General features: G+C 71.7%; 37 protein-coding genes and 1 pseudogene. 14 read left to right on the forward strand and 24 right to left on the reverse strand.

What is annotated here, in order from left to right:
• Nucleotides 1–90: 90 nt before the first annotated feature.
• Nucleotides 91–867, reverse strand: coding sequence for a GNAT family N-acetyltransferase (locus ABT063_RS45150; protein WP_351066912.1), 777 nt, complete (start codon nt 865–867; stop codon nt 91–93).
• Nucleotides 868–1,002: 135 nt separating this feature from the next.
• Here ABT063_RS45150 and ABT063_RS45155 point away from each other — a divergent pair, with 135 nt between their 5' ends.
• A complete protein-coding gene (locus tag ABT063_RS45155) occupies nt 1,003–1,488 on the forward strand; it encodes a nucleoside deaminase (RefSeq protein ID WP_351066913.1) in 486 nt (161 codons plus the stop codon).
• A 266-nt stretch (nt 1,489–1,754) separates the two neighbouring features.
• Here ABT063_RS45155 and ABT063_RS45160 read toward each other — a convergent pair whose 3' ends face one another.
• Nucleotides 1,755–2,609, reverse strand: a complete 855-nt coding sequence (locus ABT063_RS45160) for a GNAT family N-acetyltransferase (RefSeq protein WP_351066957.1) — start codon at nt 2,607–2,609, stop codon at nt 1,755–1,757.
• A gap of 190 nt (nt 2,610–2,799) precedes the next feature.
• Complete coding sequence (locus ABT063_RS45165) at nt 2,800–3,465, reverse strand: chaplin (protein ID WP_351066914.1); 666 nt, start codon at nt 3,463–3,465, stop codon at nt 2,800–2,802.
• 272 nt (nt 3,466–3,737) lie between these two features.
• Between ABT063_RS45165 and ABT063_RS45170 the strand changes: the two genes are divergently transcribed.
• Complete coding sequence (locus ABT063_RS45170; protein WP_351066916.1) at nt 3,738–5,318, forward strand: alpha/beta hydrolase; 1,581 nt, start codon at nt 3,738–3,740, stop codon at nt 5,316–5,318.
• Nucleotides 5,319–5,344: 26 nt separating this feature from the next.
• Here ABT063_RS45170 and ABT063_RS45175 read toward each other — a convergent pair whose 3' ends face one another.
• Entirely contained in the window at nt 5,345–5,794 is a 450-nt protein-coding gene (locus ABT063_RS45175; protein WP_351066917.1) for a MarR family winged helix-turn-helix transcriptional regulator, read from the reverse strand.
• Nucleotides 5,795–5,880: 86 nt separating this feature from the next.
• Between ABT063_RS45175 and ABT063_RS45180 the strand changes: the two genes are divergently transcribed.
• The 3 genes from ABT063_RS45180 (at nt 5,881) to ABT063_RS45190 (ending at nt 9,302) form a co-directional block, all read left to right on the forward strand.
• Nucleotides 5,881–6,315, forward strand: coding sequence for a PaaI family thioesterase (locus tag ABT063_RS45180; RefSeq protein ID WP_351066959.1), 435 nt, complete (start codon nt 5,881–5,883; stop codon nt 6,313–6,315).
• 133 nt (nt 6,316–6,448) lie between these two features.
• Nucleotides 6,449–7,546 carry a baeRF3 domain-containing protein gene (locus tag ABT063_RS45185; RefSeq protein ID WP_351066919.1) on the forward strand — a complete coding sequence of 366 codons (1,098 nt, stop codon included), beginning with the start codon at nt 6,449–6,451 and terminating at the stop codon, nt 7,544–7,546.
• Between the two features lie 316 nt (nt 7,547–7,862).
• On the forward strand, nt 7,863–9,302 hold the full coding sequence (locus ABT063_RS45190; protein WP_351066921.1) for a PP2C family protein-serine/threonine phosphatase: 1,440 nt from the start codon (nt 7,863–7,865) through the stop codon (nt 9,300–9,302).
• A gap of 43 nt (nt 9,303–9,345) precedes the next feature.
• On the opposite strand, the gene ABT063_RS45195 is transcribed toward ABT063_RS45190, so the two are convergent.
• On the reverse strand, nt 9,346–10,842 hold the full coding sequence (locus ABT063_RS45195) for a DNA-binding protein NsdB (protein WP_351066922.1): 1,497 nt from the start codon (nt 10,840–10,842) through the stop codon (nt 9,346–9,348).
• A gap of 233 nt (nt 10,843–11,075) precedes the next feature.
• On the opposite strand from ABT063_RS45195, the gene ABT063_RS45200 reads away from it, so the two are divergent.
• Nucleotides 11,076–12,215 (forward strand): aminoglycoside phosphotransferase family protein, encoded by a 1,140-nt coding sequence (locus ABT063_RS45200; protein ID WP_351066923.1) that lies wholly within the window; start codon nt 11,076–11,078, stop codon nt 12,213–12,215.
• A gap of 198 nt (nt 12,216–12,413) precedes the next feature.
• Nucleotides 12,414–14,381, forward strand: a complete 1,968-nt coding sequence (locus ABT063_RS45205; RefSeq protein ID WP_351066924.1) for an N-acetylmuramoyl-L-alanine amidase — start codon at nt 12,414–12,416, stop codon at nt 14,379–14,381.
• A gap of 57 nt (nt 14,382–14,438) precedes the next feature.
• On the opposite strand, the gene ABT063_RS45210 is transcribed toward ABT063_RS45205, so the two are convergent.
• From ABT063_RS45210 to ABT063_RS45250, 9 genes are all read right to left on the reverse strand, one after another.
• Nucleotides 14,439–16,661, reverse strand: a complete 2,223-nt coding sequence (locus ABT063_RS45210; RefSeq protein WP_351066961.1) for a glycoside hydrolase family 95 protein — start codon at nt 16,659–16,661, stop codon at nt 14,439–14,441.
• A gap of 261 nt (nt 16,662–16,922) precedes the next feature.
• A complete protein-coding gene (locus tag ABT063_RS45215; protein WP_351066925.1) occupies nt 16,923–17,420 on the reverse strand; it encodes a glycosyltransferase family protein in 498 nt (165 codons plus the stop codon).
• A gap of 56 nt (nt 17,421–17,476) precedes the next feature.
• Nucleotides 17,477–17,764 (reverse strand): CGNR zinc finger domain-containing protein, encoded by a 288-nt coding sequence (locus ABT063_RS45220; RefSeq protein WP_502991014.1) that lies wholly within the window; start codon nt 17,762–17,764, stop codon nt 17,477–17,479.
• 129 nt (nt 17,765–17,893) lie between these two features.
• Nucleotides 17,894–18,796: a universal stress protein gene (locus ABT063_RS45225; protein ID WP_351066926.1), complete on the reverse strand. Its 903-nt coding sequence runs from the start codon at nt 18,794–18,796 to the stop codon at nt 17,894–17,896.
• A 142-nt stretch (nt 18,797–18,938) separates the two neighbouring features.
• Complete coding sequence (locus ABT063_RS45230; RefSeq protein ID WP_351066928.1) at nt 18,939–19,181, reverse strand: DUF397 domain-containing protein; 243 nt, start codon at nt 19,179–19,181, stop codon at nt 18,939–18,941.
• Nucleotides 19,182–19,263: 82 nt separating this feature from the next.
• On the reverse strand, nt 19,264–20,430 hold the full coding sequence (locus ABT063_RS45235; RefSeq protein WP_351066929.1) for a thiolase family protein: 1,167 nt from the start codon (nt 20,428–20,430) through the stop codon (nt 19,264–19,266).
• The gene (locus tag ABT063_RS45240; protein WP_351066931.1) at nt 20,427–21,476 is read right to left on the reverse strand and encodes a thiolase family protein; all 1,050 of its coding nucleotides are present in this window, start codon (nt 21,474–21,476) and stop codon (nt 20,427–20,429) included. Before ABT063_RS45240 ends, ABT063_RS45235 begins: the two co-directional genes overlap by 4 nt.
• The gene (locus tag ABT063_RS45245) at nt 21,473–22,414 is read right to left on the reverse strand and encodes a Zn-ribbon domain-containing OB-fold protein (RefSeq protein ID WP_351066932.1); all 942 of its coding nucleotides are present in this window, start codon (nt 22,412–22,414) and stop codon (nt 21,473–21,475) included. The genes ABT063_RS45240 and ABT063_RS45245 overlap by 4 nt, the downstream gene beginning before the upstream one ends.
• 26 nt (nt 22,415–22,440) lie before the next feature.
• Nucleotides 22,441–23,241, reverse strand: coding sequence for a crotonase/enoyl-CoA hydratase family protein (locus ABT063_RS45250; RefSeq protein ID WP_351066934.1), 801 nt, complete (start codon nt 23,239–23,241; stop codon nt 22,441–22,443).
• Between the two features lie 177 nt (nt 23,242–23,418).
• Here ABT063_RS45250 and ABT063_RS45255 point away from each other — a divergent pair, with 177 nt between their 5' ends.
• On the forward strand, nt 23,419–25,038 hold the full coding sequence (locus ABT063_RS45255) for an acyl-CoA synthetase (protein ID WP_351066935.1): 1,620 nt from the start codon (nt 23,419–23,421) through the stop codon (nt 25,036–25,038).
• Between the two features lie 202 nt (nt 25,039–25,240).
• Here ABT063_RS45255 and ABT063_RS45260 read toward each other — a convergent pair.
• Nucleotides 25,241–26,090: pseudogene (locus ABT063_RS45260) on the reverse strand (alpha/beta fold hydrolase).
• A gap of 154 nt (nt 26,091–26,244) precedes the next feature.
• On the opposite strand from ABT063_RS45260, the gene paaK reads away from it, so the two are divergent.
• Complete coding sequence (gene paaK, locus ABT063_RS45265) at nt 26,245–27,540, forward strand: phenylacetate--CoA ligase PaaK (protein ID WP_351066937.1); 1,296 nt, start codon at nt 26,245–26,247, stop codon at nt 27,538–27,540.
• Between the two features lie 3 nt (nt 27,541–27,543).
• On the opposite strand, the gene ABT063_RS45270 is transcribed toward paaK, so the two are convergent.
• The 4 genes from ABT063_RS45270 to ABT063_RS45285 form a co-directional block, all read right to left on the reverse strand.
• Nucleotides 27,544–29,040, reverse strand: coding sequence for an acyl-CoA synthetase (locus ABT063_RS45270; RefSeq protein ID WP_351066939.1), 1,497 nt, complete (start codon nt 29,038–29,040; stop codon nt 27,544–27,546).
• A 112-nt stretch (nt 29,041–29,152) separates the two neighbouring features.
• Nucleotides 29,153–30,019, reverse strand: a complete 867-nt coding sequence (gene sigJ / locus ABT063_RS45275) for an RNA polymerase sigma factor SigJ (RefSeq protein WP_351066940.1) — start codon at nt 30,017–30,019, stop codon at nt 29,153–29,155.
• 176 nt (nt 30,020–30,195) lie between these two features.
• Entirely contained in the window at nt 30,196–31,749 is a 1,554-nt protein-coding gene (locus ABT063_RS45280; protein ID WP_351066941.1) for an acyl-CoA synthetase, read from the reverse strand.
• The gene (locus ABT063_RS45285) at nt 31,746–32,855 is read right to left on the reverse strand and encodes a nitronate monooxygenase (protein WP_351066942.1); all 1,110 of its coding nucleotides are present in this window, start codon (nt 32,853–32,855) and stop codon (nt 31,746–31,748) included. The genes ABT063_RS45280 and ABT063_RS45285 overlap by 4 nt, the downstream gene beginning before the upstream one ends.
• Nucleotides 32,856–33,030: 175 nt before the next feature.
• On the opposite strand from ABT063_RS45285, the gene ABT063_RS45290 reads away from it, so the two are divergent.
• Nucleotides 33,031–34,824, forward strand: a complete 1,794-nt coding sequence (locus ABT063_RS45290; RefSeq protein ID WP_351066944.1) for a serine hydrolase domain-containing protein — start codon at nt 33,031–33,033, stop codon at nt 34,822–34,824.
• A 30-nt stretch (nt 34,825–34,854) separates the two neighbouring features.
• On the opposite strand, the gene ABT063_RS45295 is transcribed toward ABT063_RS45290, so the two are convergent.
• From ABT063_RS45295 to ABT063_RS45310, 4 genes are all read right to left on the reverse strand, one after another.
• On the reverse strand, nt 34,855–35,046 hold the full coding sequence (locus tag ABT063_RS45295; protein ID WP_351066946.1) for a DUF2795 domain-containing protein: 192 nt from the start codon (nt 35,044–35,046) through the stop codon (nt 34,855–34,857).
• 73 nt (nt 35,047–35,119) lie between these two features.
• Nucleotides 35,120–36,688, reverse strand: coding sequence for a phytoene desaturase family protein (locus ABT063_RS45300; protein ID WP_351066947.1), 1,569 nt, complete (start codon nt 36,686–36,688; stop codon nt 35,120–35,122).
• A 54-nt stretch (nt 36,689–36,742) separates the two neighbouring features.
• Nucleotides 36,743–38,980: a serine/threonine-protein kinase gene (locus tag ABT063_RS45305; protein ID WP_351066949.1), complete on the reverse strand. Its 2,238-nt coding sequence runs from the start codon at nt 38,978–38,980 to the stop codon at nt 36,743–36,745.
• Between the two features lie 62 nt (nt 38,981–39,042).
• Nucleotides 39,043–39,891, reverse strand: coding sequence for an oxygenase MpaB family protein (locus ABT063_RS45310; protein WP_351066950.1), 849 nt, complete (start codon nt 39,889–39,891; stop codon nt 39,043–39,045).
• Between the two features lie 230 nt (nt 39,892–40,121).
• Between ABT063_RS45310 and ABT063_RS45315 the strand changes: the two genes are divergently transcribed.
• Nucleotides 40,122–41,645, forward strand: a complete 1,524-nt coding sequence (locus tag ABT063_RS45315; RefSeq protein ID WP_351066952.1) for an ABC transporter substrate-binding protein — start codon at nt 40,122–40,124, stop codon at nt 41,643–41,645.
• Between the two features lie 6 nt (nt 41,646–41,651).
• The gene (locus ABT063_RS45320; protein ID WP_351066953.1) at nt 41,652–43,400 is read left to right on the forward strand and encodes an ABC transporter permease subunit; all 1,749 of its coding nucleotides are present in this window, start codon (nt 41,652–41,654) and stop codon (nt 43,398–43,400) included.
• 102 nt (nt 43,401–43,502) lie between these two features.
• Here the strand turns inward: ABT063_RS45320 and ABT063_RS45325 are convergent, their stop codons facing one another.
• Nucleotides 43,503–43,748 (reverse strand): fumarylacetoacetate hydrolase family protein, encoded by a 246-nt coding sequence (locus tag ABT063_RS45325; RefSeq protein WP_502991015.1) that lies wholly within the window; start codon nt 43,746–43,748, stop codon nt 43,503–43,505.
• 71 nt (nt 43,749–43,819) lie between these two features.
• Between ABT063_RS45325 and ABT063_RS45330 the strand changes: the two genes are divergently transcribed.
• Together ABT063_RS45330 and purU are read left to right on the forward strand one after the other, a co-directional pair.
• Entirely contained in the window at nt 43,820–43,972 is a 153-nt protein-coding gene (locus ABT063_RS45330) for a hypothetical protein (protein ID WP_351066954.1), read from the forward strand.
• Nucleotides 43,973–44,343: 371 nt separating this feature from the next.
• A complete protein-coding gene (gene purU / locus ABT063_RS45335) occupies nt 44,344–45,216 on the forward strand; it encodes a formyltetrahydrofolate deformylase (RefSeq protein WP_351066956.1) in 873 nt (290 codons plus the stop codon).
• Nucleotides 45,217–45,331: the final 115 nt, after the last annotated feature.

Raw genomic sequence — 45,331 nt, forward strand, 5'->3', positions numbered from 1 at the left:
TCGCCCACAACCTGACATCAGCAAGGTCCCCACCCACAAGCACACCAACGACCAACCTGGCCACCAGTCACGGCAAGCACCGTTGCAGTACTAGGGCACGTACACGTACGGCGTGGTCGTGGTCAGGGCGTGGAAGCCGAGGCGTTCCAGGATGGGGCGGCTCTGGCTGGAGGCGTCGACCTGGAGATAGCGGTAGCCGCGGTCCATGGCGGCCCGGGCCCGGTGGGCGACGAGCGCGCGGTAGATGCCCCGGCCGCGCCAGTCCTCGACGGTGCCGCCGCCCCACAGCCCGGCGAAGCGGGTGCCGGGCACGAGCTCCATGCGAGCGGCGCTGACCGGCGTGTCTCCGGCAAGGGCGACGACGGCGACGACGGTGTCCGGGTCGCCCGTCAGCCGGGCGAGCAGCTGGTGGCGCAGCCGGGAGGCATCGGTGCCGAACGCCTTCTCGTGCACGTCCGCCACGAGATCGACGCCCGCCCGGTCGGTGACGGGCAGGACGCGAATGCCCTCCGGCGGCTCGGCGTCCAGGATCAGGTCGGCGACCTCGCCGATCATCAGCGTCTCCTCGGGCTCGGGCGTGAACCCGGCGGCCCTCAGGCGCTGTCCGAGGTCCACCGGCCGGTCGTGCCGGTAGAGCTTCCATTCGAACTCGTGGCCGAGCCCGGTGTAGTGGGCGACCTGGTCGGCGATCGCCGCGTCGGCGCCCGCCTCGTCCAGGTCGGACCAGACGACGCCGTTCCAGCCCTGCGCCGGGGCCACCTGGCGGATCACCTTCCCCACCCGCTCGATGCGGGCGTCGGGGCCGTCGGGCTGGGCGCCTTCGCGCAGGTCCCGGTCGAAGAGTGCGAGTACCGCGGCTTGATCCATGCGCTCAGTCCACCATTCGGACGCCCCCGCGGCAACGTCGTTTACGACCGCCGTACGCACCCCTCACCGGACGCGCGGCGCCGCGTAGTCTGCGCTGCGGAGACCACCACCACGTCACGAGGAGGGCCGTACGTCATGGTCGTGAAGGACGCCGAACTGCCGTACCTGCGTCGCTGCGTCGAGCTGGCGGCCGAGGCCCTGGAGGCCGGGGACGAGCCGTTCGGTTCCGTGCTGGTGGGCGGGGACGGCACGGTGCTCGCCGAGGACCACAACCGGGTGGCCTCCGGCGATCGCACCCGGCACCCCGAGTTCGAGCTGGCGCGCTGGTCCGCGGCCCACCTGACCCCCGAGGAGCGGGTGGCCGCGACCGTCTACACGTCCGGCGAGCACTGCCCGATGTGCGCGGCCGCGCACGCCTGGGTGGGCCTCGGACGCATCGTGTACGTCGCCTCGTCGGAGCAACTGGCGTCCTGGCTCGGCGAGTTGGCGGTACCCGCCCCGCCGGTGCGGACCTTGCCGGTCCACGAGGTGGCGCCCGGCGTGACCGTGGAGGGCCCGGTGCCCGAACTGACCGAGGAGGTCCGAGCGTTGCACCGCCGCTTCCATCGCGGCGAGGGCTGAGCGGCCGCGGCGGCCGGCGCGGGTGGGCCGGCACTAGGGCCCTTCGATGGATCTCCGCGGCGTCGCGACGCCCGGCACGCTCCCCCACTGCCTTAAGGGCGTGGGCGGTGCCCCCACTCGCCGCACCGCGCGAAAGCCCAAGCAGCGCCTCCCCCACGCTCGGCTTCGCTCGCGTGGGGGGGACCCCTATCGAGGGCTTTTGCGCGGCACGCCGAGAGCACGCACCGGACGCCGCTCCTTCTCCCCCGGAGATCCATCAGAGGGCCCTAGCCGAGTTCGAGCGTCGTCACGCCGAAGACGCGGTCCTGGGCGTACGGCCGTACCGGTCCGGTGTACATGCGCGCCGTCTCGAAGGAGGGCGTGAGGCCCGCCGCCTCGGCGAGGGCGATGCCCGCCCGGTTCGTCTCGGGGACGTCGACGGCGATCTCACTCCCGGCCGCGTCGGCGGTCAGGGCGGCGAACAGGGACCTGGCGTCCTCGGCGGTGTCGGCGAACAGTGGCCCGATGCGCAGCGCGTCGCGGCCGGGGCGGATCACTCCGTAGCCGGTGACGCGGTCGCCGGTGCGGCGGACGACGGCACGGTGGCCGTCGGCGGTCAGCCAGGCGGCCACGAAGAGCGGACGGTCGGCCGGGGCGCACGCGCTGTCGTACGCGGTGATGTCCGCCAGGTCGGCCGGCCGCACGGCACGGACGTCGGCCGGGTTCTCGGTCGCGGGCGCGGTGCCGGTGAACCGGACGGTGCGGTAGGCGGGTTCGAAGCCGGACCGGCGGTAGTTGGCCTGCTGCGCCACGACTCCGTCGAGTCCGATGGTGCGGTTTCCGGCGTGGGCGATCGCGGTCTTCCACGTGGTGAGGCCGTGGCCGAGGCCGCGCAGGTCGGGCCGTACGAGGTAGAAGCCCAGGAAGGCGTAGTCGGCGCCGTAGTTGACGACGGAGATCGACGACACGGGCTCGCCGTCGATCCGGCCGAGGAAGAAGCCGTCCGGATCCTGGGCGAAGAACGCCGGCCCGTCGGCGAGTCCCGGGTTCCATCCCTCGTCCGCCGCCCATCCGCTGACGACCGGCCAGTCGTCGAGGCGTGCCTGCGTGACGACGAGACCTTCGGGGGCCGGTGAGGTCATGGTGCGCTCCATTTTTGTGGGGGCGTAGCGGGCGGCGATCGGCCGTACGAGCATCCTTGCCGATCTTCCGGGAGGGCGTCACGGTGCGATCTAGCCGTTGGCTGACGGGCGTCGGCCACCGTGGCCGTGCCGCCGTACGGCGAAGGCTCCACCGGTCACCGCCGGTGGAGCCTTCCGTCTTCCCGGTCGGTCAGCGCTCCGCCCGGGGGCGGAAGCGCCGGTACACCGCGGCCCCGCCCATGACCAGCGCCGCGCTGCCAGCGACGGCGGGCAGGGCCAGGTCCGCCCCCGTGGCGGCGAGGGCTCCCGTGGAGTGGCGCCCGTGGGTGTGTGGGGCGGACCCCGTACCCGGACTCGCCTTGGTCGGCGGGGTCGGCTTCGGTGTCGGCCGGACGGGGCGCCCGGGACCGTCGGGCCGGTCCCCGGGGTTGTTCACGGACTCGTTGCCGACGGCCGCGTTGCCCACGCCGACCACGTTCACCGTGTTGCCGCTGACGTTCACGGGGAGGTCGACCGGGAGCTGCACGCCGTTGCCGGAGAGCACGCCCGGTGAATCCTTTCCGCCGCCTTTCGCCACCGCTCCGCCGGACGCCTTGCGCCGGTCGCCGCCGCCCTCGTCGACGTTGGCGCAGCTGTTGCCCGCCGCGGGGTTGAGGACCCCCACCACGTTCACGGTGTTCCCGCACACGTTCACCGGGATGTGCACCGGGAGCTGCACGGTGTTGCCGGAGATCACCCCGGGCGAGCCTGCCGCGGCGCCGTCCGCCGCGGAATCGGCGTACCCCGGGACAGCCATGGCCATCGCCCCGGAGGCGGCGGCGACGGTGATCACACCGTTTCGGGTAACCCGTCTCATAGGTTCCCTGCCTTCCAGACATGGACGCGGGCACTCGCCCGCATCGCATAGAACGTGAGTGAACCAATCCGAGTTATGGCTAATCGGCCTTTCACCCCATCGAGTGGCATGGTTGTCGAACTGATGGCAAAACCGTCATGAGCTGATCGCGGGAGCGCAGGGTAAGGCGCATCCCAGGGTCCCGCTCGTGCGGAGGCGTGCCTTCCGAGGTCCCCTTATCGTGATCGAGGACGCCGATTTCCGGACCGCGGCAGGCGTCCCTGGAGGCATTCATGCTGGCCAAGCTGTCGACGCGGCCCACGTTCCGGCGCTGCGCGCTCTCCTCGGGCGTGGGACTGGCCCTGCTCGGCGTGGGGCTGCCGGTCATGACCGCGGATGACTCCGAGCCCGATCTGTCGCGGTTCTACCGGCAGAAGGTCACGTGGTCGAAGTGCGAGGGCGTGGAGATGCCCGAGGACCTCCAGTGCGGGAAGGTCACCGTCCCCCTCGACTACGCGAAACCGGAGGCGGGCACCCTCGAGCTGGCGCTCGCCCGCTACCGGGCGACGGGGAAGTCCCGGGGCTCGGTGCTGCTGAACTTCGGCGGGCCGGGCAGCGCGGGCGTCAGTGAACTCGCCGCCGGGTCCAAGGACTTCATGGACCTGACGAACGGCTACGACGTGGTGGCCTTCGATCCCCGGGGCGTCGGCAGGTCCTCTCCGGTCAGCTGCGGCAACGGCTCAGACGGGGCCGCGGCGGTGCTGGACGAGGACACGGATCTCGGCGGCGACCCGCAGGCCGTCCTGGGGCGGCTGCGGAAGGCGGCCGACACGTGCGCGAAGCACTCCGGGCCCGTCCTGCCGCACATCGGCACGGTGAACGCCTCACGCGACCTGGACGTGATGCGCCAGGCCCTCGGCGACGAGAAGCTCAACTACCTCGGTTTCTCCTACGGAACCCGGCTGGGCGCGGTGTATGCGGCGCAGTTCCCCAAGAAGGTCGGCCGGTTGGTGCTCGACGGCGTGGACACGCTCACCGAGCCGCTGTCCGAGCAGGGCGTGGCGGGCGCAGCGGGGCAGCAGACGGCGCTGGAGGACTTCGTCGACTGGTGCGTGAAGGACATCGCCTGTCCGCTCGGTACGGACGCCCGCACGGCCCGGGAGGAGGTCGTACGGCTCGTCGAATCGCTCGACCAGGATCCGGTGCCGACCGACTTCGGCGACGAGTTCACCGGACAGGACCTCGTGGGCGCCATCGGTCATGCCCTCTACAGCAAGGAGATGTGGCCGTCGTTGGAGCGGGCGCTCGCCGCGCTGGTCGAGGAGGGTGACACGAATCCGCTCCTCGGGTTCTCCGGCGGAGGGGCCGGCTTCCGCGCCGGGACGGCGACCGACGGCGGCCTGGTCGATCAGGAGGACGTGCCCCTCGACAATCTTCAGTCGGCGCTGATGGCGATCAACTGTGCGGACGATCCCGATCGCCCCGCAGCCGACCGGATCACCCGGGACCTCGGCCGGCTGCGCGCCGAGTACGACCAGGCCTCCCCGGTCTTCGGCCGCTACCGGCTCGCCGAGTACCTGATGTGCTACGGCCGCCCCAAGGGCACCGACTTCATCCGCGAGCGCGTGCGTGACGTCCGCACGCCGAAGATGCTCCTGGTCGGCACCCGCGGCGATCCGGCGACGCCGTACCGCTGGACCGTGGAGACGGCGCGGCGGCTCGGCGACTCGGCGGTGGTGCTCGACAACAAGGGCGAGGGCCACACCGGTTACGCGTCTTCCAAGTGCGTGCACCGGAAGGTCGACGCCTTCCTGCTGTACGGCTCCCTGCCGCCCGACGGCAGCTCCTGCGGACCCGAGGACGACCGCGACTGACGTACGGCCGACAAGGGCGGGTTGCCTCAGGGTGGGCCCGCGTCGGTCACTCCGGGTTCCCAGCCGGCGAGGCGGCCCATCGCGCGGGCCGTCTGAGTGAAGCCGTCGTCGCCGAGCAGCGCGCGCAACTCGGCGTTGCAGCGGTCGATCTCCGGCTGCGCCGCCCGCAGCGCCGCAGCGCCCGCCTCGGTCAACTCCAGGACCACGGCCCGGTGTTCGCTCGGGTGTGTCCGTTTGGCGAGGAGACTGGCCGCGGTGAGCCGTCCGACCAGTCCAGTGATGGCGGATTCGCGCAGGCCGAGCGTGTGGGCGAGGTGCCGCTGGGTGATGCCCGGCTGGTCCCGCACCGCGAACAGCGCGCCGAGTTGGGCCGTGGTGATCCCGGCGGCGGCCAGACAGCGCCGGTCCGCGACGGTACGCAGCCGGTGCGCGGCCTGCTGCAACAGGAAGAACAGGCGCTGATCGGGCTCGGACATGGGCCGATCTTGACAGAGGCGACAGACCCGCGCCACCCTCACTTCACCAGTGAAGTGAGGTCGATGTGAACGACTCCCCGGATGACGTGAACGACTCCCTGGATCTGGCGCTCGCCCGGAAGGTCCTGGCCGCTCAGCCCTTCAGCGTGCTGCTCGGCACGCGGCTGGTGACCTTCGGCGACGGTGCCGCCACCCTCGAACTGGACATCCGTGACGAGCTGCTCCAGCAGTACGGCTTCGTGCACGGCGGAGTGCTCGGCTACGCGGCGGACAACGCGCTGACCTTCGCCGCGGGCTCCGCCGTCGGTGCCCGGCTGATCACCGCCGGTTTCACCATCGACTACCTGCGGCCGGCCAGGGGCGACGTCCTGCGCGCCGAAGCCCGGGTGGTCCGGGCCGGCCGCACCCGCGTGGTCTGCCGCTGCGACCTGTCCACCGTCGAGGGCGACGGCACCCCGACCCTGTGTGCGGTGGCCCAGGGCACGATCGCCGTGAACGGGACCGGACAGCCATCGGCGTGAGCCGGGAGGCCGTCGGGGCATCGCACCGTCGTGAATCAGCGATACGGCCGGACGTCCTCCGGCGGCGCCCCAGCGACGCCCGCAACCGATTGCCCCAAATGCCCCATCCCGGAATCAGACCTATGGTGCTGCTATGGAGCACGCACTCAGCCCCGCGACCCTCACCGACCTGCGCCGCCCGCGCCCGTATCCCGCGGTGTCCGTGCTGACACCCACGCACCGCCGCGAGCCCGGGAGCGCACAGGACCGGGTCCGACTGCGCAATGTCGTGGCCGAGGCCAAGAGGCAGCTCGAGGCCGATCCCGCCGTTCCCCGGGAGCGGCGCGCCGACGTGGCGCGGCAGCTCGACCAGGCGCTCACCGAAGTGGACCTGACGCACGCCGAGGACGGCCTGGTGATCTTCGCCGCTCCGGGTGAGCACCAGGTGTGGTCGCTGGCCCGCTCCGTGCCCGAGCGTGTGGTGCTCGCGGACACCTTCCTGACCCGCAACCTGGTCTCCGCGCAGGCCGCCGAACACCCCTTCTGGGTGCTCTCGGTCTCCGCCGACCGCGTCACCCTCTGGAGCGGCGGCACGGACCGGGTCACCGAGGCCCGCACCGGCGGCTTCCCGCTGACCAGGAGCCGCGAGAACTTCGACGCCGAACGCCAGGAGCGGATCGGTGACCTGCCCAGCGCCTTCCGGGACGAGGACACCCGCCACTTCCTGCGCGAGGCGGACACCATGATGAGCGCGGTCCTGCGCGAGGACACCAGGCCGCTGTACGTCACCGGCGAGCCGGCCGCGCTGTCCTGCCTGGACGAGATCGGCAGCGTCACCAAGGACGCCGCCCACGTGCCGCACGGGGGTCTGGCGCACGGTACGCACGAGGCCGTGTGGCAGGCGGTCCAGCCGCTGGTCGCCGCCGAGGCCCGCAACAGCACCGACACCGTGGCGCGGGAACTCGAATCGGCACGCGGGCGCCGGGCGTTCGCGGCCGGTGTCGACGAGGTCTGGCAGAACGCCCGGGAGGGCCGGGTGGGGCTGCTGGCCGTCGAGGAGAACTACCGGGTGACGGTGCGCGACGACGGCGGCGCCCACCTGATCCCGGCCGAGAGCGGTGACCTGGACGCCCGCGAGGACATCGTGGACGAGATCGTCGAACAGTGCCTGGAGACCGGCGCCGACGTCCGGTTCGTACCGGACGGCACACTGGGCGACGCCGACGGGATCGCGGGCGTGTTGCGGTACTGACGCCTCTGGACGCGGTCTGGCACGGCCCGAGCCACATATGCCAGACTCCTAGAACAGAGGGCCGTCGAACACACAACTGAAGACCGCGTCGGCCACCCCGCCAACCCCTCAATTCACGTACGTCGCCTACGACTTGATCCGCCCGGTGTCGTACACCAGACGCACGCCACAGTCGCTCCGTGAAGACTGTGGCATATGCCAGAAGCACCACCGTATCGTGTGTTGCCAAATCCCTTACAGGGCGTCGCGGGCTGTGCAAGAGTCGTAACGGTCCTTCCGTCCGCCTTGGTCGTACCGTCCCGCATCGGAGTGCGTCATGCCGTCCCATCTCTCTGCGGACCGCCCAGCCGCCCAGCCGCCAGGACGCGGCTCGGTCGACGCGCTCATATCGCAGACGCGACGGCTCAAGGGCGACGTGGACGCCGTACGGAGGGACACGCAGAGCGACGGTGCTGATCCGCAGGAACGGTGGCAGCGCGCGCTGTGCGATCTCGCGCTGCACCAACTCAACGACCTGGACGAGCACTTGGCGCAGTTGCGGGACGGCCCGCCGTCCGTGCCCGCGCCCCCCGGGGCGGCACCCTCCGTCCCCGCCGCGCCGCCCGCCCCCCGGCGCGGCTCGCTGCTCAGCCGGGTCGGCAGCGCGGAGTGGAACCTGCTGACGGACGAGGCCAGTTGGTCCGGAGAGCTCTACCAGATCCTCGGCCGCGACCCCGCAGCTCCCCCGCTCACCCTCGACGAACTGCCGTCCCTGGTGCTCGACGAGGACCGGCCGAAGCTGACCGCCATGGTCACCGACTGCCTCGTCGACGCCAAGCCCATCGACGGGGAGTTCCGCGTCGTGCGCCCGGACGGCGACGTACGGACCGTGCACATGATGGGCGAGCCGGTGCTCGCCGCTGACGGCAGTACCGCATCGATGTGGGCGGTGCTGCGGGACGTCAGCGAACTGCGCCGCAGCCAGCGGGCGGTGAACGAGACCCGTGACTCGTTACAACGCCACCGGCACCGCGCGCAGACCGAGCACCGGCTCGCGGTCGAGCTGCAGGAGGCCGTGCTGCCGCCGTGGCGCGGCTCCCTGCGGCTCCCGCACCAGGGACCGGAGACGCTCGATCTGGCGGCCCACTATCTGCCGTCGTCGACCAGCGCGCTGATCGGCGGCGACTGGTACGACGCGCTCGAACTGGCCGACGGCGAGACCCTGCTCAGCGTCGGCGACCTCACCGGGCACGGCGTCGCGGTCACCTCGGGCATGGCGATGCTGCTGGGCGCCGTACGGGGCATGGCGATGGCCGGCACTCAGCCCGGTCAGCTGATGGCCTGGCTCAACCAGCTGCTCGACGCCACCGTGCAGCCGGCCCTCGGCAGCGCGGTCTGCTGCCGCTACCGCCCCGAGACCCGCACCCTGGTGTGGGCCCAGGCGGGACACCCCGCCCCGCTGCTGTTCCGCGACGGGACGGGGCGCACCCTGCACGCACCGGACGGCGTCCTGCTCGGCGCGACCTCCGGTGCCTCCTACGAGCAGGCCGAAGAGACCCTCGAAGCAGGCGATCTGCTTCTGCTGCACACGGACGGGCTGGTGCCCCTGCACGACCGGACGGACACCCGGACGGACACCGTGCACCGTCTCCTCGACCTGGCCCCCCGATTCGGCGAGGCCCGAACCGCACAGGACTGTGTGCGGACGGTCGTGGAGGAGTTCGGCGAGAGAGAGCGCGAGGACGACGCCTGCGTACTCGTCGCCAGGGTGATATGAGAGTACGACGGCACAGTCGCCCTGTGCCTGTGCACTGTTCTCCCTATGCCCGCGCGCTGTTGCCGCCGCCTGGCTTCTTGCCCTTCGGCAGCGCCAGCCTGATCTCCTCCCGCAGCTCCTGGATCTTCGGGTAGGTGGCGTACTCGGCGGTGAGCCGGTACATCTGGGCCAGCCGGTCCCAGGTACGACGGGAGGAGTTCGATCCCATCGCCATCAGGGCCAGCCGTGCGTACCGGTCCGCCTGTTCGGGGTCGTCGGCGATGAAGCAGGCCGAGGCCATGGACAGATGGTCGAAGATCTTCGACCGCTCCCGGCCGTCGACGCGCAGGGACAGGGCCTTCTCCGCGTAGTGCTGGGCGTGCACGGCCGCACCCGGCTCGTGCTCCGCCAGCGTGCGATAGGCCAGGGCCTGCATGCCGTACAGGTCCTCCTCCTTGAAGGTCTGCATCCAGCTCGGCGGCGGCACGTCGCCCCGGTCGGAGACGAAGAGGTCCTCCGCCTGGCCGAGGGTGCGGCGCATGGCCTGACCCTTGCCCATGGAGGCCTGTGCCCAGGCCTCGATGGTGTGGAGCATCGCCTTGGTGCGTGGCAGCACCTCGTCACCGGAGCCGGACTGGGCGAGCTTCATCAGGTCGAGCGCGTCGTCGGGCCGGCCCAGGTGCACCATCTGGCGAGCCGCTCGGGAGAGCGCCTCCCCGGCGCGGGGCCGGTCGCCGCCCTCTCTCGCGGCATGGGCGGCGATGACGAAGTACTTCTGAGCCGTGGGCTCCAGGCCGACGTCGTGCGACATCCAGCCCGCGAGGACGGCGAGGTTGGCGGCGACGCCCCACAGGCGCCGCTGGAGATGGTCGGGGTGACGGTAGGCGAGCATGCCGCCCACTTCGTTGAGCTGGCCTACGACTGCCTTGCGCTGCAGCCCGCCTCCGCGGGCCGCGTCCCAGGCCCGGAACACCTCGACCGAGCGCTCCAGTTCCTCGATCTCCTGCGATCCGATGGGGGCGGCCTCGTAGCGGTCGAACCCAGCGGGGTCGGCGTGCAGGGGGTCGTCGAACTGGGGAGCGTCGGCGGTCAGGGCCGGATCGGTGTGCAGCCAGTCGTACATGGCACTGCTGAGTGCGGATCCCGCGGCGAGCACGGCACCCGCGCCCACCAAGCCGCGTCGGTTGAGCATGAGGTCCATTCCCGTGAATTCGGTGAGGACCGCGGCGGTCCGTTCGGGCGCCCACGGCACTCCGTCGGGATGTTCCGCACTCCCGCCGCGTGGCCGCTTCCCCGCACGCCCGTGCCGGACCAGACCGAGGTCCTCAATGGTCACGACACGGCCGAGACGCTCGGTGAACAGAGCCGCCAGCACCCGCGGCACCGGATCGCGCGGGATCTCTCCCATGTCGATCCAACGCCGCACCCGGGAGGTGTCGGTCGCCAGCTGGGGGTGGCCCATGGCCGCCGCCTGCCGGTTGACCAGCCTCGCGAGTTCACCCTTGGACCAGCCGGCCAGGCCGAACAGGTCCGCAAGGCGGGAGTTGGGTTGTCCGCTCACGTCAAGCCCCCAGGTTCTCGGCTGAGTTGACAGTAGCCCGGTGAGAGTTGCCGGGCGACTATTCGCCAGGGTTCGCCAGGGCACGCCAGATGGTGTGCCACTGGGCATCGGGTGTCAGGTAGGAAAGCGCCACCCCGACCCGGTCGCCGAGGGACATTCCCCAGGGTGCTCCCCGGGGGCCGGGCCGGGTAGCGCACTGACGTCGCAGGCACACGAAGGGATCTGTTTCGCCCATGTACACAGCATCGTCCTCCGTGTCCGCTCCGCCCCGGTCGCTGCACCCCCGTCCGGCGGGTGGCGGCCCCTACCTCGACCCCGCACGCCCGGCGGCCCCCGTGCTCGGCGCGGGCATGACCCGGCGTGTTCCGGGGCTCGGCACCCAGCCGCTCAGCGGGAGACTCGACTTGTCCGGCTCCCAGGGCGCCCAGCTGCGCACGGCGATCGCGTCGGTGCACCGGATCTGTCCGGAGTTCGCCCCGGTGCAGGTGCTGCGCCGCAGCGGACGCTCCGTGCTCCTGGTCGGCACGACAGGACGCAGCACGGCCGTCGCGAAGTGTTTACTGGACCACTCCCCCGTGTGGTCCGAGCGGATCCGCCACGAGATAGCCGCATACCGCTCGTTCGTCCGGCACCGCCCTCCGGTGCGCGTGCCGAGACTGATCGCGGCGGACCCGGACAACTGCACCCTCGTCATCGAGCGGATGCCCGGCCGGGTGGCGGCACTGCTCCGGCACCCGGCCGAGGCCCCGCCCCGCGCGGACATCAGGGCGGCACTCGGCGCGATCTGCCGGCTGAACGCCTGGCGGCCGCCGGCGGGCACCTTCGACGCCCCGCTGGACTACGCGGCCCGCATCTCCCGGTACCACGAGCTGGGGTTGCTCACCGACCGGGACATGGGCGACCTGCAGAAACTGCTGCACGGCATCGCGGCGACCGCGGGCCGGCAGGGCATGGGCCAGTTCTGCCACGGCGACGCGCTGTTGTCGAACATCCTCCTGTCACCGGCCGGTCCAGTGCTGGTGGACTGGGAGCACGCGGGCTGGTACCTGCCGGGCTACGACCTGGCGACGCTGTGGTCGGTCCTCGGCGACGCGCCCGTGGCCCGGCGGCAGATCAGCCAGATCGCCCAGTCGGCGGGTCCCGCCTCGCGGGACTCGTTCCTGGTGAACCTGATGCTCGTGCTGACCCGTGAGATCCGTACCTACGAGACGGCCGTGCAGCGTTCGATGCACGACACGACCCCGGCGGCACCGGGACCGGCCCACCCGGGTGCTGCGCCGTCCGGCGAGGAACAGCGGCTGCTGCTCAGGCGGCTGCACGACGACTGCCAGCTGGCCCGCCGGGCCGTGCGCGCGGCGGTCGGCACTCGCTGACGGGGATGACGGTCCGCGGTGCGCCGCTGTGCTGGCGCACCGCGGACCGTCGTATGTCCGCCACGAAACTCCCGTAAAACCTGATGAACGGAAGAAATCACTCGTCCCTGGGCATGATTGACGGATCGTCGGCAGGCCAATACCACAGACGGACCCCGGCCCGCACGGCTCATCGCCCGACCGTCCCAGGAGGCTGCATTGAGAGGATCCGCCACCGGCACCGGCAGAGCCGCCGGGCACAGACACAACCGACGGAGAACCGCCGGCACGGTGGCCTCCGCCGCCCTGCTGCTGCCGCTGCTCGGCGCGGCCCCGCCCGACGGCCGGGCCTCCGCGGACCGGCTGCGGCAGGCGTTCGCCTTCGCGGCCGCCGAGTACCACGTGCCGCAGAGCGTGCTCCTGGGCGTCTCCTACCTCCAGTCCCGCTGGGACGCGCACGGCGGAGCGCCGAGTGTGACCGGCGGATACGGCCCCATGCATCTGACCGACGCCCGCACCGCGCTCGCCGGCGCGCCGCACCACAGCGAGGGCAAGGAGGACGCGCGCGGCGACCGTGCCCGCCCGCCGCTGCTTCCCAAAGCGAAGGTCCCGAAGAACCACGAACTCCCGGCCCGCCTCAGGACCTTGTCCAAGGCGGCCGAGCTCACCGGCTTCTCCGCCGAGCGGCTGCGCACCGATGCCGCCGCGAACGTGGCGGGCGGTGCCGCCCTGCTGGCCGCCGCCCAGAAGGACCTGGGCGAGCCGCTGAGCAAGGACCCGGAGAAGTGGTACGGGGCGGTGGCCCGGTTCTCCGGCGCGGGCGACCGCGCGACGGCGGCGGCATACGCCAACGAGGTGTACGACGTGCTGCGCACCGGTGGGGAACGCATCACCGACGCCGGTCAGCGGATCGCCCTGGCCGCCCAGCCGAACCTGGTACCAGACACCGCTCAGCTGGCCCGCACGGGGCTGCGCACGCTCGACGCGGGCGGCACGGAGTGCCCGAAGACGGTGTCCTGCGAGTGGATCCCCGCTCCGTACAAAGATCTCGGGGAGGGCGACTACGGCAACCACGACGTGGGCGACCGACCGGCGTCCCAGAGCATCGACTACATCGTCATCCATGACACCGAGGGCCCCTGGGAAGGAGTCCTCGCCATGGTGCAGGACCCGGCCTACGTGTCGTGGAACTACTCGCTGCGCTCCACGGACGGCCACATCGCCCAGCACGTGAAGGCCAAGGACGTGGCGTGGCACGCGGGCAACTGGTACGTCAACGCCAAGTCGGTCGGCCTGGAGCACGAGGGCTTCCTGGCGAGCCCCGACGCCTGGTACACCGAGGCCATGTACCGGTCGTCGGCGCGGCTGGTGAAGTACCTCGCGGAGAAGTACGGGATCCCGCTGGACCGGCAGCACGTCCTCGGCCACGACAACGTTCCGGGCCCGACCACCGCGACCATCGCCGGCATGCACACCGACCCGGGCCCGTACTGGGACTGGCGTCACTACTTCGCCCTGCTGGGCCGCCCCTTCGAGGCCACCGCCGACGAGCGCGGCGGCCTGGTGACGGTCCGGCCCGACTACACCGCCAACCGGCCGGAGTACACGGGCTGCGTCGCCAAGGGCGAGCCCTGTGCGGTCCACGGGTCGAGCGCCGTGCGGCTTCGTTCCGGGCCCGGCGAGTCCTACCCGCTGATCAAGGACATCGGCCTGGGCACGACCCCGACCACCGGGGTGAACGACCTGTCCTCACGGGTGTCCACCGGCCAGCAGTACGCGGTCGCCGACCGGGACGGCGACTGGACGGCGATCTGGTTCCTCGGGCAGAAGGCCTGGTTCAGGAACCCGAAGAAGTTCCCGACCGCGGTGCACGCGACCGGCCGGGTGGTGACCCCCAAGGCCGGCCTGGCGAGCGTCCCGGTCTACGGGCGCGCCTACCCGGAGGCCTCCGCCTACCCGGCGGGAGTGCCCGCCCAGTCGGTGTCGCCTCTGCCGTACAAGCTGCTCAAGGGCCAGAGGTACGTGGTCGGCGACAAGGTGCCGGGTGAGTACTACTACGCGGTGACCCTCGACGAGGCCTCGCACAAGGTCGTGGTCGGCAAGGACCTGTACTACGAGATCCAGTTCGGCCACCGGGTGGCGTTCGTGCGGGCGGCGGACGTACGGGCGGAGCCGTCGCGGTCGTAGTCTCCACCAGCCGAAGGGCCGGGCTCCCCCGTGCGGGCCCGGCCCTTCGTGCGGACGTCAGCGCCACTCGTAGCGGCGTCCGGCGACGGCCCTGAGCGTGGTCTCGCCGTCCTCCAGCAGGCCGCTGCGTACGGTCAGCCGACGCGTCCGGGTGGCGGTGAGCGCGACGCGCGTGGGCTTTCCGTCCGCCCAGTCGATGTCGACGACGGCGCCGCCGCGGGCGCGCAGCCCGCGTACCGACCCGTCCGGCCAGGCGGCGGGCAGGGCGGGGAGGATCTCGATCACGTCGTGGTGGCTCTGCAGGAGTATCTCCACAACACCGGACGTGGCGCCGAAGTTGCCATCGATCTGGAACGGCGGGTGGGTGTCCCAGAGGTTGGGCAGCGTCGACGACTTGAGCTGTTCGCCGAGCATCTTGTGGGCGTGGTCGCCGTCGTGCAGCCGCGCCCAGAAGCTGATCTTCCAGGCCTTGGACCAGCCGGTGCCGCCGTCGCCGCGGGCGTTCAGGGAGACCTTGGCGGCCTCGGCCCACTTGCTGCCGGGCTCGATCTGCCGTCCGGGGTGCAGGGCGAACAGGTGCGAGACGTGCCGGTGGTCGTCGGCCGGGTCGTCCAGGTCCTCCTTCCACTCCTGCAGCTGGCCCCAGGAGCCGATGTGCAGGCCGGGGTCCAGGTCCGCCAGGGCCTGCTCGACGCGCTGCCGGAAGTCGGGTGCGTCGCCGAGGACGCGGGCGGCTTCGAGGGTGTTGGTGAACAGGTCGTGCACGATCTGCTGGGACATGGCCGCGCCCGCGGTGAAGTCGCCGTGCTCGGGCGAGTAGCTGGGGGTGACGACGAGGGTGCCGTCGCGGGGGTCGGAGCGCAGGTTGGCGAGCCAGAACTCGGTGGCCTCCTTCATCACCGGGTAGGCGGTGGTGCGCAGGTAGTCGGTGGAACCGCCGAAGCGGTAGTGCTCGTAGAGCTGCTGGGTGAGCCAGGCCGCCGCCTCCGGGAACCAGAACGCGGTGGCCCAGTCGTGGACGCCGGTGAAGCCGTACGGGTTGGTCTCGTTGTGCACGACCCAGCCGCGCGTGCCGAACATCTCCCGAGCGGTGCGCCGCCCGGGGGCGCGCAGGGCCTGGACGAAGTGGTCGTACGGGGCGGTGGTCTCGGGGAGGTGGGCGGCCTCGGCGGGCCAGTAGTTCATCTGCAGGTTGATGTTGACGTGGTAGTCGGCGTTCCAGGGCGGCGTGGTGCTGTGGTTCCAGACGCCCTGGAGGTTGGCGGGCAGCGAGCCGGGGCGGGAGGAGGCGATGAGCAGGTAGCGGCCGTACTGGAAGTAGAGGGCCTCCAGGGCGCGGTCCGCCGCGCTCGCGCCGGCCGTGTACGAGGCGAGCAGCCGGTCGGTGGGAACGTCCTCCGGGAACGGCTGGCCGAGGTCCAGGGCGACGCGGCGGAACAGGGCGCGGTGGTCGGCGATGTGCCGGGCGCGCAGGGAGTCGTAGGTGCGGGCCTTCGCCCGGTCGACGGCGCGGGTGACGGCGGCGTGCGGGTCGTCTCCGCGGTAGTCGGCGTAGGTGTCGGCGTAGTCCGTGCCGGCGGCCAGCACGAGCCAGGCGCTGTCGGCTCCGGTGACGGTGATCGTGCCGTCGGCGTTGGAGGCCACGGTTCCGCCGGTGGTGCGGACCTGGACCTGGGCCTCGAAGCGGAGCTTGTTGTCCGCGAGGGCGCCTCGTACGGTCAGGCGTCCGCCGGTCGCGGTGGTCGCGAAGTCCTTCCGGGGTGAGGTGTAGCGCAGGGTGAAGGCGACGCTGCCCGGGCGGTCGGCGGTGAGCCGTCCGACGATCACGCCGTCCGGGTGGGAGGCGAAGAACTCCCGTCGGTGGCGGACCTGTTGGTCGGTGTAGGCGACCGACGCGATGCCGTCGTCGAGGTTCAGGTCGCGGCGGTATCCGTCCGGTGCCGGTGCGGCGGGGAGGTCCAGGTGGAGGTCGCCGAAGGTCTGGTAGGCGCCGAAGCCGACGCGCGGCTGACCCAGCCGGTCGGCGACGGTCTCCGGGTCGAGCCGCCGCTGTGCGTCGAGGTCGTCCTGTACGGCGTCGACGGCTCCGGGACGCGGCGCGCGCCAGTTGCCGTGGTCGTAGCCCTGTGCCGAGCCGGGGCCACCGGTCCACAGGGTCTTCTCGTTGAACTGCAGGCGTTCGGAGGCGAGGGTGCCGAACACCATGGCGCCGAGCGCGCCGTTGCCGATGGGCAGCGCCTCACGCTCCCAGTCCGCGGCGGGCGCTGAGTACCACAGCACCAGAGGCTTGAGGGATCGGCCCGATACATCCGAGGAATCTTCGGTGGCGGCCCCGGCGGAACCGAGGGTCGAGCCGCTCACGACCATGCCTCCTGCTCCAACTACCGCCGCCTTGAGCGTGGTTCTACGAGAGACGTCCTGCGACTCGTGTGACATGCTGGGGACATTAAAGGTCCGATCACCCGGGCGACAAGAGTCATGACAAAGCAAAGGCACCCCCGGACGGGGGAACGTCCGAAAGGTGCCGGTGAGGCAGGGCTGTCAGCCCTGCTGGAACAGTTCCGCCGGGAGCGGTTTCAGCAGCGCGTACAGGTCGTCGGTGATGGGGCGGTCCCAGGCGGCGATGGTCACCAGGACGTTGTCGCTCCGGTCGAACTGCACGCAGGAGATCCGGCTCTCCGACAGCTTGAGCCGACGCACGATCAGGAGGTTGTCGCCCTGCATCACCGGCATGTCCTCGGTGCCGACAACGCTGACCTCCTCGTCGTTCTCCAGGGCCAGCAGCAGCTGGCCCACCTCGAACGGGACCTCTCCCTCGGCGACGTCACGCGCCGGGGAGCCCTCCGGCAGATTGCCGATGATCATGGCGGGGCCGCGGCCGCCGAACAGGTCGTACCGCAGGTACACACCCTGGCAGGTGCCGTCCGGGGCGGGCAGCAGGCCCGCGCCCAGATTGCCCGGCCAGTCGCTCGGGTCCATGGCCAGTACGTCGAAGTCGGGCCCGGCGGGGGTGGCGCTGCGGCGGCGGAGGAACGACATGCGGCCAATGGTACGTGCCCTGGCAGGGTGCGTGACGTGCGGGCGGCTCTTCGAGCTCAGGCGTTCTGGCGGTGCCGTTCCTGGTGGCGGGCGACGCGGGCGCGGTTGCCGCAGGACGGCTCGCACCACTCCTGTCGCGGGTGCTCCTTGAGGAATTGGCGCGCACAGCTCGGCGCCCGGCACGCACGCGGTCTCGCTGCCGGTCGGGAGTGTCCAGTAAGGCGATCGCGGGCTGTGCGAGTGCCGCCGTGAACTCTGCCCGGCGGGTCGCCGACGCGGCTGAACAGGGCGCGAACGGCGGCGACGGCCGCCTCATCGGTGGCGGAGTCGTCGGCGTCCGGCAGGTGTCGGGGCGGGGTGCGCGGGGGCGCTCGACCGGACCTCGACCCCGCCCTGACCCTCCGGCACGACGGACACCCAGTCCCGCCCGGGACTGATGACCGCGCCGCCGGTACCCATCAGGTCCGGGTGTCTCACTCCTCCGGCAGCGCCGGGGGCACCACCGCGACCGGGCTCGCGGCGTGCAGCAGGACGGCGTGGGTGACCGAGCCCAGCAGGCGGGCGGGGGCCAGCAGACGTCGCCGGTGGCGGCCCACGACGACCAGGTCGGCGTCCTTCGAAGCCGCGACCAGGTGTCCGGCCGCGTCGCCGGGGGCCACGTACTGCTCGATCCGGACGTCGGGGTGCCGGGCGCCGTGCGGGGCGAGAAAGCCCTCGGCGAGGGCCCGCGTCTCGCTCTCGACGGCGTCCTGGTCGATCATCGGCGGAACGAGTTCGCCGGGGGCCGCCCAGCTCTGGACCGGCCAGGGGTAGGCGGCGACGGCCTGGAGACGCGCGCCGCGCAGGGCGGCCTCGGTGAAGGCGAAGGCGAGCGTGGCCTCGTCGGGGCTGTCCACCTTCAGGCCGACGACCACGCGCGGCCCGGGCTCGGTCGGCGCCTCGCCGTGCACCTCGCGCCCGGGGCGGGGCACGACGACCACGGGGCACTCGGCGTCGCGGGCGGCGGCCATGCCGTTGGAGCCGAGCAGCAGGCTGGCGAAGCCGCCGCGGCCCCGGGAGCCGAGTACCAGCAGCTGGGCGGTGGTGCCCAGTTCGGGCAGGAGCACACCCGGCGCGCCCTCCAGACCGAGGTACTCGGTCACCGGCCGGTCGGCGCGGCCCTCCAGGTAGGCGCGCACCTGGTCGAGCACCGGGTCCGCGTCCTGATCGGGCGGCCCGGCGTCCAGGGCCTCGGGCTGTGTCCAGGCGGCGTACTGCCGGACATGGACCGCCCGCAGCGGCGCCTCACGCCTGCGGGCGGCGTCGAACGCCCAGTCCAGGGCCCGCAGGCTGTCGTTCGAACCGTCGACGGCCGCGATCACCGGCAGGGTGTTCATGGGTTCCTCACCTCCGGAGTACGACTTCGCGCTTCCTGGGGCCAGCCTTGCTCAGGCATCGGCTCCAGGACGGCGCTGGAGGTCGCGTGTCCGGAAAAACGGGCGGAACACCGCCGGATCGGCCTGTCGGATCACATGAGGTTCAGGTCAGGTCGAACTCCCCTTCCCTCGCTCCCGACACGAACGCGCCCCACTCCGCGGGTGTGAAGATCAGGGAAGGGCTCTCGGGCCGGCCGCTGTTGCGCATCGCGATGAATCCCTCGACAAAGGCGATCTGGACATCTCCCAGGCCACGGCTGCTGGAGTGCCACTCGGCGTTGCTGAGGTCCAGCTCCGGCTTGTCCCAGCCCGCGAGCGGCTGCTGCTGGATGGTGCTCTCGGCCACGTCCGTGCTCCTCCCGATTCGTCGTCCGCGGCCAGCCTAGCGATCGGTTCGTGCCCCCAACAGGCCATGTGAGGGGGACCTTTCAGGAGTCAGGTGGTTGCGACCCCACGAGCCACATGGAGAAGAACTGCGATCCGCCGCCGTAGGCGTGCCCGAGCACCCGCCGCGCCCCCTCCACCTGGTGTTCTCCGGCCTGTCCACGCACCTGGAGCGCGGCCTCGGCGAAGCGGATCATGCCGGACGCGCCGATGGGATTGGTCGACAGGACGCCGCCCGACATGTCGACGGGCAGGTCCCCGTCCAGTTCCGTCACCCCGGACTCGGTGAGCTTCCAGCCCTCGCCCTCGTCGGCGAAGCCCAGGTTCTCCAGCCACATGGGCTCGTACCAGGAGAACGGCACATACATCTCGACGGCGTCGATCTCCCGGCGCGGGTCGACGATCCCGGCCTGCCGGTACACGTCGGCGGCGCAGTCCTTGCCGGCCTGCGGGGACACGGCGTCCTTGCCCGCGAAGAGGGTGGGTTCGCTGCGCATCGCGCCGCCGTGCATCCAGGCGGGCGGGCGGGGCGAGCGGGCCGCGCCGGCCCGGTCGGTGAGGACCATCGCGCAGGCGCCGTCCGAGGAGGGACAGGTCTCCGAGTAGCGGATCGGGTCCCAGAGCATCGGCGAGGCCTGGACCTTCTCCAGGGTGATGTCGTGCTCGTGGAGGTGCGCGTAGGGGTTCTTCAGCGCGTTGCGCCGGTCCTTGTACGCGACCAGGGAGCCGACCGTGTCGGGCGCGCCGCTGCGGCGCATGTACGCGCGCACGTGCGGGGCGAAGAAGCCGCCCGCCCCGGCGAGCAGGGGCTGCTGGAAGGGGATCGGCAGGGACAGGCCCCACATGGCGTTCGACTCGGACTGCTTTTCGAAGGCGAGGGTGAGCACGGTGCCGTGGACGCGGGCCGCGACCAGGCCCGCGGCGACCAGCGCGGTGGATCCGCCGACGGAGCCCGCCGTGTGGACCCGCAACATGGGCTTGCCCACCGCGCCCAGCGCGTCGGCCAGGTACAGCTCCGGCATCATGACGCCCTCGAAGAAGTCGGGCGCTTTGCCGATGACGACGGCGTCGATGTCCGCCCAGGTCAGCTCGGCGTCGTCGAGAGCCCGTCGGGCCGCCTCCCGGACCAGTCCGGCGATCGACACGTCCCGGCGCGCCGCGACGTGCTTGGTCTGGCCGATCCCTACGACGGCCACGGGCTCCTTGCTCATCGCGGATCCCCTTCGAGTACGGCGACCAGGTTCTGTTGCAGACAGGGGCCGGACGTGGCGTGGGCGAGCGCCCGGCCGGACTCACCCTGGTGGATGCGGGCGGCGGCCTCGCCGATGCGGATCAGTCCGGCGGCCATGACCGGGTTGGCGGCGAGCGCGCCGCCGGAGGGGTTGACGCGGACGCTGTCGTCCAGCCCGAGCGCCTTGCGCAGGACGACCTCCTGCGCGCTGAAGGGCGCGTGCAGCTCGGCGGTGTCGACGGGCCGTTCGAAGGCGCCCGCCTTCTCGGCGGCCAGGCGGGTGGAGGGCGAGTCGGTCAGGTCGCGGACGCCGAGGCCGTGCGCCTCGATGCGGTGGTCGATGCCGCGGATCCAGGCGGGCCGCGCGCACAGGTCCCGGGCCCGCTCCCCGGCCGCGAGGATCACGGCGGCGGCGCCGTCGCCGACGGGCGGGCAGTCGCCGGTGCGCAGGGGCCGTACGACGTACTCCCCGTGCGGCACCGAACCCCTCAGCTGCGCATGGGAGTTGGCGGACGCGGCCGTACGGCTGCGGGTGGCGACGGCCGCCAGTGCCGGCTCGTCCGTCTCACCCGCGTCGATGAGCGCCTGTGCCTGGAGGGCGGCGAGGGCTACGGAGTCGGGCCACAGCGGGGCCACGTAGTACGGGTCCAGCTGTCGTGTGAGGACATCGCGGACGGAGCCGGGGGACGACTTGCCGTAGGAGTACACGAGGGCGGTGTCGGCGTCGCCCGTCAGCAGCTTGGTCCACGCCTCGTACAGCGCCCACGCGCCGTCCATCTCGACGTGCGACTCGGAGATCGGCGGCCAGGCGCCCACTCCGTCGAGGGCGAGGGTGAAGGAGAAGGCGCGGCCGGCCAGGTAGTCGCTGGAGCCGGAGCAGGTGAAGCCGATGTCCGCGGTCTTCAGGCCGGTCCGGTCGAGCACGTCGTGCAGGACCGGCATGAGCATCTCGACCTCGGAGAATTCCTCGCTGGTGCGCCGGTGGTCGGTCTGGGCGAAGGCCACCACGGCGATCTCTCGCGTCACAACAGCTCCCTGTAGGTGTCGTAGTCCGCGTCCGGTTCGCCGGTGGGCCGGTAGTGGTCGGGGTGGCGGGCGCCTTCCGTCCAGACGGCTTCGACGCGCAGGCCCATGCGCACCTGGTCGTAGGGGATGCCGGCGATACGGCCGTGCAGGGCGAGGTCGGCGCCGTCGAGGGCGATGTGGGCGTAGACGTACGGCACCTCGATGTCGAGGTTCTTCGCCTTGATGTTGACGATGCAGAAGGTGGTGACCGTGCCTCGCGGACCCACTTCGACCTGTTGCGATGTGGCCTGGCCACATGTGGGGCAGGCGCCCCTCGGCGGGACGTACACCTTGCGGCAGGACGGACAGCGTTCGCCGACCATGCGCCGGTCGGCGAGTGCGTGGATGTAGGCGGACTGGGCGCGGCCGGGCGAGTAGGTGTAGTCGAGGCGGGCGTGGGCGACGATGCCGGTGACCGTGTCCGCGAACTCGCCGGTGTGGCCCGCCGGTTCGGCCGAATCGCCGTCGTACGGCTCGAAGCAGGCGATGTCCGTGATAGTGCCGGAGCGTTCCTTGGCCCAGCGGACGCGGACGCGCATGCCGGTGTGCACGGCGTCGGGACCGGGGGCGTCCAGGGCGTGCAGGAGGGCGGTGTCCGCGCCGTCGAGGCGGACCAGGGCCCAGGCGAAGGGGGTGGTGAGGGGCTGGCCGCGGCGGGGTTCGTGGTTCCAGGCCCAGGTGGTGACCGTGCCGGTGGGGGCGACCTCGACGAGGTCGCGGATCTCCTCGGCGGTGACGGGGTCGTACTCGACGGGCGGGACGAGGACGCGGCCGTCACCGGTGCGCACGCCGAGGACGACGCGTTCACGCAGGCCGGTGAGGAAGGCGCTCTGGACGGGGCCGAGGGAGCGGGTGAAGGGGAACTCGACGACGAGCGGCGCTTTGAGGACTTCGGGCATCCCGGATGTCTCCTTCTGCGGCAGGGTCAGGCGCGCTTGTACTCGGGCGGTCGCTTCTCCGCGAAGGCACGGGCGCCCTCCTTGGCGTCGGCGGTGTCGAAGATCGGCCAGCCCCGTTTCAGTTCGGCGGCGAGTCCGTCGGCCTCGGTCATCTCGGCGGTCTCGTACACCGAGGCCTTGACGGCCTCGACGGCCAGCGGGCCGCAGGCGTTGATCTGTCCGGCGATCTCCAGCGCCTGGTCGAGTGCGGTGCCGTCGGGGACGACATGGCCGATCAGGCCGATGTCCGCGGCCTCGCGGGCGCTGTAGGGGCGGCCGGTGAGCAGCATCTCCAGGGCGTGGGTGCGCGGGATCTGCCGCTGGAGGCGGACCGTGGAGCCGCCGATCGGGAAGAGACCGCGCTTGACCTCGAACAGACCGAAGGTCGCGGACTCGCCCGCGACCCGGATGTCGGTGCCCTGGAGGATCTCCGTGCCGCCCGCGACGCAGTACCCCTCGACGGCGGCGATCACCGGTTTGCGGGGGCGGTGGTGGCGCAGCATCGCCTTCCAGTGCAGGTCCGGGTCGGCCTTGAGGCGGCTACGGTGGTGCTCGCCCTCCATGCCGTTCCCGGCGAGGGCCTTGAGGTCCATGCCGGCGCAGAACGCGCCACCCGCGCCGGTCAGCACGATCGAGCGCACCTCGTCGTCCTCGTCGGCCTGAACCCAGCCGTCGTGGAGGCCGACGAGCATCGACAGCGAGAGCGCGTTCTTCGTCTCCGGCCGGTTGAGCGTGAGCACCAGTGTGGCGCCCTCGCGCCGCACGGTGAGGTGTTCGGTGCCACCCATCGCCCATCTCCCCTCTGAAAGAACGAGAACAGGTTGCAGGAGGCGCCTGAGCACTTCAAGGGTTTTCTGACAGAGAGTCAGATTTCTTCGACGCGGACCCTTCACAGTTGTGCCCCCCTTTGCTCTGATGACCGCGAACCGACGGATGCCAGGCACGCCCCGGGGTCAGGAGGAGCGGTGGAGTACAACCTTGCGGACCTGTTCGAGTCGGTCGTCGACGTGGTGCCGGACCGCGAGGCGCTCGTGTACCTCGACATCCCCGGCACGGGCGCCGAGCGACGGCTGACGTACGCGGAGCTGGACGCCGCCGCCAACCGCATCGGCCATCATCTGGTCGACCGCGGGATACGTCCCGGCGAGCACCTCGGGCTCCATCTCTACAACGGCGTCGAGTACCTGCAGACCGTGCTGGGATGCCTGAAGGCGCGGATCGTGCCGGTCAACGTCAACTACCGCTATGTGGAAGACGAGTTGGTGTACCTCTACCGGGACGCCGATCTGGCGGCCCTGGTCTTCGACGCGGAGTTCACCGATCGGGTGGCGGCGGCACTGCCGCGGGCGGACGGGTTACGGCACCTGGTGCGGGTCGGGGTGCCGGCGGCGGGGGCGGCCGAGGTGCCGGCCGTGGCCTTCACGGACGCGGAGGCCGCGGGCTCCCCGGAGCGCGGGTTCGCGCCGCGCTCGGGAGACGACCAGTTCATCATCTACACCGGCGGCACCACGGGGATGCCCAAGGGTGTGATGTGGCGTCAGGAGGACCTGTTCTTCTCCGGGCTCGGCGGCGGCGCGCCGACCGGGGAGCCGGTCATGAAGCCGGAGGAACTCGGCGAGCGGGTCGCGGCCGGCGGCGCGGGCATCACCTTCCTCCCCGCTCCCCCGCTGATGCACGGCACGTCCACACTGACGGCCTTCATCGGCTTCAACTTCGGCCAACGCGTCGTGCTGCACCGCAAGTTCGTGCCCGAGGAGGTGCTGCGGACCATCGAGAAGGAGAAGGTGACCAGCATGTCCCTGGTGGGCGACGCGATGCTGCGCCCACTGATCGACGCGCTCGAAGGCCCGATGAAGGGCACCGACATGTCGTCGATGTTCAGCGTGTCCTCGTCGGGGGCGATCATGTCGGATACGGTGCGCCGGCAGTTCCAGGCGCTCGTCCCGAACGTCATGCTGCTCAACAACTTCGGCTCCTCGGAGTCCGGCTTCAACGGCACGGCGACGGAGGACTCGGGCCCCGAGCGGGGCTTCCGCGTCCGCGTCAACTCCCGTACGCAGGTGGTCGATCCCGCCACCCATGAGCCGGTCGCCGTGGGCGAGGTGGGCCGTGTCGCGCAGTGCGGCCACGTGCCGCTCGGCTACTACAACGACCCGGCGAAGACCGCCGAGACCTTCTTCGAGAGGGACGGCGAGCGGTGGGTGCTGCTCGGCGACATGGCCACCGTCGACGAGGAGGGCGTTGTCACCGTCCTCGGCCGGGGTTCGCAGTGCATCAACACCGGTGGCGAGAAGGTGTATCCGGAGGAGGTCGAGCAGGCGCTGAAGTCCCATCCGGACGTGTACGACGCGCTGGTGGCCGGCGTGCCGGACGCGAAGTGGGGCCACCATGTGGCGGCCGTCGTGCAGTTGCGCGAGGGCGCGGGGCGACCGTCCCTCGAGGACATCCAGACGCACTGCCGTGCCCGGCTCGCGGGGTACAAGATCCCGCGCCAGCTGGTGGTCACGGAGACCATCCGGCGCTCGCCGAGCGGCAAGGCCGACTACCGCTGGGCCCGGGAGGTGGCGGTGGCCGCGGACCGGTGAGAGCCTGTGTCACATCTCCGGTCGGATCAGCGCGCGGCGTCTGGTGCGTGCGATCGCAAGGCGCCGGAGCGCCCTCGATGGGGGTGCCCCCGCGCGAGGTTGTTCGAGCGTGGGGGAGGAGCCACGTGGGCGTTTCGGCAACGCAGCGAGCGTGCGTGCCAGACGCCGCGCGCCCGGCCGGGGATGTGACACAGGCTCTGAGCTACCGGCCCGGGTGAGGGCCGTCGAGGAACGCGGTGAGGCGGCGTACGAACCAGTCCGGGTCGTCCAGCCACGGCTAGTGGCCGGCGCCCGGCTGGACGGCGAACTCGGCGTGCGGGAACGCTTCGGCCGCGCGTCACGCCAGTTCAGGTCGCGGACCTCCGTCGAGTTCCCCGGCGATGACCAGGACGGGCGCGCCCAGCCGGGCGAGGCCGGCCCGGGTCGCGGGCGGGTCGTAGGCACCCTCGGAGCCGTACACACCGGCGGCCTCGTCGTTGTACTCCTCGTCTGCGCGCGCGTCGTGCTCCCGGGCCGCCTCGTCCCATCGCCCGTAGAAGAAGGGTGTGAACGCCGGGTCGAAGGGGCCCGTCCCTGCCAGCCAGGCCGCGAACGCCGAAAACGCTCCCTCGAACCACGGCTCACCTTCCGCAGCCGGGCCGCCGCCAGCCGGTCCTCGGCCGTCGCCGGCATGCCCAGCGCCCAGGGAGTGGCGGTGACCAGCACCAGCCGCCCCACCCGCTCCGGGTACCGAGCCGCGTACAGCATCGCGAGACTGCCGCCCGCCGAGTGCCCGAGCACGTCCATGTGCTCCCACCCCATATGGGCCCGCAACACCTCTACGTCGTCGACGAGCCGGTCACAGCGGTACGTCGCCGGATCAGCCGGCACCGCGGAGTCACCGGTCCCGCGCAGATCGAGCAGCACGAGCCGCCGGTACGCGGTCAGCCCGCCCAGCTTCCCGAGACAGGCCGAGGCCCGCATCGGCCCTCCGGGCAGCACGACGAGCGGCGAGCCCTCGCCCCACAGGTGATAGGCGAGTTCGGTCCCGTCGGACGGGTGAAGGCCGGCATGGCGCCGATCCTGGCGATCGACGTCCGCCTGCGCAACGGGGTTCTCCCGGCCCGCCCTCTTGCCTGAGAGAGCCGGTACTGGATTACTGATCCCGAGCGACTCGACCGAATGATCGGTCGCCCGGATCGGTGCGGTTGGTGAAGGAGAGGCGCCATGGCGGATGCGACGGACCTGCTGGACCCGGGCGAACAGCTCGACGGCGCGGCGCTGCGGGCGTTGCAGTTGGAGCGGCTGCGGGCCTCGCTGCGGCATGCGTACGACAACGTGCCCTTCTACCGCGAGTCCTTCGACAAGGCGGGTGTCCGTCCGGACGACTGCCGGGCCCTGGCCGACCTGGCCCGTTTCCCGTTCACGACCAAGGCGGACCTGCGCGAGAACTATCCGTACGGGATGTTCGCCGTGCCCCAGGACCGTATCCGCCGCATCCACGCGTCGAGCGGCACCACCGGACGCCCCACGGTCGTCGGCTACACCGACGACGACCTGTCCCTGTGGGCCGACATGGTGGCCCGCTCCCTCCGTGCGGCGGGCGCACGGCCCGGCGAGAAAGTACATGTGGCGTACGGCTACGGGCTGTTCACGGGTGGACTGGGCGCCCACTACGGGGCCGAACGACTCGGCTGTACGGTCATCCCCGCGTCCGGCGGTATGACCGTCCGCCAGGTTCAGCTGATCCAGGACCTCAGGCCCGAGGTCATCATGGTGACGCCCTCGTACATGCTGACGATCCTCGACGAGTTCGAACGCCAGGGCGTCGACCCGCGCGGCACCTCGCTGCGCGTGGGGATCTTCGGCGCCGAGCCCTGGACCGAGCGGATGCGGCAGGAGATCGAGGAGCGGTTCGCGATCGACGCGGTCGACATATACGGGCTGTCGGAGGTGATCGGTCCGGGGGTCGCGCAGGAGTGCGTGGAGACGAAAGACGGGCTCCATGTGTGGGAAGACCACTTCTTCCCCGAGGTCGTCGACCCGATCACCGGTGAGGTACTGCCGGACGGCGAGCGGGGCGAGCTCGTCTTCACTTCGCTCACCAAGCAGGCCATGCCCGTCATCCGCTACCGGACGCGCGACCTGACGAGGTTGCTGCCGGGCACGGCCCGTGTCTTCCGCCGGATGGAGAAGGTGACCGGCCGCAGCGACGACATGGTGATCCTGCGCGGAGTGAACCTCTTCCCCACCCAGATCGAGGAGATCGTGCTGTGCACACCGGGCGTCGCGCCCCATTTCCAGCTGCGTCTCACCCGCGAGGGCCGCCTCGACGCGCTCACCGTGCGGGCGGAGGCCCGGCCCGATGCCACACCCGAGGCCCGGGACGCCGCCGCGCGGGCCATCGCGGCGGCCGTGAAGGACGGCATCGGCGTGTCGGTCGCCGTCGAGATCGTCGAACCGGAGTCGCTGGAACGGTCCGTCGGCAAGATCCGGCGGATCGTGGATCTGCGTCCCCGCTAGACATCAACCACCGAAGCGGTCCCTGAGCTCCCGCTTGAGAATCTTCCCGCTCGCGTTGCGCGGCAGCCCGTCCACGAACACCACCCGCTTGGGCGCCTTGAAGTGGGCGAGCTTCTCGCGGGCGTGGGCGACCAGGGCCCCTTCCGTGACCTCGCCGCGCGGGACGACGACCGCCGTGACGGCCTCGATCCACCGCTCGTCGGGCAGGCCGATCACGGCCACCTCGGCGACGGCCTCGTGGGTGTACAGCGCGTCCTCGACCTGCCGTGAAGCGACCAGGACACCACCGGAGTTGATGACGTCCTTCACCCGGTCGACGATGGTGAAGTAGCCATGGGCGTCGCGCACCGCGAGGTCCCCGGAGTGGAACCAGCCGTCACGGAAGGCCTCGGCCGTCTCCTCGGGCTTGTCCCAGTAGCCCTCGCACAACTGCGGGGAGCGGTAGACGATTTCACCGGGTGTGCCGTCGGGCACGTCCTTTCCGTCCTCGTCGACCACGCGGGCGTCCACGAAGAGGACGGGACGGCCGCAGGAGTCCATCCGCCCCTTGTGCTCGTCGGGGGCCAGGACGGTGGCCAGCGGGCCGATCTCGCTCTGGCCGAAGCAGTTGTAGAAGGCGAGCTTCGGGAGGCGTTCCCGCAGGCGCTCCAGGACGGGCACCGGCATGATCGACGCGCCGTAATACGCCTTGCGCAGTCCGCTCAGGTCGCGGGTCGCGAAGTCGGGGCGGTTGGACAGGCCGATCCACACCGTGGGCGGGGCGAACAGACTGTCCGCGCGGCCGGTTCCGATCAGGTCGAAGAGCCGGTCGCCGTCCGGCGCGTCGAGGATGACGTTGGTCGCCCCGACGGCGAGGTACGGCAGCAGGAACACGTGCATCTGCGCCGAGTGGTACAGCGGCAGTGAGTGCACCGGCCGGTCGCCCGCGCTGAGGTCGAGGGCGGTGATCGCGCTCAGGTATTCGTGGACCAGGGCGCGGTGCGTCATCATCGCGCCCTTCGGCAGGGCAGTCGTACCGGAGGTGTACAGCAGCTGGACCAGGTCCTCGCTCCGCGGCTCCGGGCCGTCGTACGGGGGCGCTTCGGGCAGCCGTGCCAGCAGTGAGCCGTCGGCGTCGCGCAGGGGCAACGTACGGATGCCGTCGGGGAGTCGTCCGGCCAGGTCCGGGTCGGCGAGGACCAGGGAGCTGCCGGACTGGCCCACGATGTAGGCGAGGTCGTCGCCGGTCAGGTTCTGGTTGACCGGCACGTGCACCAGGCCGGCGCGGGCGCAGGCGAGGAAGCCGATCAGGTAGGCGTCGGAGTTGTGGCCGTAGGCGCCGACGCGGTCGCCGGAGCTGAGGCCCTGGTCGAGCAGGAGGGTGGCCGCGCGGGAGACGGCATCGTCGAGTTCCTCGTACGTCCAGGAGCGGTCGGCGTATTCCACCGCGACGCGCGCCGGGGTGCGCCGGGCGCTGCGTCGCAGTACCCCGTCAACCGTGCTGCCGTGTCCAGGCGTCATGACACATGATCCTCGGTGGGGCGCAGAGGGAGGTCAAGCACCTTGAAGATCGTCCGCGTGCGCGACCGCTGATCATGTGGTCCTGTCACCCGTGGCGGGACCACAGTCGTCGTCAGGTCGGGATGTGGCCGAGCTTGTCCGGGTTGAGCACCGCGTAGATGCCGTCGATCCGGCCGTCGCGCACGTCGATCGTGACGACCTGGTCGATGCCGTCGATCGCGAGGGCGGCAGCGGGCCGGCCGTTGACGTCCACGCGGCGCGGCGCGCCCAACGGGTGGCCGGCGACCTGGCCGGCGATGAACGCCACGACGTGGTCTCGGCCCTCGACCGGCCACTGGGCGGCCCTGACCTTGCCGCCGCCGTCGTTCCAGGCGACGACGTCCTCGGCCAGGAGCTCGGTCAGGCCGGCCAGATCGCCGCTCTGCGCCGTCTCCAGGAACCGGCTCAGCAGTTTGGCGTGGTCTTCCTCCGAAAGAGTGAACCGGTTACGCCCGGCGGCGAGCCGACGCCCGGAGCGGATGTGCATCTGATGGCAGTTCGTCTCGGTGGTGTCGAGGATGCGGGCGATCTCGCCGTACGACAGCTCGAAGGCTTCCCGCAGCACGACGACCGCGCGTTCCGGGGGTGACAGACGCTCCATCAGGTGGACGGCGCAGTAGCCGACGGTGTCCCGCAGCCCGGCCCTGTCCAGCGGGCCGAGCACGTCGGTGGCCACGGGATCGGGCAGCCAGGGCCCGATGTACGCCTCGCGGGCCGCCCGTGCCGTTCGCAGCCGGTCGAGTGCGAGCCCGGTGACGACGGTGATGAGGAAGACCCGGGGTTCACGGACCCCGGTGCGATCGGCACCCTGCCACCGCGGATGGGCGTCCTGGACGACGCCCTCGGCTTCTCTCATGTTGCCGAGCAGCCGGTAGGCGAGCCCGAGCAGCAGGGGCCGGAGGGACTCGAACTGCTCGGTCGCCGATGCCGGGGTTTCCAATTCCCGTGTCCTTCCCAGTCGTTCGGTGGGCGGTGCTCACTGTCAGTGTGCGGTCGTGCACCAGTGAACTCCGTCGCGCACCCCTCGCGCCAATCGGCGTCAGCGCGGCGGGCACCTTCCTGGGCCACGGGCGTCGGGCATGCGACCCCCTTGACGGACATCGAGAATGTCTCCCGTCATACCGGGCGAGTCCGGCCCTCCCAGTACGGGTCCCGCAGCCGTCGCTTGTACAGCTTGCCGTTGGGGTCGCGGGGCATCTCGGCGATGAAGTCGACGCTCTTGGGCCGCTTGTAGCCGGCGAGTCGTTCGGCGCAGTGGTCGAGGATCGCGGCGCTGAGGGCAGGGCCGGGTTCGTGGCCGGGGGCCGGTTCGACGACGGCCTTGACCTCCTCGCCCCAGTCGTCGTGCGGGATGCCGAAGGCGGCGGCGTCCGCGACGGCGGGGTGGGCGAGCAGGACGGACTCGATCTCCGCCGGATAGATGTTGACGCCGCCCGAGATGATCATGTCGATCTTGCGGTCGCGGAGGAAGAGATAGCCGTCCTCGTCTAGCAGTCCGAGGTCGCCGACGGTGAAGAAGTCGCCGATGCGGTTCTTCTTCGTCTTGGCCTCGTCCTTGTGGTAAGCGAAGCCGCCGGTGTTCATCTTCAGGTAGACGGTGCCGAGTTCGCCGGGCGGGAGCCGGTTGCCGTCGTCGTCGAAGATGGCGAGTTCGCTGATGGGCCAGGCCTTGCCGACGGTGCCGGGCTTCTTCAGCCAGTCCTCGGCGGTCGCGAAGGCTCCGCCGCCCTCGCTGGCCGCGTAGTACTCCTCCACACAGTTGCCCCACCAGTCGATCATGGCCCGCTTCACGTGGTCGGGGCAGGGTGCGGCTCCGTGGATGGCGTGCCGCATGGAGGAGACGTCGTAGCGGGCCCGGACCTCCTCCGGGAGCGCCAGCAGACGATGGAACTGGGTCGGGACCATATGGGTGTGCGTGCACCGGTGGGCGTCGATGAGGCGGAGCATCTCCTGAGGTGTCCACTTGTCCATCAGGACCAGGCGGTGGCCGATGTGCAGGGACGCTCCCGCGAACTGGAGTACGGCGGTGTGGTAGAGCGGCGAGCAGACGAGGTGCACGTTGTCGCCGAAGGGGCGGATGCCGAAGATACCGAGGAAGCCGCCGAGGTAGGCCTCCTCGGGTGGTTTGCCGGGCAGCGGGCGCCGGATGCCGCGCGGGCGGCCGGTGGTGCCCGAGGTGTAGTTCATGACCCAGCCGAGGGTGCGGTCGGCGGGCGCCGACTCCGGTTGCCCGTCGAGGAGTTCGGCGTACGGCCGGAAGCCCTCGACCGTGCCGACCGCGTACCGGTGGCCGGCCGGGAGGCCGGCCTCGTCGGCGGCGTGACGTGCGGGGCCGGCGAAGCGCTCGTGGGCGAGGAGCACCTTGGCGCCGGAGTCGGCGACGATCCAGGCGATCTCGGGGCCGACGAGGTGGTGGTTGACGGGGACGAGGTAGAACCCTGCCTGAGTGGCGGCGAGGTACGCGGTGAAGAACTCGGGTCCGTTGGGCAGGACGACCGCGAAGGCGTCACCGCGTTCGAGGCCGGCGGCGCGCAGTCCGTGCACGAGCCGGTTGGCGGCGGCGTGCAGGCGGCCGGCGGTCCACTGCTCGCCGTCCGGCGCGACGAGGACCGTACGGTCGGGGTCGGCGGTGGCCTGGGCCCAGAAGCCCGCGGGAGGTGTGCTCGTCACTGGCCGCTCCTTCCGGCGATGCGGTTGATGCGGTCGACGGCCCGCTCGAAGCCGCGGGTGAGGTCGTCGAAGACCGCCTGGACGCTGCGTTCGCTGGTCATCCTGCCGACGATCTGGCCGACGGGCGTGCCCAGCAGGGGCTCGACCTCGTACTTCTGGATGCGCGAGACGGCCTCGGCGACGAGCAGGCCCTGCAGGGGCATCGGGAGGGTGCCGGGTCCCGCCGGGTCGTCCCAGGCGTCGGTCCACTCGGTGCGCAGCTGGCGTGCGGGTTTTCCGGTCAGGGCACGGGAGCGGACGGTGTCGCCGGAGCCGGCGGCGAGCAGTTTGCGGGTCAGGGCGGGCGAGTGCATGTCGGCCTCTGTGGTGGTCAGCCATATGGAGCCCAGCCACACCCCTTGGGCGCCGAGCGCCAGCGCTGCCGCCACCTGCTGGCCGCTCCCGATCCCCCCGGCCGCCAGCACGGGCAGCGGACCGACGGCGTCGACGACCTCGGGGGTGAGCACCATGGAGGCGATCTCACCGGTGTGACCGCCGGCCTCGTACCCCTGGGCGACGACGATGTCGATGCCGGCTTCCTTGTGCTTGCGCGCGTGCCGGGCGCTGCCCGCGAGCGCGGCGACGAGGACGCCGCGGTCGTGCGCGCGGGCGATCACATCGGCGGGCGGGGAGCCGAGGGCGTTGGCCAGCAGCTTGATCGGATAGTCGAAGGCGACGTCGAGTTGGGTGCGGGCGACCTGCTCCATCCATCCGGTGATGCGCCAGCCGGACGCCTCGCCCTCGGCGAGTTCGGGCACGCCGTGCTTGGCGAGGGTGTCCTTGACGAACTGCCGGTGCCCTTCGGGGATCATCGCCTCGACGTCGGCCTCACTGACGCCCTCGACCTTCTTCGCGGGCATGACGACGTCCAGGCCGTACGGCCGTCCGTCCACGTGTGCCTCGATCCAGTCGAGGTCGCGTTTGAGGTCGTCGGGGGCCGTGTAGCGGACCGCGCCGAGCACTCCGAAGCCGCCGGCCCGGCTGATGGCCGCGGCGACGGCGGGGAACGGCGTGAAGCCGAAGACGGCGTGCTCGAGTCCCAGTTTCTTGCTCAGCTCCGTCTGCATGGGCGCAGGATGCCGCAGTCCTCCTGACGACGGAAGAGGTTTTCTGATGCTCCGTCAGATTCTGTCGTTGATACGTCAGCCGCACGCTCCATTGACAGGCCGCACACCCGACACGAAAGTTTCACACCGCAAGGTGATCCCGGAAAGATACTTTCAGGCAGCGGGAGGTTCACCCATGACGGAAGACGCGGCGGGCAGAGAGACGGACAAGCGGCGTGCGCTGACACGCCGCCAACTGGGCCGCAGGACCTTGGCTTTGGGCGGCGCCCTCGCCATCGCCCCCTTCCCGGCGGGGCCGGCGGCCGCCGGCCCGGCGTCCGCGCACCCCACCCTGCGCCCCGGCTCCCCCGAACGCGCCGGACTGCTCCCGGCCCACCTGCGTCAACTCGTCACCGACGCACAGGCTTTCCTCGCCCCCTCCCCCAGGCATCCCTGGTACGCGGGCGCCGTCCTGCTCGCCGGGCGGGGCGGCACCGTGGCCCTGCACCAGCCGATCGGCATGGCCGTGCGCTACCGGGCGTACGACGAGAAGACCGACACCGGTGTCGAGTTCCCCGCCGAGCAGCAGATCCCCATGGCCGAGGACACCGTCTTCGACCTCGCCTCGGTGTCGAAGCTGTTCACGTCGATCCTCGCCGTGCAGCAGATCGAGCGGGGTGCGCTGGAACTGGAGGGAAAGGTCGCCGCGTATCTCCCGGACTTCGGCGGCGCGGGCAAGCAGGACATCACCGTCCGTCAGCTCCTCACCCACACCTCGGGGTTCCGGGCGTGGATCCCGCTGTACGAGGCGCCGACGTACGAGGAGAAGCTGCAGCTCATCTGGGAGGAGGCACCCCTCGACCGGCCGGGTTCCACCTACCTCTACTCGGACCTGAACCTCATCTCGCTCCAGCTGGTGCTGGAGAAGATCACGGGCCGCACCCTGGACACCCTCCTCCACGAGGAGGTCACCGCTCCGCTCGGCCTGCGCCGCACCCGCTACAACCCGCCCGCCTCCTGGAGGCCGAAGATCGCCGCCACCGAGGACGCGCGCAAGCCCTGGTCCGGTCTCGACCGGGGGCTGGTATGGGGCGAGGTGCACGACGAGAACGCCTTCAGTCTCGGCGGGGTCGCGGGTCACGCCGGTGTGTTCTCGAGCGCCTGGGACCTGGCGGTACTCGGCCGGACGCTGCTCAACGGCGGCGTCCACGGCCGGGCCCGCATCCTCCGACCCGAGTCGGTGGAGCTGATGTTCACCGACTTCAACACGGCCCTCCCCGGCGACGAGCACGGTCTCGGCTTCGAGCTCTACCAGCACTGGTACATGGGCGCGATGGCCACACCGCGCACGGCCGGGCACACCGGCTTCACCGGCACCTCGCTGGTACTGGACCCGACGACCGACTCCTTCCTCGTCGTGCTCGGCAACTCGGTCCACCCCGTGCGCAGTTGGCGCTCGGGCTCGGCTCCCCGGGTCGCCGCGGCCGACCACCTGGCGCGCGCCGTACCGGTCCGCCCGGCGCACGGACGTACCGCCTGGTTCTCCGGGATGGCGAGCGCCACGACCGCCACGCTCACGCTGCCCGCGCTGGACACGTCGTCCGGCGACGCGCGGCTGCGCTGCGCGCTGTGGTGGGACACCGAGCCCCGGTCGGACACGCTCGCCCTGGAGGCCTCGGCCGACGCGGGCGCCACTTGGCAGCCCGTCCCGTTCACCACCACGCGCCGGGGCGAGGAGCCGCGCCAGCACCCGGCGGGCTCGGTCACCGGTTTCTCGGGCCGCGTCTGGCACCGGCTGACGGCGGACCTCCCGGCCGCCCGCGGACTCACGCTGCGCTGGCGGTACGCGACCGACCGGGTGTACGTCGGCCGCGGGGCGTACGTCGACAGGTTGCGCGTCGCCACGGCCCACGGCGTCCTGTTCGACGAGTCGCGCCCGGCGGACGCGGTGCGGATCGAGGGGAGGGGGTGGACGCCGTCGGCCGACTAGTTGGGCCCCGCACTGGACGGGCCCGGTCCGCTACTCGTTGAAGACGGCCTTCTGCACCTCGTTCGGGCCGTCGAAGCGGTCCTCCTTCAGGCCGTCGAGGCGGCTGACGATCTTGTCGTCGGCCTTGTTCTTGCGGGCACGTTCCACCAGGTGCTTCTTGTCCGTGGGGTAGTCCATGCCGCTGAGGGCCTTCTGCAGATCGATGGGGCTGAGGTCCGCCATGGCAGCCTCCCTCTGGATGTACGGAATCTCCGTTATGTCGCGGTACCCCTCACGCGCCGACGCATGCAGCCGTTCAGCCGTCGGACGCCTCCAGCACCGCCATGGCCGCGTTGTGCCCCGGCACCCCGCTCACCCCTCCCCCGCGCACCGCGCCCGCCCCGCACAGCAGCACGTTCGGGTGCCGGGTCTCGACGCCCCAGCGGCCCGTGTCCTCCTGGGCGTACGGCCAGGACAGATCCCGGTGGAAGATGTTGCCGCCGGGCAGACGCAGGTCCCGCTCCAGGTCCAGCGGCGTCTTCGCCTCGATGCACGGGCGCCCGTCGGCGTCGGTCGCCAGGCAGTCGGCGAGCGGCTCGGCGAGGTGGGCGTCGAGCTGGGCGAGCGTCGACTTCAGCAGTTCCTCGCGTACGCCGTCGTTGTCCCGTGCGAAGAGCCGGGCGGGCGTGTGCAGGCCGAACAGCGTCAGCGTCTGGTACCCCTGTTCGACGAGGTCCGGGCCGAGGATCGTCGGATCGGTCAGCGAGTGGCAGTAGATCTCGGAGGGCGGGGCGGTGGGCAGCTCACCGGACGTGGCCTGGGCGTGGGCGGTGGCCAGCTGCTCGTAGCCCTCGGCGATGTGGAAGGTGCCGGAGAAGGCCTCACGGGGGTCGACGGAGTCGTCACGCAGCCTCGGCAGGCGCTTGAGCAGCATGTTCACCTTCAGCTGGGCGCCCTCGGCGGGGGCCGGCGGTTCGTCGCCGGTGAGGGCGGCCAGTTCCTGCGGGGAGGCACCCACCAGGACGTGCCGGGCGGCGACGACGCCGTCTCCGTCAGCGGTCCGGTACGTGATCTCGGTGGTACGGCCGTCCGTGTCGATCCGTACGGCCTCGTGCCCCGTGGCGAGGACGGCGCCCGCCGCGCGGGCCGCCGAGGCCAGGGCGTCCGTGAGGGCGCCCATGCCGCCGACGGGCACGTCCCAGGCGCCCGTGCCGCCGCCGATGACGTGGTACAGGAAGCACCGGTTCTGCCGCAGAGCGGGGTCGTGCGCGCCGGCGAACGTCCCGATGAGGGCGTCGGTGAGGACCACGCCCCGTACCAGGTCGTCGGCGAAGCGGTCCTCGATCGCCGCCCCGATCGGTTCCTCGAAGAGGGTCCGCCAGGCCTCCTCGTCGCCGACGCGGCCGCGCAGTTCGTCGCGTGTGGGCAGCGGCTCGGTGAGGGTCGGGAAGACCCGCTGGGCGACGCGGCCGGTCATGCCGTAGAAGCGCTGCCAGGCCTCGTACTCGCGCCCGCCGCCGGTCAGCCGCGCGAAGGCCTCCCGGGTACGCCGCTCGCCGCCGCCGACCAGGAGTCCGGCCGGCCGGCCGTCGCGTACCACGGGGGTGTACGACGAGACGGTGCGGGTGCGGACGCGGAAGTCCAGGCCGAGGTCCCGCACGATCTTCTTCGGCAGCAGGCTGACCAGGTAGGAGTAGCGCGACAGCCGCGCGTCCACGCCGGCGAAGGGCCGGGTGGAGACGGCGGCGCCCCCGGTGCGGTCCAGTCGCTCCAGCACCAGCACGGAGCGTCCGGCCCGGGCCAGGTAGGCGGCGGCGACCAGGCCGTTGTGGCCGCCGCCGATCACGACGGCGTCGTACGTCCGGTGTCCCTCGTGTGCAGGCATGGTTCTTCGTAACACGGGGTGATCCACATCGGCCAGAGATGCGCCGCGTCGAGGTCAGGGGCCGCCCGTCCGCTGCTGCCGCAGCACCGCCACCCTCCGGTACAGCTCCACCGCCTCCGCGCCCCGCCCGAGCTGTTCCAGGCAGTGGGCCTCGTCGTTGCGGCTGGCGAGGGTGTCGGGGTGGGCGGCGCCGAGGACGCGCTCGCGGGCGGCGGCCACCTGGCGGTACTCGGTGAGCGCGTCCGTCCAGCGGCCGAGCCAGCCGAGACCGACGGCGACCTCGCGGCGGCTGACCAGGGTGTCCGGGTGGTCGGGGCCGAGGACGCGCTCGCGGATCGCGCACACGTCGCGGGACTCGGCGAGGGCCTCCTCCCAGCGGCCGAGGCGGCCGAGGTTGACGCCGAGGCCGTGGCGGGCGCGCAGGGTCTCCGGGTGGGTGGGGCCGTGGACGCGGGTGCGGTCGTCGATCAGGTCGCGGTACAGCTGGAGCGCCTCCGTGCTGCGGCCGAGGCGGCCGAGGCTGATGCCGACCTCGTAGCGGGCGGCGAGGGTGTCGGCGTGGTCGGGGCCGAGGGCCTGGGCGCGGGCCTCGGCGACCTCGCGGTAGGTCTGCAATGCCTCCTGCCAGCGGCCCAACTGGCCCAGGGCGTAGGCGACTTCGTAGCGGGTGACCAGGGTGTCGGGGTGGTGCGGGCCGAGTACCCGGGCGCGGGCGGCCGCCACGTCGCAGGCCATGCGGTAGGAGTCCTCCAGGCGGCCGAGTCTGCTGAGGTTGAAGGCGAGGTTGTGGCGGCAGCGCAGGGTGTCGGGATGATCGGCGCCCATGGTGCGCCGGCGGGCCGTGAGCACCGAGTTGTACACCTGGTGCGCGTCGAAATGGCGGCCCAACTGGCCCAGTACGTAGGCCATTTCCTGGCGGGCGGCGAGGGTGTCGGGGTGGTCGGGGCCGAGCGCGAGGCTCCGGGCGCGGGCGACGTGCTTGTACTCGCGCAGGGCGTCTGCGGCGCGGCCCGTGCGGCTGAGGGTGAAGGCGACCTCGTAGCGGCTGGCGAGGGTGTCGGGGTGGTCGGGGCCGAGGAGGTGCTCGCGTTCGGCGGCGACCGCGCGGTGCACCTCGCCGGCTTCCGCCCAGCGGCCCAGCCGCCCAAGGCTGAGGCCGGCGTTGTGCCGTCCGGCGAGTGCGGTGACCGCCTCCGGGGAAGGGGTGGGCGGCGTGTCCGGCACGGGTTCTTCGGGTCGGCCGGTCACCGGCCGCGGGATCCACTCGCCGGTGAGTCCGGCTCCGGCGTCCGGGGCTGTGGTGCCGAGGCCGGCGCCGGTGGCCTTGTGGCCGGTGGTCATGCCGCGGGTCCAGGACGGCAGGCGGGCCTCCCGGGACGGCGCCGACTCGGGCGGGCGGAGTTCCGGCTGCGGGGTCACCACGGTCGGCACGTACGTCGGCGTCACCCGGCCCTCGCCGATCCGGCGGCCCAGCTCGCGGGCGTCGGGCGGGCGTTCCTCGGGACGCTTGGCCAGCAGGTCGAGGATGACCTGCTCCAGGTACTCGGGCAGGTCGGCGCGGTGGCTGCGCGGCGGGCGGGGAGGCGTGTCGCGGTGGCCGATGAGGATGGCCCAGGCGTCGTCGAGGTCGAAGGGCGGTGCCCCGGTGGCGATCTCGTACAGCACGCAGCCCAGCGAGTACAGGTCGCTGCGCTGGTCGACCTCGGTGCCGCTGATCTGCTCCGGCGACATGTAGTGCGGGGTGCCCATGGCGATGCCGGTGCCGGTCAGCCGGGAGGTGAAGCCGATGTCGTGGCCGAGGCGGGCTATGCCGAAGTCGCAGATCTTCACCGTGCCGTCGGTGAGGCGGACGATGTTCGCGGGTTTCAGGTCGCGGTGCACGATGCCCTGGCGGTGCGTGTACGCCAGGGCGGCGGCGACCTGGTCGGCGATGTCGACGACGTCGGGGACGGGCAGCGGGTGCTGCTTGTTGTCCTCCAGGAGCTGGCTGAGGTTACGGCCCTCGAGGAGTTCCATGACGAGGTAGAGGACGCCGTCGGACTCGCCGAAGTCGTGGACGACGGTCACGCCGCGGTGCTGGAGAGCGGCGGCCACGCGGGCCTCGCGCCGGAAGCGTTCCCTCAGGACGCGGGTGAAGGACTGGTCGTGGTGCGTACCGAGCGGCTTGAGGCACTTCACGGCGACCTGCCGGCCCAGCGACTCGTCGCGCGCCCGCCACACCTCGCCCATGCCGCCGCGCCCGATCAGATCGAGCAGCCGGTACCGGCCCTGGATCAGCCTGCTGTCCCCCATCTCCTGCGACCGCCCCCGTCGGTTACCGCCCCGCCCTCCCCTGGCTGGTCCAGTATGGCGAGCTATGGTCCGAGTTTGTACGGTGCCGGGCGGGAGCCCGGGCCGAGGCGGGCCATGGCGCGGAGAATGTGTTTGGGCGGGAGCTGCCAGCGCAGACGTGCGGGAACGCAGCGCAGCAGGGTGCCCGTGGCGCGCAACTGGCGGGTGACGGTGGTGGGTTCGGGGGCCGGTCTGCCGTACAGCTCGTGGGCGTATGGCGGCAGGGCGGCGTACGCCAGGTGTGCCACACGCCGCCACAGCACTTCGCGCGCCGGGATGAGGAGGGGGTGCGTCGGAGGGCGGAGCAGGAAGTCGTCCACCGCGCGTGCCTCTTCTCCGGCGGCGAGTTCCGGCCGCACCTTCTCGAAGTAGGCGTTCATCTCCTCCTGGTTCGCCGGTACGGCGTCAGGGTCGAGGCCCACCAGGCGGGCGCTGACGCGGTGTTCACCTATGTAGCGGTCGGCCTGGGCGTCGGTGAGCGGCAAGCCGGAGCGGCGCGCCACCTGCAGATACGAGTCGATCTCGGCACAGTGCACCCACAGCAGCAGTGCGGGTTCGTCGACGCCGTAGCGCTCGCCGGTGTCGGGGTCGGTCGCCGACAGCATGCTGTGGATCTTGCGGACGCGGGCGCCGGCCTTCTCGGCGGCCTCGGTGGTGCCGTAGGTCGTGGTGCCGACGAAGTTGGCCGTGCGCATCAGCCGGCCCCAGGCGTCGTTGCGGAAGTCGGAGTTCTGCATGACGCCGCGCACCGCGCGCGGGTGCAGTGCCTGGAGATAGAGCGCGCGGACGCCCGCGACCCACATCATCGGGTCACCGTGCATCTGCCAGGTCACCGAGTCCGGTCCGAACAGCCCCGGGTCGGCCTCGCTCATCGCGGTCCACCTCCGCCTGCGTCCGTGCGGACACGATGTCACGACCGCACGGTAGTTCGACACCCCCTGTCCCCGCCCCTCCCACTCTCGCCTCCCCTGTCCAGTGATTGAGATTTCAGCGACCCTGCTGAAATTTTGGTAAGGCTTCCCTTATATGCTGGCGCCGCCCTCTTCCCGCCGTTGGACGGCGGGCCGTTGGTGTACCCGCTCTTCCGTACGACAGGACAGACATGCGCACCACCTCCCGCGGTCTCATAGCGGCGCTCGCCCTCACCCCCTTGCTGGCCGGCTGCTTCGCCCAGAGCGACAGCGGCGGCGGCGCGGGCTCCGACAACGGGACGGGCGGACGGCTGCGGGTCGCGCTGGCCGTGCCGCCGGTGCAGGCCCTGTCCCCGTACAGCAACGACGCCACCGTGCTCAGCAAGCTGTCCGTCGCCGAGGGCCTGACCGGGCTCAGCAAGGACGGCACCGCCGTACCGGCGTTGGCGAAGTCCTGGAAGCAGCAGAACCCCACCACCTGGACCTTCGAGCTGCGCGAGGCGAAGTTCCAGGACGGCACCGAGGTCACCGCCGAATCGGTGGTCAACGCGCTGGACCATGCCAACGCCGCCGAGACCAAGCCGCGTGTCCTCAGCGACGTCACGCTGACCGCGAAGGCCGACGACGCCGACACCGTCACCCTCACCACCAAGACGGCCGACCCCGTGCTGCCGCTGCGCCTGGCCAGCCCCGCCCTCGCCGTCCTCTCCGCGAAGGCCTACGGCAAGGACGGCGCCGTCAGCCCGGTCGGCACCGGCACCGGCGCCTTCCAGATCACCAGGCTGAACGGCAAGACCAAGGCCGCCCTCAGCCGCTACGACGGCTACTGGGGCGGCAAGGCGAAGGCCTCCGGCATCGACGTCACCTGGATCGCGGACGGTACTGCCCGCGCCAACGCCCTGCGCGGCGGCGACGTCGACATCGCCGAGTGGATCCCGACCGCGCAGGCGAAGCTGCTCGAGGCGGACACCCGGCACGAGGTGCCGTCCGTGCGCACCGACAGCCTGGTCCTCAACACCGGCGGCGGCCTCTTCGCCGACGCCGCGCTGCGCGCCGCCGCCCGTGCGGCCGTGGACGGCTCCGCGCTCGTCGACTCCGTCTTCGGCGGGTATGCCGATCCCGCGCAGGGCCTGTTCGGGCCCGCTGTTCCCTGGGCCGCCGAGGACCGCGTCGAGGTGACCGGCCGCGCCGAGGCCGCGACCGCCGCTCAGGTGAAGTCCAAGACGAAGGGCAAGACCCTGCGGCTGGCCACCTACACCAACCGCGCCGAGCTTCCTGAGGCCGCCAGCGTGCTCCAGCAGCAGCTGGAGAAGGCCGGGTTCACGGTGAAGCAGGACGTGCGCGAGTACACGCAGATGGAGTCCGACCTCCTCGCCGGCAAGTACGACGCGCTCGTCTTCTCCCGGGTGACGCTCCTCGACACCGGGGACGCGGTCGCGTACCTGGCCAGCGACTACATGAGCGACGGCGTCTACAACATCGCGGGTCTGAAGGACGCGGCCGTGGACAAGGCCGTCAAGGCGGCGGCCGGGGAGGGCGACACGGAGCAGCGCCGGAAGAAGATCATGGAAGCCGAGGCGGAGATCCTGCGCACCGACGCCGTGGTGCCGCTGGTCCACGAGCAGGTCGTGCAGGGCATCGCCACCGACGTGGAGGGCGTGCTCCTCGACCCGCGCGAGCGCTCCCTCGTCGACATCGACACGCAGCTGAAGTAACCCCGGATGAGCGCCACTTACGGCAGCGCCGCCCGTCCTGTCCTGTGGCGGGCGGCGCTCGGTCGCGTCGCCGCCGGGGCCGGCCTGCTGACCGCGGTGGCCGTGCTGCCCTGGCTGTCCGGGACCGACCCCGCGCTGACGGTGCTGCGGGCCCGTTCCGCCGACCAGGATCCGACTCCGGAGCAACTGGCCGCCGTACGCGAACAGCTGGACCTGGATCAAGGACCCTTCGCCCACCTCCTGCACTGGATCGGCGGTCTGCCGCGTGGCGACGCGGGCGTCTCCTGGGTGTCCGGTGAGCAGGTGCTGCCCCAGATCGCCACCGGGCTCTCCGTCTCGCTCACGCTGATGCTGGGCGCGCTGGTGGTCACGCTCGTGGTGGCCGCGCTGGTCTGCGCCCGTACGATCGTCCTCGGCTCCCGGCGACGCCTGCGCCAGGACCGTACGGGCACGGGGGCCGCTGTCCTGGCCGCGCTGCCGAAGTTCCTGCTGGCCTCGCTGCTGGCGACGGTGTGCGGGGTGTGGTGGGGCTGGTTCCCGTCCAGCGGCTGGGAGGGGCCGCAGTGGATGGTGCTGCCCTCGCTCGCCCTCGGCATCCCGTCCGGGGCGATGATCGGCGGGCTGCTCGACCAGTCGCTGCCGGCCGCCTTCCACGAACCGTGGGCGCGAACGGCGTACGCCTCCGGGCTGCCACCGAGTCACCTCGCCCGGAACGCGTTGCGGCGCACGCTGCCGGGCGTCCTGCCCCAGTTCCTGCCGACCGTCGTGGCGCTCGTCGGCGGCGCGGTCGCGGTGGAGAAGATCTTCAACATTCCGGGGCTCGGCCGGCTCGCCCTGGAGGCCGCGATCGCCCAGGACCTGCCGGTACTGCAGACCGCGACGCTGGCCCTGGTGCTGCTCGGTGTGGCCGCCGGTGTCGCCGTACGGGCGCTGCGCCACACCCTCATCGGCAAGCCGCTGCGCGACGGTGCCCTGCCCACCCTGCACCGGCCCCGCCTCACCCCACCGCGCTCGCTGCGGTGGGTCGCCGGAGGCTGTGCGCTCGCCCTGCTCGCCCTCGTCGTGGCCGGACTGCTGCGCGACCCCTTGGAGGTGGACACGGCGGCACGACTGCTGCCACCCTCCGCCGCGCACCCCCTGGGCACGGACTCACTGGGCCGCGATCTGCTGGCCCGGCTGGGGCACGGGGCGCTCCGCACGGCGGGCGTGGCCCTCGCGGTGACGGCGGTCAGCGCCGTGACCGGGCTGCTGCTCGGCATGGTGCCCCGGGCGAGCGCCGGTCTCACAGAGGTGGTGACGACCCTGCCGGCCGTGCTCGCGGGACTGCTCATCGCGGGCGTGACCGGTCCGTCGGTGTGGGGGGCGGCGTGCGCGGTGTGCGTGGTCGGTTGGACGCCGTACGCCGCCCAGACCGGCGCGCTGGTCGAACAGGAACGCGCGAGCGGTCACATCGCCGCGGCGGTCACGATGGGCGCCGGACGCCTGCACCTGCTGCGCCGCCATCTGCTGCCCGCGGTCGGACCGGCCCTCCTGCGCAACGCCCTGCTGCGGCTGCCCACCACCGTCCTGGTGCTGGCCTCGCTGGGCTTCCTGGGACTGGGCGAGCAGCCGCCCACGCCGGAGTGGGGGCGGCTGCTGTCGGAGAACCAGCCGTACGTCGAGCTGGCGCCGTGGACCGTGCTGGGGCCGGCCGGTGCGCTGGTTCTGCTGTCCGTGCTGGCCGTCTCGGGCAGCGTGCTGGGACAGCGGCGCTAAGGGCGAGAGCCTGGTGGTCCTGAGTCGGTCACCCGGTGCACGGCGGCCTCGAAGGCGGCCGTGCCCTTGCCGCCCACTCCAGCATCGCGTCCGGCCGGGCGCTCACCGCGTCTCCCGGCGGCAGGTGTGCGGCACTCGGCGATCCCCTCGATCCGGGTGACGAGGACCGAACCGTCCCGCAGATAGCGGGCGGGCTTGCGGGCATGGCCCGACCCCGCCCGGAGTACCGGTGGCGATCACGTCGCCGGGCACCAGCGTGACGATCTCGGACAGGTACGCGACCAGCGTGGCCGGATCGAAGACGAGGTCACCGGTGTCGGCCAGAAGGCCGTTGACCAGGCGCGGGATGCGGGCCTGACGGTCGAGCCCGGAAGTCCGTCGCCTCGCCGCTCGTGCATGAGGGCGGCGAAGTCGCGGACGTGCCGGACAGTGAGCTCACCGAGAATTACCCGCGTCCGCGGACCGCGATGACGGCCCTCACGTACATCACGGGCGGAGTCGGATCCGCTCTGCTCGGACAGGACACGCCGCTCACGATCGCCGTGAAGGCGGTGATCCCGCTCCTCGGGTAGCGCCCGTCCGCATGCGCAGCCGGTGTCATCGATGATCAGCAAACCGTCTGGACCGAGGCGTACGGCGACGTAGTCGCGCAGGTCGTCCCGGACCGCGTCCGCTTCCCGGGCCCCGTTCTGCCGGTCTACAGCCCCGCGGGATCACGGTGTCCCGCATACCCGGCCAGCCGTTCCTCCGACCCAGCGTCGCCAGCGCTCCCGCACATGGTCTCGCGTCCGCCATCGCGGATCCGCCCGCCCGAACCCGGCCCGCCACCCGAGCCCGCGTGGCCGACTTCTGTCAAGACACACCCTTGACCGGACCCACTCCCCCTTGGACCATGTTGCGTATCGCTCGCCTTGTTGCTCATTGCGCACCGCTGGAGGATGCCATGCCCCCTCGCCCCCACCCCGGCCGCGAGTTCGTCCTCACCCTCTCCTGTCCCGACCAGGCCGGACTGGTCCACGCCGTCAGCGGCTTCCTGGTCGAGCACTCCGGGAACATCCTGGAGAGCCAGCAGTTCGACGACCGCTTGCAGGGCCGCTTCTTCATGCGTGTGCACTTCGACGTCTCCGACCCGGAGACGTCACTCGAGCGCCTGCGCGCCGGTTTCGCCCCGCTGGCCGAGGCCTACCGGATCGACTGGCGGCTGCACGACGCGGCCGCCCCCACCCGCGCCCTGATCATGGTCTCCAAGTACGGCCACTGCCTCAACGACCTGCTGTTCCGCAAGAGCACCGGCGCCCTCAACATCGAGGTCCCGGCGATCGTCTCCAACCACCGGGACTTCGAGCCGCTCGCGCAGAGCCACGGCATCCCCTTCCACCACATCCCCGTCACACCGCAGACCAAGGCGGAGGCGGAAGCGCAACTGCTGGAGTTGATGGAGCGGTTCGAGATCGACCTCGTGGTCCTCGCCCGCTATATGCAGATCCTCTCGGACGACCTGTGCAAGCGACTCGAGGGCCGGGCCATCAACATCCACCACTCCTTCCTCCCCAGCTTCAAGGGGGCCCGCCCCTACCTCCAGGCCCACCAGCGGGGAGTCAAGCTGGTCGGGGCCACCGCCCACTACGTCACCCCCGACCTGGACGAGGGGCCCATCATCGAGCAGGACGTCCTCCGCGTGACCCACTCCCACGACCCCGACGAGCTGGTCACCATGGGCCGGGACGTCGAGGCCCGGGTCCTCGCGCGCGCCGTGCAGTGGCACACCGAGAGCCGCATCCTGCTCAACGGCCACCACACCGTGGTCTTCCGCTGACGCACCCGTTCCGCGTCCCTGTACACCGCCTTTTCGGCCGGCTGAGGAGTCGTACCTGATGTCCGTTCTGAACACGTCCCTGCACGAGCTCGACCCGGAGGTCGCCGCCGCGGTC

The organism is Streptomyces sp. NPDC002838 (genome assembly GCF_040295365.1).
In the GTDB taxonomy this organism is placed as follows: domain Bacteria; phylum Actinomycetota; class Actinomycetes; order Streptomycetales; family Streptomycetaceae; genus Streptomyces.

Excerpts from the sequence above, each read along its gene's own strand:
- ABT063_RS45150 (WP_351066912.1), bottom strand. The coding sequence starts at position 867 with ATGGATCAAGCCGCGGTACTCGCACTCTTCGACCGGGACCTGCGCGAA.
- ABT063_RS45155 (WP_351066913.1), top strand. The coding sequence starts at position 1,003 with ATGGTCGTGAAGGACGCCGAACTGCCGTACCTGCGTCGCTGCGTCGAG.
- ABT063_RS45160 (WP_351066957.1), bottom strand. The coding sequence starts at position 2,609 with ATGACCTCACCGGCCCCCGAAGGTCTCGTCGTCACGCAGGCACGCCTC.
- ABT063_RS45165 (WP_351066914.1), bottom strand. The coding sequence starts at position 3,465 with ATGAGACGGGTTACCCGAAACGGTGTGATCACCGTCGCCGCCGCCTCC.
- ABT063_RS45170 (WP_351066916.1), top strand. The coding sequence starts at position 3,738 with ATGCTGGCCAAGCTGTCGACGCGGCCCACGTTCCGGCGCTGCGCGCTC.
- ABT063_RS45175 (WP_351066917.1), bottom strand. The coding sequence starts at position 5,794 with ATGTCCGAGCCCGATCAGCGCCTGTTCTTCCTGTTGCAGCAGGCCGCG.
- ABT063_RS45185 (WP_351066919.1), top strand. The coding sequence starts at position 6,449 with ATGGAGCACGCACTCAGCCCCGCGACCCTCACCGACCTGCGCCGCCCG.
- ABT063_RS45190 (WP_351066921.1), top strand. The coding sequence starts at position 7,863 with ATGCCGTCCCATCTCTCTGCGGACCGCCCAGCCGCCCAGCCGCCAGGA.
- ABT063_RS45200 (WP_351066923.1), top strand. The coding sequence starts at position 11,076 with ATGTACACAGCATCGTCCTCCGTGTCCGCTCCGCCCCGGTCGCTGCAC.
- ABT063_RS45215 (WP_351066925.1), bottom strand. The coding sequence starts at position 17,420 with ATGTCGTTCCTCCGCCGCCGCAGCGCCACCCCCGCCGGGCCCGACTTC.
- ABT063_RS45225 (WP_351066926.1), bottom strand. The coding sequence starts at position 18,796 with ATGAACACCCTGCCGGTGATCGCGGCCGTCGACGGTTCGAACGACAGC.
- ABT063_RS45235 (WP_351066929.1), bottom strand. The coding sequence starts at position 20,430 with ATGAGCAAGGAGCCCGTGGCCGTCGTAGGGATCGGCCAGACCAAGCAC.
- ABT063_RS45245 (WP_351066932.1), bottom strand. The coding sequence starts at position 22,414 with ATGCCCGAAGTCCTCAAAGCGCCGCTCGTCGTCGAGTTCCCCTTCACC.
- ABT063_RS45250 (WP_351066934.1), bottom strand. The coding sequence starts at position 23,241 with ATGGGTGGCACCGAACACCTCACCGTGCGGCGCGAGGGCGCCACACTG.
- paaK (WP_351066937.1), top strand. The coding sequence starts at position 26,245 with ATGGCGGATGCGACGGACCTGCTGGACCCGGGCGAACAGCTCGACGGC.
- ABT063_RS45270 (WP_351066939.1), bottom strand. The coding sequence starts at position 29,040 with ATGACGCCTGGACACGGCAGCACGGTTGACGGGGTACTGCGACGCAGC.
- ABT063_RS45285 (WP_351066942.1), bottom strand. The coding sequence starts at position 32,855 with ATGCAGACGGAGCTGAGCAAGAAACTGGGACTCGAGCACGCCGTCTTC.
- ABT063_RS45290 (WP_351066944.1), top strand. The coding sequence starts at position 33,031 with ATGACGGAAGACGCGGCGGGCAGAGAGACGGACAAGCGGCGTGCGCTG.
- ABT063_RS45295 (WP_351066946.1), bottom strand. The coding sequence starts at position 35,046 with ATGGCGGACCTCAGCCCCATCGATCTGCAGAAGGCCCTCAGCGGCATG.
- ABT063_RS45300 (WP_351066947.1), bottom strand. The coding sequence starts at position 36,688 with ATGCCTGCACACGAGGGACACCGGACGTACGACGCCGTCGTGATCGGC.
- ABT063_RS45305 (WP_351066949.1), bottom strand. The coding sequence starts at position 38,980 with ATGGGGGACAGCAGGCTGATCCAGGGCCGGTACCGGCTGCTCGATCTG.
- ABT063_RS45310 (WP_351066950.1), bottom strand. The coding sequence starts at position 39,891 with ATGAGCGAGGCCGACCCGGGGCTGTTCGGACCGGACTCGGTGACCTGG.
- ABT063_RS45315 (WP_351066952.1), top strand. The coding sequence starts at position 40,122 with ATGCGCACCACCTCCCGCGGTCTCATAGCGGCGCTCGCCCTCACCCCC.
- ABT063_RS45320 (WP_351066953.1), top strand. The coding sequence starts at position 41,652 with ATGAGCGCCACTTACGGCAGCGCCGCCCGTCCTGTCCTGTGGCGGGCG.
- purU (WP_351066956.1), top strand. The coding sequence starts at position 44,344 with ATGCCCCCTCGCCCCCACCCCGGCCGCGAGTTCGTCCTCACCCTCTCC.